This is a genomic window from Mesorhizobium kowhaii (assembly GCF_003253745.1).
In the GTDB taxonomy this organism is placed as follows: Bacteria; Pseudomonadota; Alphaproteobacteria; order Rhizobiales; family Rhizobiaceae; genus Mesorhizobium; species Mesorhizobium kowhaii.
This window is the reverse complement of sequence record NZ_MZXV01000016.1, coordinates 1-50088: the sequence shown is the minus strand read 5'-3', so window position 1 is coordinate 50088 and position 50088 is coordinate 1. Positions and strand designations below refer to the sequence as shown.

40 protein-coding genes and 2 pseudogenes are annotated in these 50088 nt (G+C 60.2%); 15 read left to right on the top strand and 27 right to left on the bottom strand.

Features of this window, described 5'->3' with window-relative positions; genetic code table 11:
* The first annotated feature begins 1033 nt into the window (after positions 1–1033).
* On the top strand, positions 1034–1378 hold the full coding sequence (locus tag B5V02_RS08930) for a hypothetical protein (protein WP_111543870.1): 345 nt from the start codon (positions 1034–1036) through the stop codon (positions 1376–1378).
* A gap of 32 nt (positions 1379–1410) precedes the next feature.
* On the opposite strand, the gene B5V02_RS08925 is transcribed toward B5V02_RS08930, so the two are convergent.
* From B5V02_RS08925 to B5V02_RS08900, 6 genes are all read right to left on the bottom strand, one after another.
* Positions 1411–1770 carry a helix-turn-helix transcriptional regulator gene (locus B5V02_RS08925; protein ID WP_146606032.1) on the bottom strand — a complete coding sequence of 120 codons (360 nt, stop codon included), beginning with the start codon at positions 1768–1770 and terminating at the stop codon, positions 1411–1413.
* 8 nt (positions 1771–1778) lie between these two features.
* Positions 1779–2027, bottom strand: a complete 249-nt coding sequence (locus B5V02_RS08920; protein WP_111543868.1) for a type II toxin-antitoxin system RelE family toxin — start codon at positions 2025–2027, stop codon at positions 1779–1781.
* Between the two features lie 61 nt (positions 2028–2088).
* The gene (locus tag B5V02_RS08915) at positions 2089–3708 is read right to left on the bottom strand and encodes an ABC transporter ATP-binding protein (protein ID WP_111543875.1); all 1620 of its coding nucleotides are present in this window, start codon (positions 3706–3708) and stop codon (positions 2089–2091) included.
* 17 nt (positions 3709–3725) lie between these two features.
* Positions 3726–4847 (bottom strand): ABC transporter permease, encoded by a 1122-nt coding sequence (locus B5V02_RS08910; protein WP_111543867.1) that lies wholly within the window; start codon positions 4845–4847, stop codon positions 3726–3728.
* The gene (locus tag B5V02_RS08905) at positions 4840–5763 is read right to left on the bottom strand and encodes an ABC transporter permease subunit (RefSeq protein WP_111543866.1); all 924 of its coding nucleotides are present in this window, start codon (positions 5761–5763) and stop codon (positions 4840–4842) included. Before B5V02_RS08905 ends, B5V02_RS08910 begins: the two co-directional genes overlap by 8 nt.
* 164 nt (positions 5764–5927) lie before the next feature.
* Positions 5928–7520 carry a peptide ABC transporter substrate-binding protein gene (locus B5V02_RS08900; RefSeq protein ID WP_111543865.1) on the bottom strand — a complete coding sequence of 531 codons (1593 nt, stop codon included), beginning with the start codon at positions 7518–7520 and terminating at the stop codon, positions 5928–5930.
* A 371-nt stretch (positions 7521–7891) separates the two neighbouring features.
* Here B5V02_RS08900 and B5V02_RS08895 point away from each other — a divergent pair, with 371 nt between their 5' ends.
* Positions 7892–8347 carry a TadE family protein gene (locus B5V02_RS08895; protein ID WP_111543864.1) on the top strand — a complete coding sequence of 152 codons (456 nt, stop codon included), beginning with the start codon at positions 7892–7894 and terminating at the stop codon, positions 8345–8347.
* Positions 8348–10114, top strand: coding sequence for a Tad domain-containing protein (locus tag B5V02_RS08890; protein ID WP_111543863.1), 1767 nt, complete (start codon positions 8348–8350; stop codon positions 10112–10114).
* A 57-nt stretch (positions 10115–10171) separates the two neighbouring features.
* On the opposite strand, the gene bglA is transcribed toward B5V02_RS08890, so the two are convergent.
* The 11 genes and pseudogenes from bglA to B5V02_RS08840 all read right to left on the bottom strand — a co-directional run bounded on the left by bglA (position 10172) and on the right by B5V02_RS08840 (position 26128).
* The gene (bglA, locus tag B5V02_RS08885; protein ID WP_111543862.1) at positions 10172–11797 is read right to left on the bottom strand and encodes a beta-galactosidase BglA; all 1626 of its coding nucleotides are present in this window, start codon (positions 11795–11797) and stop codon (positions 10172–10174) included.
* Positions 11784–13820 (bottom strand): glycogen debranching protein GlgX, encoded by a 2037-nt coding sequence (glgX, locus tag B5V02_RS08880; RefSeq protein WP_111543861.1) that lies wholly within the window; start codon positions 13818–13820, stop codon positions 11784–11786. The genes bglA and glgX overlap by 14 nt, the downstream gene beginning before the upstream one ends.
* An 11-nt stretch (positions 13821–13831) precedes the next feature.
* Complete coding sequence (locus B5V02_RS08875; RefSeq protein ID WP_111543860.1) at positions 13832–15460, bottom strand: alpha-D-glucose phosphate-specific phosphoglucomutase; 1629 nt, start codon at positions 15458–15460, stop codon at positions 13832–13834.
* A gap of 3 nt (positions 15461–15463) precedes the next feature.
* Positions 15464–16909: a glycogen synthase GlgA gene (gene glgA / locus B5V02_RS08870; RefSeq protein ID WP_111543859.1), complete on the bottom strand. Its 1446-nt coding sequence runs from the start codon at positions 16907–16909 to the stop codon at positions 15464–15466.
* 91 nt (positions 16910–17000) lie between these two features.
* Positions 17001–17330: a GlgC family sugar phosphate nucleotidyltransferase gene (locus B5V02_RS42895; protein ID WP_483466536.1), complete on the bottom strand. Its 330-nt coding sequence runs from the start codon at positions 17328–17330 to the stop codon at positions 17001–17003.
* A gap of 141 nt (positions 17331–17471) precedes the next feature.
* Positions 17472–18223: pseudogene (locus B5V02_RS42890) on the bottom strand (sugar phosphate nucleotidyltransferase); the annotation flags it as partial.
* Between the two features lie 61 nt (positions 18224–18284).
* Positions 18285–20498, bottom strand: a complete 2214-nt coding sequence (glgB, locus tag B5V02_RS08860; protein WP_111543858.1) for a 1,4-alpha-glucan branching protein GlgB — start codon at positions 20496–20498, stop codon at positions 18285–18287.
* 93 nt (positions 20499–20591) lie between these two features.
* A complete protein-coding gene (locus tag B5V02_RS08855; protein WP_111543857.1) occupies positions 20592–23060 on the bottom strand; it encodes a glycogen/starch/alpha-glucan phosphorylase in 2469 nt (822 codons plus the stop codon).
* Between the two features lie 132 nt (positions 23061–23192).
* On the bottom strand, positions 23193–23981 hold the full coding sequence (locus B5V02_RS08850; protein WP_111543873.1) for an ATP-binding cassette domain-containing protein: 789 nt from the start codon (positions 23979–23981) through the stop codon (positions 23193–23195).
* Positions 23978–25060 carry an ABC transporter permease gene (locus B5V02_RS08845; protein WP_111543874.1) on the bottom strand — a complete coding sequence of 361 codons (1083 nt, stop codon included), beginning with the start codon at positions 25058–25060 and terminating at the stop codon, positions 23978–23980. The genes B5V02_RS08850 and B5V02_RS08845 overlap by 4 nt, the downstream gene beginning before the upstream one ends.
* Before the next feature lie 90 nt (positions 25061–25150).
* The gene (locus tag B5V02_RS08840) at positions 25151–26128 is read right to left on the bottom strand and encodes a sugar ABC transporter substrate-binding protein (RefSeq protein ID WP_245445804.1); all 978 of its coding nucleotides are present in this window, start codon (positions 26126–26128) and stop codon (positions 25151–25153) included.
* Between the two features lie 268 nt (positions 26129–26396).
* Here B5V02_RS08840 and B5V02_RS08835 point away from each other — a divergent pair, with 268 nt between their 5' ends.
* From B5V02_RS08835 to B5V02_RS08820, 4 genes are all read left to right on the top strand, one after another.
* Positions 26397–27623, top strand: a complete 1227-nt coding sequence (locus B5V02_RS08835; RefSeq protein ID WP_111543855.1) for an ROK family transcriptional regulator — start codon at positions 26397–26399, stop codon at positions 27621–27623.
* The gene (locus tag B5V02_RS08830) at positions 27623–28069 is read left to right on the top strand and encodes an RbsD/FucU family protein (RefSeq protein ID WP_111543854.1); all 447 of its coding nucleotides are present in this window, start codon (positions 27623–27625) and stop codon (positions 28067–28069) included. The genes B5V02_RS08835 and B5V02_RS08830 overlap by 1 nt, the downstream gene beginning before the upstream one ends.
* Positions 28066–28989 carry a carbohydrate kinase family protein gene (locus tag B5V02_RS08825; protein WP_111543853.1) on the top strand — a complete coding sequence of 308 codons (924 nt, stop codon included), beginning with the start codon at positions 28066–28068 and terminating at the stop codon, positions 28987–28989. The genes B5V02_RS08830 and B5V02_RS08825 overlap by 4 nt, the downstream gene beginning before the upstream one ends.
* Positions 28990–29245: 256 nt before the next feature.
* Positions 29246–30388 (top strand): DegT/DnrJ/EryC1/StrS family aminotransferase, encoded by a 1143-nt coding sequence (locus tag B5V02_RS08820; protein WP_111543852.1) that lies wholly within the window; start codon positions 29246–29248, stop codon positions 30386–30388.
* A 13-nt stretch (positions 30389–30401) separates the two neighbouring features.
* On the opposite strand, the gene cysQ is transcribed toward B5V02_RS08820, so the two are convergent.
* The 4 genes from cysQ to B5V02_RS40040 are packed head-to-tail and all read right to left on the bottom strand — an operon-like array spanning position 30402 to position 34315.
* Positions 30402–31193, bottom strand: coding sequence for a 3'(2'),5'-bisphosphate nucleotidase CysQ (gene cysQ / locus B5V02_RS08815; protein ID WP_167458430.1), 792 nt, complete (start codon positions 31191–31193; stop codon positions 30402–30404).
* A 10-nt stretch (positions 31194–31203) separates the two neighbouring features.
* Positions 31204–33141 (bottom strand): sulfate adenylyltransferase subunit CysN, encoded by a 1938-nt coding sequence (gene cysN / locus B5V02_RS08810; RefSeq protein WP_167458427.1) that lies wholly within the window; start codon positions 33139–33141, stop codon positions 31204–31206.
* 2 nt (positions 33142–33143) lie between these two features.
* Positions 33144–34049 carry a sulfate adenylyltransferase subunit CysD gene (gene cysD, locus B5V02_RS08805; RefSeq protein ID WP_111543849.1) on the bottom strand — a complete coding sequence of 302 codons (906 nt, stop codon included), beginning with the start codon at positions 34047–34049 and terminating at the stop codon, positions 33144–33146.
* Between the two features lie 44 nt (positions 34050–34093).
* On the bottom strand, positions 34094–34315 hold the full coding sequence (locus tag B5V02_RS40040; protein ID WP_146606031.1) for a hypothetical protein: 222 nt from the start codon (positions 34313–34315) through the stop codon (positions 34094–34096).
* Between the two features lie 219 nt (positions 34316–34534).
* Here B5V02_RS40040 and B5V02_RS08800 point away from each other — a divergent pair, with 219 nt between their 5' ends.
* Entirely contained in the window at positions 34535–35884 is a 1350-nt protein-coding gene (locus tag B5V02_RS08800) for an O-antigen ligase family protein (RefSeq protein WP_111543848.1), read from the top strand.
* Positions 35881–36828, top strand: a complete 948-nt coding sequence (locus B5V02_RS08795; RefSeq protein WP_111543847.1) for an NAD-dependent epimerase/dehydratase family protein — start codon at positions 35881–35883, stop codon at positions 36826–36828. Before B5V02_RS08800 ends, B5V02_RS08795 begins: the two co-directional genes overlap by 4 nt.
* 50 nt (positions 36829–36878) lie before the next feature.
* Here the strand turns inward: B5V02_RS08795 and B5V02_RS08790 are convergent, their stop codons facing one another.
* The 3 genes from B5V02_RS08790 to B5V02_RS08780 all read right to left on the bottom strand — a co-directional run bounded on the left by B5V02_RS08790 (position 36879) and on the right by B5V02_RS08780 (position 40642).
* Complete coding sequence (locus tag B5V02_RS08790) at positions 36879–37418, bottom strand: sugar transferase (protein WP_111543846.1); 540 nt, start codon at positions 37416–37418, stop codon at positions 36879–36881.
* A gap of 121 nt (positions 37419–37539) precedes the next feature.
* The gene (locus B5V02_RS08785; protein ID WP_111543872.1) at positions 37540–38472 is read right to left on the bottom strand and encodes a glycosyltransferase family 2 protein; all 933 of its coding nucleotides are present in this window, start codon (positions 38470–38472) and stop codon (positions 37540–37542) included.
* 181 nt (positions 38473–38653) lie between these two features.
* Positions 38654–40642: a UDP-N-acetylglucosamine 4,6-dehydratase gene (locus B5V02_RS08780; protein WP_167458426.1), complete on the bottom strand. Its 1989-nt coding sequence runs from the start codon at positions 40640–40642 to the stop codon at positions 38654–38656.
* A gap of 339 nt (positions 40643–40981) precedes the next feature.
* Between B5V02_RS08780 and B5V02_RS08775 the strand changes: the two genes are divergently transcribed.
* From B5V02_RS08775 to B5V02_RS08750, 6 genes and pseudogenes are all read left to right on the top strand, one after another.
* Positions 40982–41773 carry an ABC transporter permease gene (locus tag B5V02_RS08775; RefSeq protein WP_111543844.1) on the top strand — a complete coding sequence of 264 codons (792 nt, stop codon included), beginning with the start codon at positions 40982–40984 and terminating at the stop codon, positions 41771–41773.
* Between the two features lie 5 nt (positions 41774–41778).
* Positions 41779–42480: an ABC transporter ATP-binding protein gene (locus B5V02_RS08770; protein WP_111543843.1), complete on the top strand. Its 702-nt coding sequence runs from the start codon at positions 41779–41781 to the stop codon at positions 42478–42480.
* Between the two features lie 99 nt (positions 42481–42579).
* The gene (locus tag B5V02_RS08765) at positions 42580–43980 is read left to right on the top strand and encodes a glycosyltransferase WbsX family protein (RefSeq protein WP_208647061.1); all 1401 of its coding nucleotides are present in this window, start codon (positions 42580–42582) and stop codon (positions 43978–43980) included.
* Positions 43980–45578, top strand: a complete 1599-nt coding sequence (locus B5V02_RS08760) for a rhamnan synthesis F family protein (protein ID WP_111543842.1) — start codon at positions 43980–43982, stop codon at positions 45576–45578. The genes B5V02_RS08765 and B5V02_RS08760 overlap by 1 nt, the downstream gene beginning before the upstream one ends.
* A 264-nt stretch (positions 45579–45842) precedes the next feature.
* Entirely contained in the window at positions 45843–46388 is a 546-nt protein-coding gene (locus B5V02_RS08755; protein WP_208647060.1) for a class I SAM-dependent methyltransferase, read from the top strand.
* Between the two features lie 174 nt (positions 46389–46562).
* Positions 46563–46785 (top strand): annotated as a pseudogene (locus B5V02_RS08750) (transposase); the annotation flags it as partial.
* Positions 46786–46857: 72 nt separating this feature from the next.
* On the opposite strand, the gene B5V02_RS08745 reads toward B5V02_RS08750, so the two are convergent.
* From B5V02_RS08745 to B5V02_RS08735, 3 genes are all read right to left on the bottom strand, one after another.
* Complete coding sequence (locus B5V02_RS08745) at positions 46858–47295, bottom strand: VOC family protein (protein WP_111543840.1); 438 nt, start codon at positions 47293–47295, stop codon at positions 46858–46860.
* Positions 47296–47752: 457 nt separating this feature from the next.
* Positions 47753–48292 carry a class I SAM-dependent methyltransferase gene (locus B5V02_RS08740; protein WP_245445800.1) on the bottom strand — a complete coding sequence of 180 codons (540 nt, stop codon included), beginning with the start codon at positions 48290–48292 and terminating at the stop codon, positions 47753–47755.
* 144 nt (positions 48293–48436) lie between these two features.
* Positions 48437–50088 (bottom strand): rhamnan synthesis F family protein (locus B5V02_RS08735; protein ID WP_111543839.1); only part of this gene is annotated, 1652 nt, incomplete at its 5' end.

The following is a 50088-nucleotide window of genomic DNA, read 5'->3' as shown; positions in this document are numbered from 1 at the left end:
GTCGACATCGGTGCCTCGGAAATCGGGCACCAGAGCTTACCATCACGTACCACCATCGGTCGCTTCATGATTCCTTGGGCTTCAAGGTCTTTGAGCACGAGTGGCTGTATCTGCAACGGCGTGCTTGCCCGCCGGTAGGCGCTCCATCGCGCTACGTCTAGAACTCGGGATTCGCGTGGGTCATACCCAATGTAGATTGGTATCACGTGGCAACTCTATAATTTGATGTGAATTTACTCGAATTAAGCATGGCAGCACTGCAAGCGGAAGACCCGAAGTACGGCGGATCACTTCGTCGCGGTGGCGACCGTGCACGGTGAACGGCACCCACTGCGCTATCGGGAAAGGTCTCGACGTAGAAGCGGCCGCAGCCTCCGCGTCCTTGTCGTACCAGAAGTTCCTTTCGACCTGAAGCCAGGGTTCCGTCCTTGTTTCCCACCCACGCTCTCTGAAATAGGTCGCCAAAGTCGGCAGACGCAGCTAACCGCTTCGCGTCAGAGCCCAAAATGTGTTGACGGAACCCGGGCTGCGCCCGTTTCAGTCGCGCCGCCCGGTCTGCGGGATTGTCTCCGCTTCGACTGATCCCATTCTGATGAAAGCTCGACGGGCCGATGAAAGGCTGACGGGCCAGAGCTCGCGTCGCACCTATCGGAGGCCGAAGAAGCTCAATATCACTAACACGATGACCACCGCTCCAACGAGCCAAATGATGTTGTTCATGATCTCTCTCCGGTTGCTCAGGGAGCCCGCGCCTCTGGCGCAGAACGCGGACCGACCAGCCATTGCCGGCTGATCTTCAGCAGACACCAAGCCGATGCCGGCTGTCAGGAATAGAACAGTTAGGCGCGCCTAATGTTCCGCCATTTGGTGAGGATCGAGAGATGGGGGGCAGATCGTTGTGCTGCCTGATGTGACCGAGACCGACGCGTCGACGGGTTCCGTAGCGATCGGAAACTTTGACGAAGATGGGCATCGGCTTTAGGTAGTTCGACGGATATGAAGGAGCCGGTAAAACGGCGAACCGGATGCGGACATGAATCTGATCTCAACGACAGCCTCGCCACCGGTTCTTGTGATTGCGCTGTTTCTCCTCGCCGGCTGTTCCTCGATCGGCCGAACCGTCGATCCGGCGAAATACGAGAGCATGAGTTGCACCGAGCTCAACAGCGCGCTGGGAGACATCGCTCGCGACATCTCGCAAACCGCAATCACCCGCGGCAAGGTGGCCAACACCAGCGTTCCACGCTGGCTGCTGGGCGGCTCGCGCGTGAAGACCGCGGTGGCCGACCGTGAAACGGCCAGGATCGGCCGGCTGAAGCAGCAGGAAGAGGCGATTGCCGCTGCGAGAGGGCACAAATGCTCGACGTCCTCAAATTGAATTGCACTTCACTAGACGCCGAGCGGATCGACTCAGTCTTCGTCAACCAGTTGATCGACCGGCACTTCAAGCACGCGCGACAACCGCAGCCACAGGCTGACATCCCCACCCCGCTTGCCGTTTTCGACTGCCGAAAGCATGTTTTGTGAAATGCCGACTTCCGAGGCTAGCGCCGCCTGCGTCCTTCCTTTCCTGGCTCGCCAGAAAGCGAGCGGCGACACCGCATTGGCGAAAGCCAGTGCCTCCTCAGCGGTGAAGCCGGGCGCCTCGCCGGCCCTGTAACTCGCCACCTCACGGGCACGGGCAGCGCGATCTTGTAGCGCATTGAGTTCAGCGCGCGGCAGTACAGCCATTTCGTCACCCTTGGGCGTGGTGAAATAGTGAATGCTCACTGTCACTCCTATTCGTAGATAGAGCCGCGCGGCCCGATCCTGCTTACAATGATCTCATTTTCGGTTTCGGTGAAGATGATGCGGTAGTCGCCGACCCGCAGCCGCATTTCGTCGGAACCGACCAGCTTCTTGATGTTGTTAGCCATGGCTTCCGGGGTTTCAGCATAGATCGTAATCTTGGCAACGATGCGGGCGGCATCAGATTGGTGCTTGCGAAGCGATTTGATTGCGGCTGCGAGGTAGATGACCTGCTTCACAATTTAATATCTCATATTGTGATATCTCAATCAACTGGAAATCACGAAATGGAGTGCACCATCACGCGCTCAGGCGAAACCGCGTGACATCGATCGCCGCGGCCATCAGCGTCTGTGTGTAAGCGTGCTGCGGATTGCTGAAGATCGCCTCGGTCGGTCCCTCCTCGACGATCTTGCCTTGCTTCATGACGATGATGTAGTCGGCCATGGCGCGCACGACCGAGAGATCGTGGCTGATAAAGAGGTAGGACAGTTCGTGGTCTGCCTGCAGCTTGCGCAGCAGTTCGACGATCTGTTTCTGCACCGAGCGGTCGAGCGCCGAGGTCGGCTCGTCCAGCACCACCAGCTTGGGCTTCAGGATCATGGCCCTCGCAATGGCGATGCGCTGCCGTTGCCCGCCTGAGAATTCGTGCGGGTAGCGGTTGCGTGCGTTGGGGTCGAGGCCGACTTCGAGCAAGGCCTCGACCGCGCGTTGATCGCGCTGCTTGCCCGACAGGTTCGGCTCATGCACCAGAAGCCCTTCGGTGATGACCTGGCCGACCGTCATGCGCGGCGACAGCGAGCCGAATGGATCCTGGAAGACGAGCTGCATCTGGCGCCGCAGCGGCCGCATCGCCTGTCGGTCAGCCTGGGAAATGTCGCGATCACCAAAACGAATGAGCCCGTCGCTCGGCAACAGCCGTAGCAAGGCGCGGCCGAGCGTCGATTTGCCCGAGCCGGATTCACCGACAATGCCGATGGTCTGGTTGCGTTGCAGCCGGATCGAAATGTGGTCGACGGCGCGCAGCATCAGCGGCTCGCCAGCGAGAAAACCGCCGCCGATCCTGAATGTCACTTCGACATTCCGGCCTTCGAGCAGCACGGGAGCATTGGCGGGCGGTGGCGCCTTGCTGCCGGTCGGCTCGGCGGCCAGCAGCATTTTCGTATAGGCATGCTGCGGGTTGACGAAGATGGCTTCCGCCTCACCCTCCTCGACAACCTCACCCTGGCGCATGACATAGACGCGGTCGGCAAAGCGCCGAACGATGCCGAGATCGTGGGTGATGAAGACGATGGCCATGCCGAGTTTACGTTGCAACTCGGCCAAGAGCATCAGGATCTGCGCCTGGATGGTCACGTCGAGCGCCGTCGTCGGCTCGTCGGCGATCAATATGTCGGGGTCGTTGGCGAGCGCCATGGCGATCATGACGCGCTGGCGCTGGCCGCCGGACATTTCGTGCGGATAGGATTTCATCCGCCGCTCGGGATCGGGGATATGCACGAGGCGCAGCAGCTTGAGCGCCTCTTCGCGTGCCTCGGCGGCATTCAAGCCGCGATGCCGGCGGATCGGTTCGATCAGCTGGTTGCCGATCGAATAGAGCGGATCGAGCGAGGTCATCGGCTCCTGGAAGATCATGCTGATCTTGGCGCCGCGCACCTTGTTGAGCTCGGATTTACTCAGCGTCAAAAGGTTGCGGCCGCGATAGTCGACACTGCCGGTGGCCTCGCCATTGGAGGCGAGCAGGCTCATCGCCGCCATCATCGTCTGGCTCTTGCCGGACCCGGATTCGCCGACCACGGCAACGGTTTCGCCGGCATTGACGTGGATGTTGATGCCTTTCACCGCCTCGACCGCGCCGTCGAGCGTGCGGAAGCGGACGCGCAGGTCCTTGACGCTGAGGATCGTTTCGGAAGCAGCCATCTTAGCGATCCCCATCTTTATCGATCTCTCGGGTCGAGCGCGTCGCGCAGGCCGTCACCGACAAAATTCAGGGCGAACAGCGTCGAGACGAGGAAAAAGGCGGGAAACAGGAGCAGCCAGTTGGCGGTGCCGATGTTCTTGGCGCCGACCGAGATCAGCACGCCCCAGCTGGTCATCGGTTCCTGCACGCCGAGACCGAGGAACGACAGGAAACTCTCCAGGATGATGACCTGCGGCACCAGCAGCGTCATGTAGATCACCACCGGACCGAGCAGGTTGGGAATGACGTGGCGCAAGAGGATGCCGCGCTGGCCGACGCCCATGGCTTCCGCCGCCTGGACATATTCCTGGCGGCGGATCGACAGCGCCTGACCGCGCACGATGCGCGCCATGTCGAGCCACAGCACGGCGCCGACGGCCAGGAACATCAGCACGAAGTTGCGGCCGAAGAACACCACCAGCATGATGACGAAGAAGATGAACGGCAAGGAATAGAGCACGTCGACGATGCGCATCATCACCTCGTCGATCTTGCCGCCGGAAAAGCCGGCCGCAGCGCCGTAGACCACGCCGATGACCACCGCCACGACGCCGGCGAGCAAGCCGATGGCCAGTGAGATGCGCCCGGCCATAAGCGTGCGCGAGAGAAGATCGCGGCCGGTGTTGTCGGTACCGAACAGGAAATACTGCTGCTTGACCGACGCGCTCATCGTCACTTCGAGGCCGTCAGGCGACTTGCTCTCGATCTTGGTGTCGTCAAAAGCATCGGAACGGTCGAGATAGCGGATATTGCGGTCGTCGATCGGCTTGGTCGACTTGACAGTAACGAAGACCTGATTGCCTTCCTGCCGCCATTCCTTGATGTCGACCCGCATGCGCTTGATCGCTTCGGTGAGTGCCGTCTCGATCATCTCGGCTTTCGGATAGGCCGACAGGCTTGGCGGCATGCGCACATAGTCGGCATAGATGGTGGTGTATTGATGCGGCACGAACCAGGGTCCGAACACGCTGACGACACCGATCAGGGCAAGGTAATACAGGCTGAACATGGCGGCGCGATTGGCCTTGAGGCGCGCCCAGGCATCACCCCAGAGCGAGCGGCCGATGACGGCGGGAGCCGTGGCTGCAATGTCAGTCATAGCGCACCCTCGGGTCGACGACCGCATACATGACGTCGACGATCAGGTTGAAGACGATGGTGAAGATGGCGATCACCACCACCGTTCCCATCACCAGCGTGTAGTCGCGGTTGAGCGCGGCATCGACGAAATAGCGGCCGACGCCCGGAATGGAGAAGATCGTCTCGACGATGACCGAGCCGGTCAGCAGCGCCGCGGCTGCCGGACCGGTGAAGGAGACGATCGGCAGGATGGCGCCGCGCAGCGCGTGCTTGACCACCACCGACCAGTCGGAGAGGCCGAGCGCGCGGGCCGTGCGGATATGATGGGATCGCAAGGATTCGATCATCGAGCCACGCATCAGCCGGGCGACGATGGCGATCTGCGGCAGAGCGAGCGTCAGCACCGGGCCGACCTTGTTGATGAAAGCGCCATCGCCCCAGCCCCCGATCGGCAGCAGTTTCCAGGTCAGCCCGAACAAAAGCTGGATCACCGGCGCGATGACGAAGGTGGGGATGGTGCTGCCGGCGGTTGCCAGCGCAATCACCATATAGTCGCCAAGCTTGTTCTGGTTGAGCGCGGCAGTGGTGCCGAGCACGGAACCGAGCAGAAGTGCAAGGACGAGCGCCGAGGCGCCGAGCTGAACCGAAATGGGCAGGCCCTTGGCGAACAGTTCGGTGACGGTGAAATCCGGCATGTTGTAGCTGGGGCCAAAATTGCCGCGCAGCAGATTGCCGAGATAGTGGACAAACTGCAGCCAGAGCGGGTCGTTGAGGCCGAACTGGGCTTCGAGATTGGCCCTGATCTCGGGGCTCAGCCCCCGCTCCTGGTTGAATGGGCCGCCTGGCGCGACGCGCATCAGGAAAAACGCCATGGTCACGATGACGAACAGCGTCGGAATGGCGGTCAAAAGCCGCCTTAGTACATATCGCAGCATCGGTGCCCCGCTTGATCCAGAGCAGCGCGCGTCCAACTGGACGATTGCACTCTAGCCTTCAAATCTTCGCACCGACATTGCCGAAAATCGATTCCGGTTCCCGGGCCGATGCGATGGCAAACCAGCGCCGCCGCGCATTTAGTGCGCGGCGGCTTGGCCAGGGATCAGTCCTTGCTGACGAAGCGCGACGGATGGACGTCCATCACGTTGTCGACGAAGCCATGCAGCTTCGAGGAAACGATATCGTGGTAGCTGTAGTAGAGGAGCGGGATCTGGCCGACGTCGTCGACGAGGATGCGCTCGGCCTCGGAGAGTTCTTTCATGCGCTCTTCGGGCTTGCCGCCGGCGGCGGCGGCCTTGTCCATGGCCGCCTCGTATTTCGGGCTGTTGTAGTCCGAATAGTTGTTGCCGCTGGCCTTGCGCGAGATGCCGAGGAAGGTTTCCGGATCCTTGTAGTCGGCGATCCAGGCGGCACGCGCCACGTCATAGTCGCCCTTCTGCTCAAGGAAGGAGTAGTGGGTCTTGGTGTCGGTGTTGAGCAGCGTGACGTCAACGCCGAGCGGCTTCAGCTGTTCCTGAATGGCCACAGCGGTGTTCTTGTGGTTTTCCGAAGTGTTGTAGCGGATCTCCATCTTCAAAGGATGCTCGGGCGTATAGCCGAGTTTCTCGAGGATCTTCTTGGCTGCGTCCTCGCGGTCGATCTGCGGCATGTCGGCATACTTGGCCATTGCCGGCGTGTAGCCCTCGATGCCGGGAGGCACCATCGAATAGCCAGGCAGCATCGAGTTCTGCCAGACCTTTTCGGCGATGAAATCGCGGTCGATCGCCATCGAGATGGCGTTGCGAAGCTCGACATTGTCCCAAGGCGCCTTGTCGGTCTTGATCGCATAATAGTAGGTGCCGAGATACGGTCCGACGTGGATCTGTTCGCCAAACTTGGTCTTGAGGTCGGCGAGCTGTTCAGTCGGGAGATCGTCGTAGCTGTCGAGTTCGCCGGCCTCGAAGCGCTTCATTGCCGATGAGCGGTCTTCGGTCGGAATGTAGTTGACCACGTCGAACTTGACGCTCGCGGCGTCCCAGAATTTCGGATTCTTGACCAGCTTCATGTGGTCGTTGGGAACCCACTCAGCGAGCGTATAGGCGCCGTTGGACACCAGATTGCCCGGCTTGATCCAGTCGGCGCCGAGCTTATCAATGGATGCCTTGCTGACCGGATAGGTCGCCTGGTGGGTCAGCATCTCGAGGAAGTAAGGCGTTGGCGCCTTCAGCGTGACTTCCAGAGTATTGGCGTCGATCGCCTTGACGCCCATATCCTCCGGCTTGCCCTTCTTGGTGTTGACTTCCTCGGCGTTCTTCACGGGATAGAGCATGGAGGCGTATTCGGCGCCGGTCGCCGGGTCTTCCAGCCGATGGAAAGCGTAGACGAAGTCATCTGCCGTCACCGGGCTGCCATCCGACCACTGGCCATCCTTGCGCAGCTTGAACGTATAGACGGTGCCGTCGTCCGATACTGTCCAACTCTCGGCGGCACCTGGAATGAGGTTGGCCTTCTCATCCTGCATGACCAGGCCCTGGAACAGGTCGCGCAAGACATTGGCTTCGTAAACCGTCGAGGTCTTGTGCGGATCGACCGACTCCGATTCGGCGGCGGTGCCACGGTTATAGACGGTCTCGGCGAAAGCGGGCGTGTAGAACGTGCCGGCGGCCAGCGTCATGGTAGTGGCGAACACCGTCGCCTTCAGCATGTTTTTCAGCATGAAGTTCTCCCTGTCGGCGCAGCCGTCGGCGCGCCCTTAAGTGTTGACGCCCCGGAGCCGATATCTGACCCCTTTGAGCGCGCCGCCGGTTCCCTTCCTGCGGCTGGTGGCCAAACACTAACGCGGAGAATTTTTATTTCAACAGACTCTCTGGGTCACCCAAAGTAAGGCGGGTCGAAAGCTGTGCCGTGGCGGCCGAAATACGAGCCGAAACCAGGAGCTTGACTTGGTTTCCTCACCTCGACGCCATTTCTCACCGGGAATCTGTGGCCGCGCCAGTTTGCCGGAATGTGTTAATGCGTTCTTAAGCAACCAGAGGTTACATTATGACTGCCTTTTTGTGCGGTTTTTATCTCAGACACGTGGCAGTCATGAGTACCAGGTCAAGTAGATCATCGATAATCTGCCAAGCAACGCGGAAATTTCAAGAAGAATCTGGAACTTCGGCGGTTGAGTTCGCTTTGCTCTCGCCCATCTTCATCCTCCTTTTGCTCGGAATGGTTGCATACGGTATATATTTTGGCGCCGCCAACTCGATCCAGCAGATCGCGGCGGATGCGGCCCGCACTGCAATTGCCGGACTGAACCAGACCGAGCGCCAGACGCTCGTAGCCAGCTTCGTCACCAACAATGCCGGCGGATATCCCTTCGTGGATGCCAGCAAGTTGACCTACCAGGCCAACGACAGCGTCGCCGACGGAAGCCAGTTCGTGGTGTCAATCCAGTACGATGCCCGCAACCTGCCGATCTGGAACCTCTTCCCGGGCATCGCCATGCCGGGAAGCACGATCAAGCGCCAGTCGACGATAAGGGTCGGGGGCATCTGAATGCTGCTGCGGGCGTGCACTGAGATCGGCCGGCTTGCCCGATCGATGCTGGCCGACAGAAGAGCGAATTTCACCGTCATGGCGGCATTGAGCGCGCCGGTCGCGCTGGCGCTGGCTGCGGTGGCCATCGACGAAGCCTCGATCTACGCCGAGCGCCGCGAAGCCCAGGCAATGGTGGACCTGGCGGCGATCACCGCCGCCTCGAACATCACCAACGTCGACATCGCTGTCGTGACCACGTTGACCGACAACGGCATGCCGGGAGTTGTCGTTCAAGGCTCGGGACAGACGATCGCGCCGGCCGTCGGCAAAACCGTCGTGTCGGTCACGCCCGGGCGCTACGCGGCATCAACCGCCAATGTCAGTCAACGCTTCCAGGCCGGTGTAACGCCCTACAATGCCGTCCATGTCACCCTGAAGAAGATCCCTGCCCGCTATTTCGCGAGTTCGCTGATCCCCTCTCCCGTCATCGGCACCGAGGCCACCGCCAGCATGACGCCGCAGGCGACGTTTTCGGTCGGGTCGAGGTTGCTCAGCGTCAATGGCGGCATTCTCAACGCGCTGCTCAGTGGGCTTCTCGGCGGCAACATCTCGCTCAGTGTGATGGACTACAACGGGTTGATCTCGGCCGATGTCAGCGTGCTGTCGTTCATAGACGGCCTTGCCACACAATTGAGCCTGACCGGCGTCACCTATTCGGATGTGCTGGCCTCGAAGGCGACCGTCGGCCAGATCGCCACGGCCATGGCCAACGTGCCCGGGCTTGGCAATACGGCCAAGGTGGCGCTGCAGTCGATCGCGTCCAAGTCGACCAGCACTTTCAAGATCCCGCTCAACAAGCTCGTCGATCTCGGCTCCGTCGGCAGCCTGGCCCTCGGGCAAAGGCCAGCCGGCCTTGGAGTGGACGCCAGCGCCATGGGCATGCTGACCGCTGCCGCCGTGCTGGCGAACGGCACCAACCAGGCCCAGGTCAATCTCGGAGCCACCGTACCCGGGCTTCTGTCTACCGCACTTACCATTGCCATTGGCGAGCCGATGCAATCTTCGCCGTGGCTCGCGGTCGATGGCATCGGAACGGTGGTGCGCACCGCCCAGACACGCATCAAACTGGTGGCCACCGTCGGTGTCGGCACGCCCAGTCTCGGCGGCGGTATCAGCCTGCTGGCCGTCAATCTGCCGCTCAATGTGGAAGTCGCCTATGCCGAAGCCAAGCTGACCGACATCACCTGTCCGACCGGGCCGTCCAGCATCAAGGTTTCCATTGCCGCGCACCCAGGCATTGCCTCGCTGCATCTGGCCAACAGCAACAGTTCAGGCTTCGCCGACTTCAGTCAACCGCAGACGTTCACCGACGCAGAGATCTCGGATGTGAGCCTCCATCTGCTGCTGATCAACATTCCGCTGATACAGGTGATGGGTTCCGCCGCCACCGCGATCACCAACAACAGCCCGACGATGCTGACCTTCGATGCAACCGATATCACCAACAAGACGATCAAGACCGTTTCGACGCGCAACATCTCGCAGTCGCTTACCACGTCGCTGGTCAACAACCTGTCGCTGTCGGTCAATGCGCTTGGTCTCGGGATCGATCTGACCGCCCTGCTCGGAACGGTCAAGCCAGCGGTTGTGGCCGTGCTGAACGGCGTAACGGCGCCGGTCGACGACCTGCTCTACAATGTGCTTTCGGCGCTCGGCGTCGGCGTCGGCCAGGCCGATGTGCGTGTCACCGGTGCGACCTGCGGGCGCGCGGTTCTCGTTCAATAAGGCATTTGCAGCCCAAGTAGGATCACTTGCGTTGCAAGCAGCGGCCGAAGCGCTGAATCAGCCGAGCTGGCCAAAGAAACAGCCAAGCGCCGGCAGCGAGATCTGGCTCTCTTCAAAAACCCCGCTCCCGCCGTCAATAGCCACGACAGCTCCGGTATCCGTAGGCAACGGCCAATTCGCCGGGACGTCGGCGAAGTTGAAGACACAGAGAAGTTTCTCACCGCCGTCTTCGCGGATGAAGGCGAGAATTTCGCCCTCCGCATCGAGAAACCGGATCGAACCGCCGACCAGCGCCGGATGCCCTCTGCGCAAGGCGAGCATGGCCCGATAAAAGGCGAGCACCGAGGCCGTGTCGGCGTTCTGGACGTCAACCGCGCGGGCGCGATGGCTGGCCGGTATCGGCAGCCACGGTTTGCCGATGGAGAAGCCTGCATTGTCAGCGCCGGCCTCCCAGACCATCGGCGTGCGACAACCATCCCTGCCCTTGATGCCTGGCCAGAAGCGGATGCCAAAGGGATCGCGCAGATCCTCGAAGGCGAGTTCCGCCTCTTCCAGGCCGAGTTCCTCGCCCTCGTAGAGACAGATCGATCCACGCAGGCAGGAGAGCAGCATGATCGAGAATCTTGCGACGGTGTCTGGATCGCTGCCCGGCCTTGTCCAGCGGCTGACATGGCGCACCACGTCATGGTTGGAAAACGCCCAGCAGACCCAGCCGTCGGACACCGCTGCCTCGAAGGCTTCGACGCAGCCCCGCACATGCGCCGCCGAGAATTGTGGGCCAAGCAGATCGAAGGTGTAACACATATGGAGCTTGTCGCCGCCGGTGGTGTAGGCGGCGAGCGTCTGCAGCGAGCGGCCTTCATCGCCGATCTCGCCGACAACGGCGCGGTCCTCATACTCGTCGAGCAGCGCCCTGAAACGCTTGAGGAACGCCAGGTTTTCCGGCTGCGTCTTGTCGAACAGGTGCTCCTGGTAGAGGTAGGTGTTGGTCTCGCTGTTGGTGCCGGCGACGCTTGACGCCAAGGGTGGATTGCTGCGCAGCCAGCGGTCGTGGACATAGTAGTTGACCGTGTCGAGCCGAAAGCCGTCGACGCCACGCTCCAGCCAGAACCGCACCGTTTCCAGAAGTGCGTCCTGGACCTCCGGATTGTGGAAATTCAAATCCGGCTGAGAGGCGAGGAAATTGTGCATGTAATATTGCCGGCGGGTCGAATCCCACTCCCAGGCCGGGCCACCGAAGACGGAGAGCCAGTTGTTGGGCGCGCCGCCATCGGGCTTCGTATCGGCCCAGACATACCAGTCGGCCTTGGGATTATCGCGGCTGGCGCGGCTCTCGACGAACCAGTCGTGCTTGTCGGATGAGTGCGACAGCACCTGGTCGATGATGATCTTCAGTCCGAGCCGGTGCGCCTCGGCGACCAGCGCATCGAAATCCTCCATGCCGCCGAACATCGGATCGACGGCGCAATAGTCCGACACGTCGTAGCCCATGTCAGCCATCGGCGACTTGAAGAAGGGCGACAGCCAGATGGCGTCAACACCGAGTGAGGCGACATGCTCCAGACGGTTGGTGATGCCGCGCAGGTCACCGCTGCCGTCGCCGGTCGTATCCTGGAAGGACCGCGGATAGATCTGATAGATGACGCAGCCACGCCACCATCCGATCCGGTCACCTGCCGCCATTGCGCCTCTCCCTTGTGCCGGCCTGCGCGGCTGCGCGTTCGATCATGAAGATCACTGTTCGCCCCGATACCGGCCGCAAGATGTCGGCCACCTCAGCCGTTTCAATGGCCGGCTCCCAGAAAAATCCCTCACGCTGAGGCAGCGTGAACATGCAGGCCCGGCGATCGCCGTTGATGAGCGCCGCAAGACGGCGTTCGTCATCGGTTGCGCCCCGCAGGATCATGACCAGGCGATGCCGCTGCGGGTCTTGCCAGCTCTGTTCATCGAGCGGAGCGCCTGTTTCGGTCAGCCATGCGACGTCCGGAATATCGGAATCTGCTGGAGGCCGCCCGATGAGGAAGCGCGTATCGGAGAGCGCCGGCACCGCTCGGCGCAGCGTCGAGAGCAGCGCCGTGTAATGCTCCAGCGCCTGGTCGCGCCCGGCCCAGTCGAGCCAGGTGATCTCGTTGTCCTGCGCATAGGCGTTGTTGTTGCCGTGCTGGCTGCGGCCGAATTCGTCGCCGGCCGTCAGCATGATGGTGCCTCGCGAGACAAACAAAGTGGCGAGCAGCGCGTACTGATCGTTAAGACGCGCCATGGCTACGGCCGGGTCGTCCGCCTCACCTTCCACGCCGTTGTTCCACGACAGGTTTTCATTGTGGCCGTCGCGGTTTTGCTCGCCATTGGCCCCGTTGTGCTTGCGCTCGTAGCGCACGATGTCGGCCAGCGTCATGCCGTCATGGGCGGCGATGAAATTGACCGTGCGGCTGGCGCTTTGGCCCTTCGCGGCAAACACGTCGGACGAACCGGCAAGCCGGGTCGCCAGTGCGCCGACCATGCCGGCGTCGCCGCGCCAGAAGCGTCTGACATCGTCGCGATACTTGTCGTTCCACTCGAGGAAAGGCGGTGGAAAATTGCCGAGCTGATAGCCATCCGGACCGACGTCCCAAGGTTCGGCGATCAACACGCGATCGGCCAGCAGCGCGTCCTCGCCGATTGCCTTCAGCAACGGCGCCTCGGCGTCGAATGTCCCTTCGACCCTTCCCAGAATGGGCGCCAGGTCGAAGCGGAAACCATCGACCCCGACATCACGGACAAAATGGCGAAGTGTGTCGAGGACCATTTCCTGAACGACGGGGTGGTCGCAAGCCACGGTGTTGCCGGTGCCTGTGTCATTGGCCAACCTGCCGTCAGGTGTGTGCCGGTAATAGGCCTGGTTGTCGAAGCCGCGCAGCGACAGCGTCGGCCCGAGCCGGTCGCTCTCGCCAGAGTGGTTGAAGACGAGATCGAGGATAACGCCGATGCCGGCCTGCCGCAGCGCGGCGACCGTGTTTCGCAATTCCATGATGCCGCCGGGTGCAAGGCGTGGATCAAGCGCCATGAAGGTGACGGGATTGTAACCCCAGGCGTTGCGCAGCCCGAGCGGCGGCAGGTGCCGCTCATCGATCGACGCCGTCACCGGCATCAGTTCAACAGCACCGACGCCGAGCTTTTTCAGGTGCTCGATAACCACGGGATGAGCGAGAGCGGCGACCGTACCGCGCTGCTTTTCGGGAATGTCCGGATGCAGCATGGTGAAGGCGCGCACCGGCACTTCGTAGATCAGGGCGCCGGGCTGGAACAGCGGCGGCGCCGCCTGCACGGGTTTCGGCAAGGCGGCGGCAATCGCCTTCGGCATCAGCGGTGCGGTATCGGGACCCTCGCCCCGGCGCCGGGTCAGCCGCCAGTCATAAGCGTAAGGCCTGTCGATTTCGAGGGCGTAGGGATCGATCAGCAATTTTTCGGGGTCGAACCACAGGCCGCGATCCGGCGCATAATCGCCATCGGCGCGAAACCCGTAGCGGGTACCGGTACCGAGACCAGCGACGAACAGCGCATGCACGCCCTCGCCTTGCGGCTGCAGCTCAAACCGTTCGATTTCCCGGTTGCCCTGCTCGTCAAAAATCGAGACCCAGAGCCGGCGGGCGGCTTGCGACCAAGCGGCAAAGCGAATGCCGCCCTCCGAAACAAGCCCGCCAAATCGCGGCCGCAGATCGGCCGGCATCGCAGATTTCATTAAGTGATGACACTCGGCTTGGCGCGGCCGGTATGGCTGCGAATCCCGGCAATATCATCGGCCGCCGAAATCAGATCGGCAAGGGCGGCCTGGGTATCGAGATCGTGCCTCGACTTGTCCGGCTCGTAGCGCTCGATATAGACGCGCAAGGTCGCGCCCGACGTGCCGGTGCCGGAAAGCCTGAAGACGACGCGCGAACCGCCCTCGAACAGCACCCTGATGCCCTGGTGTTCGCTGGTCGAACCGTCGACCGGATCGTGATAGGCAAAGTCGTCGGCGCTGGCGATTGTCATGCCGCGCACGCTGGTGCCAGGCAATGAGCCGAGCTTGGAGCGGAGTTCGTCGACCAGCGCGTTGGCGCGATCACTCTCGACCTCCTCATAGTCGTGGCGCGAATAGTAATTGCGCCCATAGGTCGCCCAATGCTCGGTGACGATCTGCTTGCAGCTTTCGCCGCGCGCGGCGAGGATGTTGAGCCACAACAGCACCGCCCACAGGCCGTCCTTTTCGCGGACATGGTTGGAGCCGGTTCCGGCACTTTCCTCGCCGCAGATCGTCGCCATGTCGGCGTCGAGCAGGTTGCCGAAGAATTTCCAGCCGGTTGGCGTTTCATAGATGCCGATGCCGAGCTTTTCGGCGACACGGTCGGCCGCGCCACTGGTCGGCATCGAGCGGGCGATGCCCTTCAGGCCTTCCTTATAGCCGGGCGCCAGGCGGGCGTTGGCGGCAAGCATGGCGACCGAATCCGACGGGGTGACGAAAATGCCCTTGCCGATGATCAGGTTGCGGTCGCCGTCGCCGTCGGAAGCGGCACCGAAATCCGGCGCGTCCGGCCCCATCATCTCGTCATAGAGGTGTTTGGCATGGACGAGGTTCGGATCCGGGTGGTGGCCGCCGAAATCCGGCAGCGGCTTGAAGTTGCGGCAGGTGCCGTTGGGCGCGCCAAGCCGGTTTTCGAGGATCTCCTTGGCGTAGGGCCCGGTCACCGCATGCATGGCGTCGAAGCGCATGCGAAAGCCGTATTTGAAATTGGCGCGGATGGCGTCGAAATCGAACAGGCTTTCCATCAGTTCGGCATAGTCGGCGACCGGGTCGATGATCTCGACCGTCATGCCAGCGGCATCGACCGTGCCGATCGTGTCGATGTCTATCGCTGCGATGTCAGTGGTCTTGAAGCTCGCAATCGTCTTGGTCTTTTCGAAGATCGCGTCGGTCAGCTTTTCCGGCGCCGGACCGCCATTGCCGGCATTGTACTTGATGCCGAAATCCTCGTGCGGGCCACCCGGATTGTGGCTTGCCGACAGAATGATGCCGCCGAAGGTCTTGTATTTGCGGATGACATGCGAGGCGGCCGGCGTCGACAGGATGCCGCCCTGCCCGACCATCACCTTGCCGAAGCCGTTGGCGGCGGCCATGGCGATCGCCTTCTGGATGACCTCGCGGTTGTAGAAGCGGCCGTCACCGCCGATCACGAGGGTCTTGCCCTTGAAACCGTCGAGCGCGTCGAAGATCGACTGGATGAAGTTCTCCGCATAGTGCTCCTGCTGGAACACCGGCACCTTCTTGCGCAGGCCCGACGTGCCGGGTTTCTGATCGGAATAGGGCTTGGTGGGGACGGTCCGTATCATGCTTCAGGCAACCCTTTTCGAAAGCAGCGAGCGATAGAGTTCGACGTATTTTTCGGCGCTCTTGTCCCACGACACATCGGCTTTCATGCCTTGGCGCTGAAGCGATTCCCAGACCGCCGGACTGGCATGTGCGTCGACGAGTCGACGCATGGCGTGCAGCAGGGCGCCGCCATTGTTGGGCGTGAACTGGAAGCCGGTCGCCACGCCGGCCGAAACGGCAGCCTCGTTGGCATCGATGACCGTATCGGCCAGGCCGCCGGTGCGGGCAACCACCGGCACGCAGCCATAGCGCAGGCCGTAAAGCTGCGTCAGCCCGCAGGGTTCGAAGCGCGAGGGAATGACGATGGCGTCGCAGCCGCCTTGCATGATGTGTGACAGTCCCTCGTCGTAGCCGATGACGACGCCGATGCGGCCACGATGCCGAGCCGCGGCCGCAAGCAGCGCGCCTTCGAGGCCGGCATCGCCCGAACCCAAGATGGCAAGCCGCGCGCCCGTCGCAACGATGCCGTCGATCACCAGCGCCAGTATGTCCATGCCCTTCTGCCAGGTCAGGCGGCTGATGATGCAGACAATCGGGCTGTCGTCGCGATCGAGGCTGAAGCGCTCCTCGACGGCAGCCCGGTTGGCCGCGCGCGCCTTCAGCGTCCTGGCCGTGTAGGTGGAGACCAGATGCTTGTCGGTTTCCGGATCCCAGATGCCGGTGTCGATGCCGTTGACGATGCCATAGAGATCGCTGGAGCGCATGTTGATGAGGCCGTCGAGACCCATGCCAAATTCCGGCGAGCGGATCTCCTGCGCGTAGGTCGGACTGACCGTGGTGATCGCCCAGGCCGCCTGCAGGCCGGCCTTGAGGAAGCCGACGCCGCCATAATATTCGACGCCGTCGAGCGCCATCGCCACCGCCGGCAAACCAAGCTCGCCGAAGATGCCGGCGCCGAACTGGCCCTGGAAGGCGAGGTTGTGGACGGTCATCATCGATGGGATGCCGACCGCCTTGCCGTAGCGCATGTAAGCCAGCGTCATCGCCGACTGCCAATCGTGGGCATGGACGATGTCCGGCTGGTAGCCTGAGATGGCACCGCCGGCAATGTCGCCGCCGACCTGGCTCAGCGCCGCGAAACGCCGCCAATTGTCCGGCCAGTCGACGCCGGTCGCATTGCCATAGGGGCCGCCGGGGCGATCGAACAGATGCGGCGCGTCGAGCACGAACAGTTCGAGCCCGGCGAGCTGGACGGAATGGACGGAAGCCTTGGCGCCCTGCAGCAAGGGATATTGCAGAACAGCCTTCTTTTTCTTGAAGGCCGCCATCACGGTCGGAAAGCCGGGAATGAGCGTGCGCATGATCACGCCCTTGGCCGCCAGCGCGATGGGCAGCGCGCCGGTCACGTCGGCAAGCCCGCCGGTCTTGATCAGCGGAAAAATCTCGGGCGTGACCGACAGAACCTGCATGCGCCTACAATCCGATCCTGTCGGTCCTAGAGTTCTTTGTCTTGACGCAATTCCGGACGGAAAACGGTTTCACACTTTTCCTGGAATTGCTCTAAAGCGCCAGCTTGTCGATCATGTCCTGGGTGACCAGGCAGATGCCCTTTTCGGAAACGCGGAAGCGCTTGGCGTCGAGGACGGGGTCTTCGCCGACCACCAGCCCTTCCGGTATCCTAACACCATGGTCGATGACGACGCGCTTCAACTTTGCGTTCCGGCCGACATGAACGTCGGGCAGCATGACCACCTCTTCCAGCGTCGAATAGGAATTGATGCGCGCCCCGGTGAAGATCAGGCTTCTCTTCAGCGAGGCGCCCGAGACGATGCAATCGCCCGAGACCAGCGAGGAAACGGCCGAACCGCGGCGGCCATCCTCGTCATGCACGAACTTTGCCGGCGGCTTCAATTCGGCATAGGTCCAGATCGGCCAGTCGCGGTCATAGAGGTCGAGTTCCGGCGTGATATCGGTCAAATCGATATTGGCTTCCCAATAGGCGTCAACCGTTCCGACATCGCGCCAGTAGGCCTCGTTCTCGGCGGTCGAGCGGACGCAGGACTTGGCGAAGCGGTGGGCGATCGCCTTACCGTGCTGGACGATATAGGGAATGATGTCCTTGCCGAAGTCGCGGCTCGAGCCCGGCTCGGCGGCGTCGCGGCGCAACTGCTCCATCAGGAACTTGGTCTTGAACACGTAGATGCCCATCGAGGCCAGGGCGAACTCCGGCCTGTCGGGAATGCCAGGCGGATCGGCGGGCTTTTCGACGAAGGCGATGATGTTGTCCTTGCCGTCGACATGCATGACGCCGAAGCCGGTGGCTTCCATGCGCGGCACTTCGAGGCAGCCGACGGTGACGTCGGCATTGGCGTCGACGTGCTGGCGAGCATCATCTCGTAGTCCATCTTGTAGATGTGGTCGCCGGCGAGGATGACCATGTATTCGGGCCCGTAGGCCTCGATGATGTCGATGTTCTGGTAAACCGCGTCGGCCGTGCCCTCATACCACTGCGTTTCCGAGACGCGCTGGCTGGCCGGCAGGATGTCGAAACTCTCGTTTCGTTCGGGCCGCAGGAAGTTCCAGCCGCGCTGCAGATGGCGGATCAGCGAATGCGCCTTGTACTGGGTGGCGACGCCAAGGCGGCGAATGCCGGAATTGAGCGCGTTGGAGAGCGCGAAGTCGATGATGCGCGTCTTGCCGCCGAAATAGACGGCCGGCTTGGCGCGCCGGTCGGTCAGCTCCTTGAGGCGGCTGCCACGGCCGCCGGCCAGTACATAGGCCATGGCATCGCGCGCCAGCGGCTGGGTCCGTTTCAAGTCTGCCATTTCTACCCTCCCAAGTTACTCAGTCTGCGACAAGCTCGAGCATGATCGTCGACAGCGGCGGCAAAAGCATCGTTGCAGAGATGCCTCCTCCCTCCGCCCGCGCCTCGACCATGCCGCCATTGCCCTTGCCGGAACCGCCATATACCGAAGCGTCGGTGTTGATGATTTCACGCCAGTTTCCAGCCGTCGGCAATGGCACGCGATAATTGTCGCGCGGCACCGGCGTGAAATTGGAGATGACGGCCACCGGGCTGCCGCCCGGCGCGCTGCGCAGCCAGGCAAAAACCGAATTCTGGCTGTCATCGACGATCAGCCAGGAGAACCCTTCCGGTTCGCAATCGCGGCCATGCAGCGCCGGGCGCGAACGGTAGAGATAGTTGAGATCGCGCACCGTCTGCCAGACGCCGCGATGCGGCCGGAACTCAAGCAGGTTCCAGTCGAGCGCGCGTGCCTCGCTCCATTCGCGGCGCTGCGCGAACTCCTGCCCCATGAACAGCAGCTTCTTGCCGGGATATCCCCACATGAAGGCGTAATAGGCCCGCAACGTCGCAAATTTCTGCCAGTCGTCGCCGGCCATCTTGCCAAGCAGCGTGCCTTTGCCGTGCACGACCTCGTCATGCGAGAGCGGCAGCACGAAATTCTCCGAGAAGGCGTAGGTCAGGCCGAAGGTGAGCTCGTTGTGGTGGTGCTTGCGGAAAATCGGCTCCTTGGCGAAATACTCCAGCGTGTCGTGCATGAAGCCCATGTTCCACTTGAAGCCGAAGCCCAGCCCGCCTTCATGCACCGGTGCCGAGACCTTCGGCCATGAGGTCGATTCCTCGGCGATGGTCATCACGCCCGGATGGTGGCCGTAGACCTCCTTGTTCATCTTCTGCAGGAAGCTGACCGCCTCGAGGTTCTCGCGGCCGCCCTTCTCGTTGGGGATCCATTCGCCCTGCTTGCGCGAATAGTCGAGGTAGAGCATCGAGGCGACCGCATCGACGCGCAAACCGTCGACATGATATTTCTCGGCCCAGAACAACGCGTTGTTGACGAGGAACGACACCACCTCGCGGCGGCCGAAATTGTAGATCGCGGTGTTCCAGTCGGGATGAAACCCCTTGCGCGGGTCAGCATGCTCGTAGAGCGCGGTGCCGTCGAAATGAGCCAGGCCGTGCTCGTCGACCGGAAAATGCGCCGGCACCCAGTCGAGGATGACGCCGATGCCGGCGCGGTGAGCACCATCGACGAAGCGGGCAAAGCCGTCCGGATCGCCAAAGCGGGCCGAAGGCGCGTAGAGGCCGGTCGTCTGGTAGCCCCAGGACGGATCATAGGGGTGTTCGGAGATCGGCATGAACTCGATGTGGGTAAAGCCGGTCTCGACAGCATAGGGGATCAGCCGGTCGGCCAGTTCGTCCCACGACAGGAACGTCCCATCGTCGTGAAGCTGCCAGGAGCCGGCATGGACCTCGTAGATCGAGATGGCTTCGCGTCGGGGATCGGCATTGCGCCAGAAACTGCGATGTGCCTCGTCGCCCCACGGATGCGCCGGCGGCACCGCGGTCACCGAGGCAGTCGCCGGCCGCAGTTCGGACTTGAAGGCGAACGGATCGGCCTTCAGCGGCAGCCTGACGCCATCGGGGCCGATGATCTCGTATTTGTAGGGCCGGCCGGCGCCGATATCGGGGATGAACACTTCCCAGATGCCGGTGTCGCGACGGTCGCGCATCGAGTGGCGGCGGCCGTCCCACTCGTTGAAATCGCCGACCACCGAGACGCGCCGCGCATTGGGAGCCCAGACGGCGAAATGCACGCCCGTGGCGCCCTCGTGCTCGATGACATGCGCACCGAGTTTGTCGAACAGCCTGAGATGCGAACCCTCGGCGATGTAGTAGTCGTCCATCGGCCCGAGCACCGGACCGAATGAATAGGGATCCGTCAGCCACCAGTCGCCGCCGGCGTTCCTGGCATGATAGCGCAGCGGCTGACGCTTGCGGATCGACAGCTTGCCTTCGAAAAAACCACCGTCGTCGCGCCTCGACAGTTCACCCGCGATATTGCCGGTCAGCGTATAGGCGGTGACGAACTCCGCATGCGGGACAAAGCAGCGGGCAAACAGGCTCTTGCCGACCTCATGGACGCCAAGAACCGCGAAGGGATCGCCATGCGTGCCGGCAACAATCGCCGCGACATCGCTGGCTGCCGCCAGTTCGTCCGGCCCGCTTGTCGCAGCGGTCGCGCGCGGCTTCTTCATCAGGCAGCGTCCCTCCCCGGGCACCAAGTGTTTTGTTTTAGGGTGTGCATTTCACACCCCGGACCACATTGTTCGCGGCCTCATGCAATCACATCAGACAGGTACGTTCCAGATTTCTTTCGCATATTGGCGGATCGTGCGATCGGAGGAGAACCAGCCGACACGCGCAACGTTGCGGATTGCCTTGGCGTACCAGTCGGGACTGTTGCGCCAGACGGCATCGACTTCGCGCTGCGCAGCGGTGTAGGCGTCGAAATCGGCGGCGACCATGAACCAATCGCCCTGATAGAGACCGTTCATCAAGTCGCGGTAACGCTCCGGATCATCCGGCGAGAAGACGCCCGACGATACAGCGGCCACTGCTTGTGCCAGCTCGGACGATGCTTCGATCACAGCGCGCGGGTTGTAGCCATTGTTGCGCCGCTCGGCGACCTCCGCCGTGGTCAGGCCGAAGATGAAGATGTTGTCGTCGCCGACGCACTCCTTGATCTCGACATTGGCGCCGTCGAGCGTGCCGATGGTCAGCGCGCCGTTCAGCGCGAACTTCATGTTGCCGGTGCCCGACGCTTCCATGCCGGCGGTCGATATCTGCTCGGAAAGGTCGGCTGCCGGCATCATGATCTCGGCCAGACTGACATTGTAATTCGGCACGAACACCACCTTCAGCAAACCGCGCACGGCCGGGTCGCGGTTGATGACCCTGGCGACGTCGTTGGCGAGTTTGATGATCAGCTTGGCGTTGTGATAGCTGGGCGCCGCCTTGCCGCCGAAGAATTTTACGCGCGGCATCCATTCACGTTCCGGGTGCGAGCGGATCTGGTCGTAGAGCGCGATCGCTTCGAGGATGTTAAGGAGCTGGCGCTTGTATTCATGGATGCGCTTGACCTGGATATCGAACAGCGCCGACGGATCGACCTTGATGCCGAGCCGGTCGGCGACGAGATTGGCCAGCCGTACCTTGTTGGCACGCTTGACGGCGGCGAACTTGTCGCGAAAAGCGGCATCGTCGGCGAAGACATCGAGACCCTTGATGGCGTCGATGTCGTCGAGAAAGCGGTCACCGATCGCCTCGCGGGCGAGCGACGTCAGCCCGGGATTGCACTGGATCAGCCAGCGCCGCGGCGTGATGCCATTGGTCTTGTTGTTGATGCGGTCGGGGTAAAGCCTGTGGAGGTCGGCAAACACCGTCTCCTTCATCAATTCCGTATGCAACGCCGAGACGCCGTTGATCGAGTGCGAGCCGACAAAGGCCAGGTTGCCCATGCGCACGCGGCGGTCGCCGTTTTCCTGGATCAGCGAGATGCGGCTAATCTGCTCATCCGAGAACTGGTTGGAGGCACGCGCCTCCAAAAGCACCTCGGCGTTGATCGCATAGACGATCTGCATATGACGCGGCAAAAGCCGCTCGAACAGCGGCACCGGCCAGCTTTCCAGCGCCTCGGGCAGCAGCGTGTGGTTGGTGTAGCCGAAGGTGCGCTTGGTGACGCTCCAGGCCTGGTCAAAATCCATGCCGTGGACGTCCATCAACAGACGCATCAGCTCCGGCACCGCGATGGCCGGATGGGTGTCGTTGAGATGGATCGCCGCCTTGTCAGGCAGCGACAGCAGATCGCCATACTGGCTGAGATGACGCTGCAGGATGTCTTGCAGCGAGGCGGTGGAGAAGAAGTACTCTTGCCGCAGCCGCAGCTCCTGCCCGGCCTTGTGCGAATCCGCCGGATAGAGCACGCGCGACAAGGCATCGGCCTTGTTGCTTTCGGCGAGCGCACCGATGTGGTCGCCGGCATTGAACTTGTCGAGCAGGATCGGATCGACCGGCATGCCCGACCACAGCCGCAGCGTGTTGACGCGGTTGGCCCGCCAGCCAACGACGGGCGTGTCATAGGCGACGGCCAGGACATGCTCGGTCGGCTTCCAGACATGGCGCTCGAGGCGGCCGTCCTTCGAGGTGATCGATTCCACCGAACCGCCGAAACCGACCTCGAAGGAGCGTTCGCGCCGTTCGAACTCCCAGGAATTGCCATGATCAAGCCAGGTCTCAGGCAGTTCGACTTGCCAGCCGTCGTGAATCTCCTGGCGGAACATGCCGTTGGCGTAGCGGATGCCATAGCCATGCGCCGGAATGTTGACCGTTGCCATGCTTTCCATGAAGCAGGCCGCGAGCCGGCCGAGACCACCATTGCCGAGCGCCGCATCGGGCTCGAGCGAGGCGATGAGGTCGAGGTCGACCCCAAGCGACGACAGCGCCTTGCGCATATTGTCCATCAGGCCGAGATTGGAGAAGGCATCGCGCATCAGCCGGCCGATGAGAAACTCCAGCGACAGGTAATAGACGCGCTTTTCCTGCTGGGCGTAGGCCTCCTGTGTCGCCTGCATCCAGTGATCGACGATGCGGTCGCGCACGACCTTGATCGATGCGGTCAGCCAGTCGTGCTGCGTGGCAACGGAGGTACCCTTGCCGACCCGGTATTTGAGGGCCTTCAAGACTTCCCTTGCGAGCGTCTCTGGATCAGGATTTTCGAGCAGTGGCGGGAGGGGTTCGGATGTCATCGCGCGCGTCATGCTGCCTCTCGTGCGGTTGCCATGATCATACCGGCTTTCATCATTCCGCCCAGCCCATGCTAGCCGATACCGCTACATGTTCAATCGATTTAGATGAGCCCGTGCCGGCTTACCCTGCGGCAATTTGACAGTTCAGGCCGCCAGTGCCGCCTCCGGCGGAACCTTGGCTCCAGTCATGAAGGCGACGGCATCCGACATCGTATATTGCTTGGGATCGATGACGCAGAGGCGACGACCCAGCCGATGGATGTGAATGCGGTCGGCCACTTCGAAGACATGCGGCATGTTGTGCGAGATGAGCACGATCGGCAGGCCACGCTTCTTGACGTCGAGGATCAGTTCGAGCACGCGGCGGCTTTCCTTGACGCCAAGGGCTGCCGTCGGCTCGTCCATGATCACCATTTTCGAGCCGAATGCGGCGGCGCGTGCCACCGCCACGCCCTGGCGCTGACCGCCTGAGAGCGTCTCCACCGCCTGGCTGATGTTCTGGATGGTCATCAGGCCCAGTTCGGTGAGCTTGTCGCGGGCGCGCTTTTCCATTGCCGGACGGTCGAGCATGCGCAGCCATTGTCCCATGAAGCCCGGTTTGCGGATTTCGCGGCCAAGGAACATGTTGTCGGCGATCGACAGCGCCGGCGACAGCGCCAGATTCTGATAGACGGTCTCGATGCCCGCTTCGCGGGCCTCCATCGGCGACTTGAAAGCGATAGGTTTGCCATCGAGGCGGATCTCGCCCTCATCGGGCGTGACTGCACCGGAAATCGCCTTGATCAGCGACGACTTGCCGGCGCCGTTGTCGCCGATGACGGCAAGGATTTCGCCCGGATAGAGGTCGAAGTCGGCGTTGTCCAAGGCGGTGACGCGGCCATAGCGTTTTACGAGCCCGCGAGCGGTGAGAATCGGTTCCTGAGCCTGGGTCATGCCGATATCTTCCTGATCCACTGGTCGATGCCAACCGCCACGATGATAAGGGCGCCGACGGACAATTGCGTCCATTGCGGATCCGTGCCCCAGAGCCTCAGACCAAGCGCAAACACGCCGACGATAAGGGCGCCGAAGATGGTCCCGAGAATGGAACCGCGCCCACCGAACAGCGAGGTACCACCGATCACCACGGCGGTGATCGAGTTGATGTTCTCGAACTGACCTGCTTGTGGCGAAACCGATCCGATGCGCCCAATCAAGGCCCAGCCGGCAATGGCGCAGATGATGCCCGTGAGGGTATAGACCGCAAGCAGCATCCGGTCGACGCGAACACCCGACAATTCGGCCGCCTCCGGGTCGTCACCCACCGCATAGACATGCCGTCCCCAGGCGGTGTGGTTGAGCACGTACCAGGCGATCGCCGCCATGACCAGCATCAACAGCACGCCATAGGTGAACACGGCGCCGCCGACCTTGAACGAATTGCCGAAGAACTGCAGCAACGGTGCATTTGCTTCGAGATCCTGGCTGCGGATGGTCTCATTGCCCGAATAGATGAAGTTGACGGCCGCATAGATCGACCACGTGCCGAGCGTGACGATGAAGGGCGGCAACTTCACCCTGGCGATGAGGATGCCGTTGATAAAGCCGCACAGCGCCCCGACCAGAAGCCCGACGGCGACGGCAAGCGGGGCCGGGACGCCGTAATGCATGGCGAACTGACCCATGACGACTGAACTCAGCACCATGATGGCGCCGACGGACAGGTCGATGCCGGCGGTCAGCACCACGAGAGTCTGGGCGATGCCCACCATGCCGGTGATCGCCACCTGCTGCAGGATCAGCGTCAGCGTGAACGGCGAAAAGAAACGTCCGCCGACGACGATGGCAAACAGGATCACCGAAAGGAGCAGGATGATCAACGGCACCATGGCCGGGCTTTTGTGCAGCCGATGCTGGATGCTCTCCAGCGGTGTGCGCGAATGGGTGTCGAAGGAAGCGACGCTGGTGTCGCTTGCGACTAAAGTCTTCTCGAATTCCTGTGGTCCGCTGGCCTTGGTGGTTTCAACGCTCAAAACGGCCTCCCGCCTTTTGCGCGAGGCGGCAGTGGCCGCCTCGCGCAATTCTTATCGTTGTCTCAAGATTGAGCCGATCGGAGGGTCAAATCAACCCCAGCACTTGGCGAGGCCTGCCTTTGTGTCGATGGACTCGACGCCCGCTGCCGGCTTGTCGGTGATCAGCGTCACGCCGGTGTTGTAGAAATTCAGGCCGGGCGACGGCTCGGGCTTTTTGCCACTATCGGCGAAGGCTTTGATCGCCTCAATGCCGAGGGAGGCCATCAGCAGCGGATATTGCTGGGAGGTGGCTCCGATCACACCCTCGGTAACGTTCTTGACGCCGGGGCAGCCGCCGTCGACGGAAACGATCAACACGTCCTTTTCTTTGCCGACCGCTTTCAACGCCTGATAGGCGCCGGCCGCTGCCGGTTCGTTGATGGTGTAGACGACATTGATGTCCGGATCCTTCTGCAGGCAGTTCTCCATGGCGGTGTGACCGCCATCCTCGTTGCCGCTCGACAGGTCGTGGCAGACATTGCGCGCATCGGTCTCGTCACCGATCTTCTTGGGATCACCGAGGTCGATGCCGAAGCCCTTCATGAATCCCTGGTCGCGCTGCACGTCGACCGACGGCTGGCTGGCAATCAGGTCCATGTAGGCGATATGGGCGTCCTTGGCCTTGTCGCCCAAGGTGGCCTTGGCCCAGGAGCCGATCAGCTCGCCGGCCTTGAAATTGTCGGTTGCGAATGTCGCGTCCGCCGCGTCGGCCGGCTCGAGCTGCGTGTCCAGCGCGATCACCAGCACCCCGGCATCACGCGCCTTCTTCACCGCCGGCACGATTGCCGCCGTGTCGGTGGCGGTGATCAGAATGCCCTTAGCGCCGTCGGCGATACAGGATTCGATCGCCGCAACCTGACCTTCATTGTCGCCTTCCGCCTTGCCGGCATAGGACTTGAGATCGACGCCGATTTCCTTGGCTTTCGCCGTGGCGCCTTCCTTCATCTTGACGAAGAAGGGGTTGGTGTCGGTCTTGGTGATCAGGCAGGCGCCGACACCAGCCGCGGATGCGGACGACGCAAACGCCATCAGACCAAGCGCGGCGGCGGCAAACACGGTCGATTTCAACAGTTTTGTATTGGTCACGATTTTCCTCCCAGTGGAACCATTCCGGATGCCGGCCAACCGGCACCTGCAGCGCATCCAACGATATTCTCCCAGCGCGGACGCCTCCTCAACAGACACCAGAGCGAAGTCTCTGTCAATAATTAAATCACTCTTATTTATTATTGACAGCCTTGCTTCGTTCACCCATTCTGGCCCAAAAGCATTGCGGGGAAACGACGGGAGGAACAGGGTGGAGACCGCCATTGCGAGGCACGGTTCGCCCGAGGTGAATGACAGCCTCATTCACCGCGGCACCAACCAGAGCGGCATGCGGGACCACAACGAGCGGTTGGTGCTCTCGCTGGTGCGCCAGCACGGCAGCCTGGCGAAGTCCGACATCGCCCGCATGACCGGGCTTTCGGCGCAGACGGTTTCGGTCATCATGCGCGAACTGGAGGAAGAAGGCCTTCTGCTGCGGCAGGCGCCGTTGCGCGGCAAGATCGGCCAACCCTCCATCCCGATGGCGCTCAATCCCGACGGCGCCTATTTCATTGGCCTGAAAATCGGCCGCCGCAGCGCCGAACTCGTGCTGATCGACTTCCTCGGCCATGTCCGCTCGATGCTGCAGCATTCCTACCGCTACCCTGCCCCACGCGAGACCGTGGACTTCGTCAGCAACGGCATGCGGCAGATGCGCGGCGAGCTGACGCCCGCGCAGGACAAACGCATTGCCGGTCTGGGCATCGCCATGCCGTTCGAATTGTGGAACTGGGCCGATACCGCGGGCGCCCCGCGCGACGTCATGGACGAATGGCGTCACCGCGACATCAGGGCCGACATCCAGGCGCAGTGCGATTTTCCGGTCTACCTGCAGAACGATGCGACGTCTGCCTGCGGCGCCGAACTCGTCTTCGGCCAGACCGGTGCTGCGCGTGACTTCGTTTATTTCTACATCGGCGCCTTTGCCGGCGGCGGCATCGTGCTCAATGGCCGGCTTTTTGGCGGGCCAACCGGCAATGCCGGGGCACTCGGCTCGATGCCGGTGCCCGGGCCGGACGGCAAGCCAACCCAGCTGATCGACGTGGCGTCCATCGCCATGCTCGAAAGGGCGCTCAATGCGCGCGGCGTCGAGGCTTCGCATCTGTGGACATCGCCGGAAGACTGGGGCGAGATCGGCCCCGAACTCGACGACTGGATCGCCAGCGCCTCGCAGGCGCTCGCCTATGCCATCGTCGCCGCATCCTCGGTCATCGATTTCGAGGCGGCGGTGATCGACGGATGGATGCCAAAGGCAGTCCGCCGCCGGCTGGTTGATGCCGTTATCGCGGCCATCGCCACGATCGACGGCGAAGGCCTGAAGCTTCCCGCCGTTCGCGAAGGAACCGTCGGCATCCATGCCCGGGCGCTCGGCGGCGCCAGCCTGCCGCTCTCCGAACGCTTCCTGATCGGTTCGACGACGATTGCCAGGAGCGCCTGATGCTGATCGGAATCCCGGCGCTGCTTGGTCCAGAGCTTCTGGCGACATTGCGCGCCATGGGCCATGGCGACGAGATCGCGCTTGTCGACGGAAACTATCCGGCAGAGCAACAGGCCAACCGGCTCATCCGAGCCGATGGTCATCATCTCTTGCCGGTACTCGATGCGATCTTGAGCGTGCTGCCGGTCGACGATGCCGTACCAGAGGCACTGTTTCGTGCCTCGGTGAAAGGCGATCCATCGCTCGCCGATCCCGTGCATCATGAGATCGAGGCGCTATGCGCAAAACGCGCGCCCGGCCGCAAGGTGGTTGCACTGGCCGGCGCCGACTTCTATGCACGGGTCAAATCGGCGCATGCCATCGTCGCGACTAGCGAGCCGCGGCTCTACGCCAACATCATCATCCGCAAGGGCGTGATCTATCCGCCGGAGACCAAGAAGCCATGATCCTCTGCTGCGGCGAAGCCCTCATCGACATGCTGCCGCGCACGACGACCAATGGCGAGCCGGCCTTTGCCCCCTATGTCGGGGGCGCCGTCTTCAATACGGCGATCGCGCTCGGGCGGCTGGGCGCGCCGGCAGGTTTTTTTTCAGGCCTGTCGTCGGATCTGTTCGGCGGCCAGTTCCGGGACGCGCTTGGGGCGAGCAAGGTCAGTTCCACCTACGCACACACGTCACCACGGCCAACGACGCTGGCCTTCGTCAAGCTGGACAACGGCCAGGCGACCTACACGTTCTATGATGAGAACACCGCCGGCCGCATGCTGACCATCGACGACCTGCCGCAGCTCGGCAACGAGATCGAGGCCATGCTGTTCGGAGCCATCAGCCTGATCTCCGAGCCCGCCGGCAGTGCCTATGAGGAGTTCATGCGGCGCGAGCACGAAAGCCGCGTCATGATGCTCGACCCCAACATCCGGCCGAACTTCATTCCGGACAAGGCCAAGCACCTCAGGCGCATCCGCGCCATGATGGCGATGGCCGATATCGTGAAACTGTCGGACGAAGACCTGAACTGGTTCGGCGAAGCCGGCTCGCACGAGGATGTCATCCGCAACTGGCTCGACCGCGGCCCGAAGCTGATCGTCGTCACGCGTGGCAGCGAAGGCGCCATCGGCTACACCAAGGAACACACCGTCACGGTGCTGACGGAGAAGGTCAAGGTGGTCGACACGGTCGGCGCCGGCGACACATTCAATGCCGGCATCCTCGCCTCGCTGCAGGAACAAGGCCTGCTGACAAAGACGGCAATCGCCGGCCTTTCGCAGGACGCCATCGGCAAGGCACTGGCGCTTGGCAACAAGGCCGCGGCCGTGACCGTGTCGCGGGCCGGCGCCAATCCGCCCTGGCGGCATGAGATCGCCTGACCAGACGGCAAATCGCCTGGAAAGCGCCGGGATTGTCGATCACTTTATGTTTCGCCTGACCGCGCCGATCCGATATAGGCTGGTGGCGGCAGCCGCCGAAGCCCGGATTTCAGGCATCTCGAACGATCCGGCCGGAAATCCGAGGTAACAGACTGCGACACCTAGGCAATTCGCGGTTTTGCTCCTGCGGCTTTCTCGGCCGGCGCAACTCTGATACCAGCGGCCGGTTATCTGGCTAACCCGTTTTGAGGCCGACATGCAGTTCATCGATCTTGGCGCGCAGCGCGAACGAATCCGCGACCGGCTGAAGGCCGCGATCGACCGTGTCGTCGAAGAGGGCCGCTATATCCTCGGCCCGCAAGTCACCGAATTCGAGAACAAGCTCGCCGCCTATGTCGGCACCAAGCATGTCGTGGCCTGCGCCAACGGTACCGATGCGCTGCTGTTGCCGCTGTTTGCGGCCGGCGTCGGACCGGGTGACGCGGTGTTCGTGCCAAGCTTCACTTTCGCCGCCACCGCCGAAGTGGTGGCGTTGGCCAAGGCAGAGCCGGTGTTCGTCGATGTCGACCCGCATACCTACAACATCGACATCGCCAGCCTCGAGGCGGCCATCGCCATGATCAAGAAGGAAGGCCGGCTGAAGCCGAAGGCAATCATTCCCGTCGATCTGTTCGGCCTTGCCGCCGATTACGATGCCATCATGGCGATCGCCAACCGCGAAGGGCTGATGGTGATCGAGGATGCCGCCCAGTCGATGGGCGGCTCAAGCGACGGCAAGATGTGCGGCTCGTTCGGCGCGGTCGGCTCGACCAGCTTCTACCCGGCAAAGCCGCTCGGCTGCTATGGCGACGGCGGCGCAATGTTCACCAATGACGATGCGCTGGCCGAGCAACTCAGATCGTTCGCCTTCCATGGCAAGGGCGAGACGCAGTACGACAATGTCCGCGTCGGCATCAATTCGCGGCTCGACACCATACAGGCGGCCATCCTGGTCGAGAAGCTGGCCATCCTCGAAGACGAGATGGTGGCCCGCCAGGTGGTGGCCAACCGCTACGCCGAAGGGCTTGGCGACATCGTCACGGCCGCCCGCAATCTGGACGGCAGCCGGTCTGCCTGGGCGCAGTACGCGATCGAGACGCCCAAGCGCGACGGGCTGAAGGCGCATCTCGGCGAAAAGGGCATTCCGTCGGTCATCTACTACGTGAAGCCGCTGCATGCCCAAGTCGCTTATCGCGACTACCCGCGCACGCCGACCGGCCTTGCCGTGTCGGAGGACCTGCCGAAGCGAATCCTGTGCCTGCCGATGCACCCCTATCTCAGTGAAGCCGACCAGGACCGGATTATCGAGACGATCCGCAACTACATAGGCTCGAATTCGGCGCAGGCCGCAGCCGAGTAGGTTTCGGTCCGTCTCAGGCGGGGCTGACCCCTGCCCTGCCACTGGCAATGAAATGCGGATTGGCGAAATCCTCGTCATCGCTCTGCTTGCGCTTGCCATAGACCAGGGGCTGGCCGTCCAGCGTGCGCGTCATGCCGCCGGCCGCACGCAGCACGGCATCGCCCGCCGCCGTATCCCATTCCATGGTGCGGCCGAAGCGCGGATAGACATCCGCTTCGGCGCTGGCGAGAAGACAGAATTTCAACGACGAACCGACCGAAACGATCTCGGCGGCACCGAGATCGCGAATATAGGCTTCGGTTTCCGGCGTGTTGTGGGAGCGGCTGGCGACGACGGCCAATGGTTCCACGGCCGTTCTCACCGAGATCGACCGTCGGCCTGTGATCTGGTAGTCGTTGTCGACCTCGATGGCTTCCGCCCTGCCCGGCCGGCCCGAAAAAAAACGGCCGCTGCAGGGCGCAAAGACGACACCGACTTCCGGCACGCCATGACGGACAAGCGCGATGTTGACGGTGAAATCGGTACGGCGGTTGACGAATTCCTTGGTGCCGTCGAGCGGGTCGATGAGAAAGAAAACCCCGTCCAGGTCCGGCGGCACGATGCCGGCGGATGCCTCTTCCTCGGCCACGCAGGGAATGTCGGGAAATGCGGAGCGCAGTCCGGCGAGAATGATCTTCTCGCTCTCGCGGTCCGCCTCGGTCACCGGCGAGGCATCGGACTTCCGGTCGACCGCACAGCCGGCATGGAACACACGCATGACCTCGCGGCCGGCCGCCAGGGCCAGCCGCTCGAAGATTTCGAGCATCAGCCCGTCGTCAGATGCCGCCGCCGTTGTCGTATTGGTCTTCGGCAATGTCGCGCTCGTTCAGCCAGTGTTCCAGGGCGTCTACCATCTGTTCGGCCGATTTGCCGAGCGTCTTCAGATGGATTTCCGGTTTTTCCGGCGCTTCGTAGGGTGAATCAACGCCGGTGAAGTTCTTGATCTCGCCGTTCAGCGCGCGGGCATAAAGGCCCTTCGGATCGCGCCTAGCGCATTCCTCGAAAGGCGTGTCGACAAACACCTCGATGAATTCGCCGTCGGCCATCAATTCGCGCGCCATGCGGCGCTCGGCGCTGAATGGCGAAATGAATGAGACAATGACAATCAATCCGGCATCGGCCATCAAGCGCGCCACTTCGGCGACGCGGCGGATGTTCTCGACGCGATCGGCGTCGGTGAAACCAAGATCGCGGTTGAGACCGTGACGGACGTTGTCGCCGTCCAGGATATAGGTATGGCGGCCGGTGGCGAACAGCTTCTTTTCGAACAGGTTGGCGATGGTCGACTTGCCGGAGCCCGACAGCCCGGTGAACCAGAACACGGCGGGCCGCTGGTTCTTCATGTCGGCACGGACGCGCTTGCCGACATCGAGCGATTGCCAATGGATGTTTTCGGCCCGGCGCAGCGAGTGCAGGATCATGCCGGCGCCGACCGTGGCGTTGCTGATGCGGTCGATCAGGATGAAGGCACCGGTGGTGCGGTTCTCGGCGAAGGGATCGAAGGCGATCGGTGTCCGCGTCGAGATGTTGCAGATGCCGACTTCGTTCATTTCAAGCGACTTGGCTGCTTCATGGGCAAAGTCGTTGACGTTGATCCGGTACTTCAGGTCGGTGACGGTGGCGCTGCTCTGATCGGTCTCGGTGCGCAGGATGTAGGAGCGGCCGGGCAGCAGCGCATGCTCGTCGAACCAGACAATGTTGGCAGCGAACTGGTCGGCGACCTGCGGCCGTGCGGCCGGCGAAACCAGCATATTGCCGCGTGAAATCTCGACCTCGTCGTCAAGGACGAGCGTGACGGCCTGACCGGCGGCCGCTTGGGCCAGGTCGCCGCCATAGGAGACGATCCGCTTGACGCGCGAGGATTTGCCGGACTTGGCGACGACCACCTCGTCACCGGGTGCAACCGAACCGGACGCGATGGTGCCGGCAAAGCCGCGAAAGTCGAGATTGGGGCGATTGACATACTGGACCGGGAAACGGAACGGCAGCTCGACCACCGCTTCCTCGACCGACACGGTTTCGAGATGCTCGATCAGCGTCGGGCCGGAATACCATTCCATGCTGTCCGAGCGGCCGGTGACGTTGTCGCCGTAACGGGCGGACATCGGGATCGGCACGATGGTCTGGAAGCCGAGATCGCGCGAGAATTGCCCGTAGGCCTCGGTGATGCGTTCGAAGATCGCCTGGTCGAACCCGACGAGATCGATCTTGTTGACGGCCAGCACGATGTGCCGGATGCCGAGCAACGAGGCGATGATCGAATGGCGTCTCGTCTGCGGCAATACCCCTTGCCGGGCATCGATCAGCACGATGGCCAGGTCGGCGGTCGAGGCGCCGGTCGCCATGTTGCGCGTGTATTGTTCATGGCCGGGCGTGTCGGCAACGATGAACTTGCGCTTCGGCGTGGCGAAGAAGCGGTAGGCGACATCGATGGTGATGCCTTGCTCGCGCTCGGCCTCGAGGCCATCGACCAGAAGCGCGAAATCGATGTCGTCGCCAGTCGTGCCATGTTTGCGCGAATCGCGTTCGAGCGCGGCGAGCTGGTCCTCGAAAATCTGCTTGGTGTCCGACAGCAGGCGCCCGATCAGTGTCGACTTGCCATCATCGACCGAACCGCAGGTCAGGAAACGCAGCAGCGATTTCTTCTCCTGCGCCGCCAGATAGTCGCGGACGCCGTCAGTGGGTGCGAGGCTCTTTGCCATGATGTGGCGCATGGTCAGAAATACCCCTCGCGCTTCTTCTTTTCCATCGAGCCGGCTTCATCGCGGTCGATCAGGCGACCCTGCCGTTCGGAGGTGCGCGCGGTCAGCATTTCGCCGACGATGGCTTCCAGCGTGTCGGCATCCGATTCGATGGCGCCGGTCAGCGGATAGCAGCCGAGCGTGCGGAATCGCACAAGCCGGTTCTCCACCGTCTCGCCGGGACGCAGTTTCATGCGCTCGTCGTCCCGCAGGATGAGCATGCCGTCGCGCTCGACCACCGGCCGCTCCTTGGCGAGATAGAGCGGCACGATCGGGATGTTTTCCTGCAGAATATACTGCCAGATGTCGAGCTCGGTCCAATTCGACAGCGGAAAGACACGGATCGATTCACCCGATGCGATGCGGGTGTTGAATATCTTCCACATCTCGGGTCGCTGGTTCTTCGGGTCCCAGACATGCTGCGCGTTGCGGAAGGAGAAGATGCGCTCCTTGGCGCGCGATTTCTCCTCATCGCGACGGGCGCCGCCAAAGGCCGCGTCGAAACCGTATTTGTCGAGCGCCTGGCGCAGCGCCACGGTCTTCATCACATGGGTGTGGGTGTTCGAACCGTGATCGAAAGGATTGATGTTGTCGCGCACGCCATCTTCGTTGACATGAACCAAGAGATCGAAGCCGAGTTTCTGCGCCATCTGATCGCGAAAGGCGATCATCTCGCGGAATTTCCACGTCGTGTCGACGTGAAGAAAGGGGAACGGCGGCTTGGCGGGATAAAACGCCTTCATCGCCAGATGCATCAGCACGGAGGAATCCTTGCCGACCGAATAGAGCATCACCGGCTTGGCAAAGGCGGCCGCAACCTCGCGGAAGATGTGGATGGACTCGGCTTCAAGCCGCTGAAGATGCGTAAGCGCAATGGTCATGGAGTGTAAGCGTTCTTTCGTGCCTTCCGACAGAAGACCTTGCCTCAAATCATCGAGCTTTTTGCGCCCGGTTCAAGCCTTGCTTCTGGACAATCTCTTTCGTGCCGGCGTTCTAGCAGATCGCCGTTGTCGAGAACAATGCAAGACTGGCCCGGCTGCGCACGGTTCGGGAATGAATTTTCCATGCGCGCGGCAAAACCCGGAAATTCCTGCTCGCGGGGCGAGCCGACAAGAAAAGCCGGGGAAAATATTGCCTGGCTGAACACGCAAGTTGCCAGGTGTATGCCCTTAGCCAGGCGCCCGTCGGGTGGCCGTCGATTTCTGGCGGCAACCCCGCCTTGCCGCACTATCGAAAAAAGGGGCCAGCCGCTATACCGGCCGTTGAAGACGAGCACGACGCATGATGGACACGTGCAATTTCGAGGCGGTCATATCCGTTTCCGCCGATGACACCTATCGCTCCCAGAGAATTGTGACCTAGAGCATTGAACCGGTTTTCATCCATAAGACAGCAATTCACTGCCTCGCGGGTGAATGTCTACTTCTCCATCCTTTGCTTCTTTTTTCCACCGGTTCTGGGATCGTTGGTCAGTTTCGTGTTCAATGGCGGAGCCCTCGCGTCCGTCGTGCTGATTGCCACCGGGAAAAGGCGCTTCAACATCGACCGGCCGATGACCTGGCTGACGGTCGCGATCTATGCCTATTGCGCGGCCAATCTCATGGCTTCCATCGTCAACAACTCGTTCGTCAGAGATGCGCCACACCTCATCCCGCTCGTCACCTTCCTGTTTTTCCCAATCTCCTATTCGACCTGGAGCATCACGCAGAAAGCCACGCTTGCCCGCATCATCGTGCTCAGCAGCATGGCCGCCTGTTTTGTCGCGCTGCTCATGGCCGTCATCCAGCAATATTGGATTGGGGTCAGGGCCGAGGGCGGGGCCGGCAATCCGATCGTCTTCGCAACCGTCGTCTGCCTTGCCGTGGTGGTCTGCGTGGCCGGTGCCTTGTCAGGCATAGAGCGAGCCCGGAACCCCCTCTTCTACGCCGCACTGGCCGGGACGATCGCCATCATCTATTCAGGTTCGCGTATTGTCTGGCTGGCGCTGCTGATTGCCGGCATCGCTGTTCTGCTGATCAACCACCAGAGGCTCAGAGGCAGGAATGCCGTTCGCGTGCTGCTGCTGCTGACGGCAGTCGGCATCGTGATCGCTGCTTTCGGCTTCCAGGCGATATCCGGGCGCGTCGACTTTCTGCGCTCCGATTGGGACGCGCTTGGGACTCACGACAACTACGACACCTCGTTGGGAATACGCGTTGCCCTTTGGGAGATCGGCCTCAGGGCATTCCATGACATGCCGGTGTTCGGACATGGTGCGGGCGCGAGCCAGCTTTTGATCAAGCAGGGCTTTCATGACCAGTTCGCAATGGACACAGGCTTCAACCATTTCCATAACGGCTTCCTGACCGCCTTGGTGCAAGCAGGAATTCTGGGCGCCGTGACGCTGGCGGCGATCTTTGTCGTTGCCGCTGGAAATGCCGCCTGGGTCTTGCGAAACAGCAGCGATCCGGTCGAGCGGTTCGGCGCGGCCATGATTGTCATCGTCGTGATCACCTATCTCACAGCCGGGATGACGGGCATCCTGATCGGCCATGACATTCTGGACTCGGTGCTGATGGTCTTCATGGTGTGCGGGACATATCTTGCCTGCGGACGTCAGGCTCCGTTGACGGGAGAGCAAGCACTTCCACCAGTGATGGGAGAGCAGGCACTTCCACCAGTGGAAGAGCAGGCGCTTCCACCGGCCACCCAAGAGCTGTTGCGAGCAAGGCAATGAAAGTCTTGGTGACAGGTGCGACGGGTTTCATCGGACGTCTTGTCGTGCACCACCTTCGCGAGGCCGGCGCCGAGCTTCGCCTCGCCTCACGTCACCCGGAGACGCTGGGTTCGGGAAGCGAGGCTGTGCTGATGCCAGGTTTCGATGCGCCTGCCGCGGCCTTCCTGGCACTCACCAGGGATGTGACCCATGTCGTCCATTGTGCCGGCCTCAACAATGATCAGGGCGACGCCACCGAGGCCGATTATCGGGCGGCCAATGTGGAATTGAGCGCGCGGCTGGCGGATGCCGCGGCCGCGCAGGCAAGCGGACGTTTCATCCACCTCTCCTCGATCCGGGCCGTGATCGGCGCTCGCGTCAGCGCAACGATCGACGAGAACACGCTTGCTGCCCCGCAATGCGTATACGGGCGCTCGAAGCGCGAAGGCGAAATCAAGGTTCTCGGCGCCTATGCGTCGCACGGCCGTTCCGATGCCGCCGTGTTGCGCCTGCCTCCGGTCTATGGGAGCGGCATGAAGGGAAACCTGGCGACGCTGATGCGCCTGGCTGATACGGCGCTACCGCTGCCGACGGGCGCCTTGACGGGAATCCGCTCGCTGATGTCCTCCGAGGCTGCGGCGCGAGCGGTGTCGCACCTGCTGAGCCATTCGGGGTCACTTCGCCCGATCTATATTGGCGCCGATGTACCGTCGGTCGCCGTCGCGGCCGTCATCGCCGCCTTTCGCAGCGGTTTCGGACGGCCGATGCGCCTGATCGCCGTGCCGGCCGGCCTGATGCGGCCGGCCGCCGCCGTGCTGGGCAAGCGGGCGTTTTGGGACAGCATGACCGCGACGCAGATATGCGACCCTTCGCTGCTGATATCGCAGGGGTGGGCACCGGAAACCGGTACGCTGGAGCGGCTGGCCGAACTGGCGCGGCTCGGTGAACCTCGACTTCCTGTTTGACCGTGATCTTTTCCAAAAACCGGCTTCCAGTTTTTGGGATCATGGTCTGCTCAGCTTCGATAGAGCGTTCCAAACAGGATCCGAAGGTCGAGCCAGAACGATGCTGTCCTGAGATAGGCGGCATCCGTTTTGGCCAAAAGCTCCGGGTTCGACATGTCGATGCCCCTGATCTGGGCCAGACCGGTTATGCCCGGAAGTGCCGCCAGAACCCCCAGCCGCCTGCGACACTCGATCAATTCCGTTTGAGTCGGCAGACAGGGACGCGGCCCGACCAGGCTCATCTCGCCCTTCAGCACGTTCCAGAACTGCGGCAGCTCGTCGAGCTTGAATTTCCGCAGGACCTTGCCAACCGAGGTCACGGAATTCGCGGGCGCCTCGTGCGAGGGCAATGACGGCGTTCCGACATACATTGTCCGCAATTTGTGACAGCGAAAAAGCAGGCCATCGCGGCCGACCCGCGTCTGCGAAAAAATGGCCGGACCGGGCGATGATGCCCGAACGGCAAGGAAGGCGAGCACCAGGACAGGAGATGTGACCACCAGCAGCAGAGCCGCACCGGCAAGATCGAAGATTTGCTTGGTTGCGTTCATGAACGGCCGATAGTGCTCCCTGCCAAAGCCCCGAGGCAACGCCGCAGACGAAGCCCGTCAATACGGTCGACGTAGCATGAGGTCATCTGTTGGCCAAGCACACCATGCAGCCGTTCGATGCTCAGATGCGACCCAGGATGAATGCGAGATAGAGCCCCAGGGTGCCGGAAAGAGTCTGCCGATAGACACCGCTTTTGCGCAGGCCGCCCAAACGCTGGAAAAGATTGCCCTGCCGCCCGTTTGTGAACAGGTCGAGGCACGCCGCTGCATCCTCGGTCAGGAGGTCGCGATTGACGGCAAGGCCCTCAAGATTGCGATCCGTCCAGCCGGCAAACTCGCCCTTGAACAGGCGGCCAACCCGGGAAACCCTTGCTCTCCACGACACGTTGGCGCCAACCAGGTTTGCGGCATGCTGCCGGTAGCGCACCAGCGGCCGCGGATCGTAGCGGACGATGCCGCCGGCGGCGGTCACGATGAGATAGGCCCACCAGTCGTGGCTGACGAACCCGGTCTGCGCGGAGGCCCTGGCCAGCAGGTCGCGGGCCGCGGCGTTGAGCAGGATGGTGTTGCCGCCGGCGATGCTTTGCACAAGTGCGTTGCGAAAGGATGGCGGCCGGCGAAACAGCGGCGAATGGCCGACAAGGCTTCCCGTTTCCGTCATGGTCGCGGTTCGCGAGCAAAACATCAGCGGGGTTTTTGCGTCATAGGCCTGCATCCAGCTGATAGCGCTCTCCAGCCGGTCGGACTCCCAGATATCGTCCTGGTCGCAGAAGGCATAGCAGTCCGCATCGATACGTCGATCAAGGATCATCGACCGGAAATTGCCGGCGAACCCCTGCCGCGGCCCCTCCACCAGGGTCATTCGACCCTTGGGCCAGCGGGACTTCCATGCCTCGATGATGGCGATCGTGCCATCGATGGAGCCATCGTCGGAGATCCACAGGTCGACCAGAGGGTGCGACTGCGCGAGCAGGGATCGCAGTTGCTCATCGATGAAGGCGGCGCCGTCTTTCGTGCCCATCAGGACTGCGATGCGCGGATCTTCTTTGCTCACAAGCTTCAAACACCCTGCAAATGCCTGGGAATGGCTAGAGCGGTTCATCGTTTCACGGAAACGCAGAACCGCTCTATCTCTTTGTTTTGACGCACTTCCGGACGGAAAACCGTTTCACACTTTTCCTGGAATTGCTCTAGGTTTGTCCGATCCACGATCCAGATCGCTTTCTGGATTGGGTTTAGGTCGCCTGCCGGGCGGTTTTCGGGATCACGTCCTGATGAATGCTGCCCCTGGCCTTCTTGGCGTGGTCGAGGCCTGCCAGCACGGCGAGCGCGGCATCCTTGTCCTGGTTCTTCACCGACTGCTGCAGCGCCGTGAGCGCGGCCTGGACATCCGACCATTCCACGACATCCGTGCTCAGGCCAAAGATCTTCGAAATGCCGAGTTCGACGAGTTCCTCATCTTCGCCATGCAGCGTTTCGTGGAGTTTCTCGCCCGGCCTTATGCCGGTGAACCGGATTGGAATGTCCGTGTATGGGCTCTTTCCGGCCAGGCGGATCATTGTTTCGGCGACTTCAAGGATCGGCACCGGCTTGCCCATGTCGAGCATATAGACGGCATAATCTTCCCTGCTCTGCCGCGATGCGGCATCGGCCGCCGACATGATGACCAGATCGACGGCCTCGGCCACGGTCATGAAATAGCGTGTCATGCGCCGGTCCGTGATGGTGACAGGCCCTCCGGCCTCGATCTGCGCCTGGAATATGGTCGCCACCGAACCGTTGCTGCCAAAGACATTGCCGAAGCGAACGGCTACGAACTTGGTGACCGATCGACGCGCGCCCGGCTCGCTCGCGGGGGGCCCATGCAAGGCGCTGATGATCTGTTCGGCAGCCCGTTTTGTCACGCCGAGCACCGATGAGGGATCCACCGCCTTGTCGCTCGATATCAGGACAAACTGCGCAACCCCGCATTTGGCGGCGACTTCGGCACAGACAAGCGTGCCGAAGACATTGGTCTGGATGGCCGAATCCCAGTTTTCCTCGAGCAGCGGAACATGCTTGAGCGCCGCGGCATGAAAGACGATGTCCGGTCTGAATTCCGTGACCACACGCGTGATCTGGCGCCGGTCCGCGACATCGACGATACGGACCTTGAGACGGTCGTGGTCCTTCTCGTCAATGTACTGGCTCAACTGGAAGATGCCGAACTCGGAGTTGTCGGCGACGAGCACCGCCTCCGCCCCCAGCTCCAACGACCGTTTGACCAACGTTCGGCCGATCGACCCGGCACCACCCGTCACCAGAACACGCTTGCCGCCAACAAAGGCACCGATACGCTCGACATCGGAAGGCACTGTCGGGCGGCGCAGGATCGTTTCCATCTCGACGGCGTCGAGAACCAGCTTTCCGTGCTGTTCCAGTTCCGAAAGACCGGAAAACTGCACGACCGTTATGTCGCCGTGCCGGGCGACGCGGACGAGTTCCGAATACTCCTCGATCTCGTGCTCGGCGCCGCTGCCGAAAATCAGCAAATCCAGGCTTTCGGTGCCGGTCGCATAGTCCTCCAGGACCTCGATCAGACGCGGCCGGGTCGCAACCACGGGAACACTTTGAATCCGCGTGCCCAATGGCACGCCGCGCTCGGTCGCCATGATCCCGGCGATGGAATAGTCGGCCGGCTCGGCCGTGCGCGTGAAGCGAATGATCAGGTCGGCTTCGCCGAGCCGGCCAACGAACAACGCCTGCTTGGCCTGCGTCTTGTCGGTCTTGGTGCTCAGAATGCCCCAGCTCGCGCCGTCACGCAGGAAGCGGTAGAACAGCCGGGGCGCCGATATGATCGTGAAGGAGACGAGGAAGAAGACGATGAACTGACGCTCGTTGAGCCCCTGCACAGGCTGGAAAGAACGAACCAGCATCGAAGCGGCGTACAGAGCCAACGTCAAAATCGCGCAGCTCTTCAGGATATTGAAAAAGTCGGGCGTCGAGGCGAAGCGCCAGACAGTCTTGTAGAGACCACAATATCTGAACAGGAAATGGCTGATGACAACAATGCCCGCCCAGGTTGCCAAACCCTGGTTGGAGAGCGGATCGAACGAAAGATTCGACCGCGAAAGCACAAGGCTGAGTGCCACGGCGACCAGGACCATGACCACGTCCTGGACCATGATGAAGGCGCGCCGCATTTCCGGCCTGAGTCCGAATACAGCTTCGAGGTAAGAATTCATTGGACGGCACTAGACTCCAGGCTCGCGGACAGGAACATCACCAAGGTGCGAACACGAATATGCTTCGTGGCAGATCACTCTTTCAAAGTGCTATCCCTAGCCCGCCCTGTTGTATCGCATACTGCGGGCTCGAAGTCATAGCCAGATGTTTTTTCAAGGGAGCGCGAGGGCAAGGGATCGGACCCGACGCCCAACTCGCGACATTAAAACGCAGTGCGTTGCCATAAGCACGTCGCAATGGCTATTAAGAGGTCCATGGTGGTTCGTCATGGGCCTTGAAGAGATGAAGCGCCGGAAAAACCAAGCGCTGGAAAAAAACAGATTGCGATACTCCCAACTATGATTGCGGCACTAAGCGGCGCTTTTGACGATATCTCCAAGGCCATACGGTTGCACCGGGTCTGGATCGCGCTTGCCCATGAGGATATCGGCGACCAGCACAGACGCACGACCCTGGGACCGCTTTGGATGCTGGTCAATTATTTTGCTTTCGTCGGCACATTTGTCTTTGTTTTCGTGACCAAAGACGCCATCAACCCAAGCTATATAGCCTATGTAGCCATCGGCATGCTGGTGTGGTTCTATCTCAACGAGACCATCAGCGTGAGCGTGTCGCTGTTCCAGCGCGAAGCGAGCTTCATTCAAGGCACGACGCTGCCGTTGTTCGTCTATGTGATGCGGTTGACGATGCAATGCGTCATTCGAGCTGCTTATTCGATGGCGGGTTGCGTTCTCATCCTGTTGCTAAGCGGCTACGGCACCAACATGAACTGGCTGTTTTCGGTGCCGGGCCTGCTGCTCATCATCTTGGCTACTCCTGCATTTGTCGTGGTTTTTGCTTTCCTGGGCGCTTTCTTTCCCGATAGCGAATTCATCGTCGGCAACATGATGCGGGTGGGCATGTTCTTTACGCCGGTCTTTTGGGTCTATAGCGGGCAAGAGGGCGTTCAGAAATATGCCTATCATTGGAACCCGTTCACCTATTTCCTGGAGAGCGTGCGCGAGCCCATCACCGCAGGCACATTTCCGATGCACGCGCTGGCGGTGACAGGCTATTTCTGCCTCGGCCTCTGGGCGCTTGCATTGCTGCTGCTGGGCCTTTATCGCAAGCGCATCGTTTTCCTGATCTGAGTTCCATGACCGCCATCAAACTGAACAATGTCAGCCTCGTTTATCGCCTGTTCGAGAAGTTGACGCTTTCGGCGCCTGGCCGGCGTCGAAGCGCACTCGGCGGCAACATAGCGAGCTCCGGCACCAAGCAGGTCGTGCAGGCACTCGACGATGTCAGCTTCGAGCTCAAGGCGGGCGACCGGTTGGGGCTTGTCGGCCCGAATGGCTCAGGCAAGACCACCCTGCTCAAGGTTCTCTACGGAATCTACCAGCCATCGGCTGGTACGATATCGATCGCGGGCAAGGTCGATGCCTTGTTCAACATCAGCATAGGGTTTCGTCCCGAGGCCACCGGGCGCAGAAACATCGTGCTGAGGGGGTTGATCAGCGGCTGGACGGCGGCCGAGATCGAAGAGAAGATGGAAGAAATAATCGATTTCAGCGAACTGGGCGACTTCATCGACCTGCCATTCAAGGCGTACAGCCAAGGTATGGCGGCACGTTTGGCATTTGCGGCAGCGACCGCGCTTGAGCCTGAAATTCTGCTGATGGACGAGTGGATCGGCGCCGGCGACGCGTCATTCCAGGAAAAAGCCAAACGACGGATGGACGAACTGGCAGAAAAGGCCGGCATCATCGTGCTGGCCAGCCACGACGATACGCTCATCCAGCGCGTTTGCACGAAGAGAATGGTGCTTAAAAACGGCCGGGTGGAGTCGCTGACTTGAGGCGCCGCTGACAGTACGTGGAGTCGCCGACCGTATCTAAAGTGCGAGCGTGTCACCTGACACTGAAAGCATAGATGGAATTTCGGTCGCAGAAAAATAATGCCGAATTCGGATGATAAAATGGATATACACAGCCCCTCTTTTGAGGCTCTATCCGAATTGGCGGATGAACATCCTTCAAATTACTTCGATGTAGAAAAAGATCAATCAAAATTAATTGCATTTTACTTGCCGCAGTTTCATAGAGTAGCTGAAAACTCAGAGTGGTGGGGACCCGGATTCACCGAGTGGAACAACGTATCAAGGGCAAAGCCGAATTTCGAAGGGCATGTCCAACCCAATATTCCTCGCGATCTGGGATATTACGATCTCGGAAACGTTGAAACAATGCGCGAGCAAGCTGATCTTGCGAGAATATATGGAATAGGCGGGTTTTGCTTTTATCATTATTGGTTTAGCGGTCGACGAATATTATCTACTCCAGTAGATAATTTTTTAAAGTCCGACATAAGTATGGACTTCTGTCTCTGTTGGGCAAACGAAAATTGGACGCGGACGTGGGATGGAGACACAAAGAGCGTCCTGTTGGCTCAGGAATATGCTGACGGAGATGCCGAAGCGTTCTTTGATTCGATAGCCGACGCCTTGGGCGACGAACGGTACATTAAAATTTCAGGCGAACCATTGCTTCTGGTCTATCGCGCCAAGGCAATACCTAACGCGGGAAAGTGGTTCGCTATCTGGAGAAAGCGGGCCCAACAACTCGGATTCCCTGGATTGCACATTGCCGTTGTGGATTTTTACGATATTTCACACCCAAATGAGGTCGGGGCAAACTCTCTCGTGGAGTTTCCTCCACACAAGTTCAATGGCCCTCAAAGCAGGCCCGATGTAATCCCCAAGATAACAAATTCGGATTTTAAAGGCGGCATAATAGACTACCAAAGGGTTGTATTGCAAAGTGCACTCCGTGATGTGCCGCGCTTCAAATTATTCAGGGGCATCATACCATCCTGGGACAACACGCCCCGACGGCAAGACACCCCCGTAATCGTTTTGAATTCCAGCCCACGCCTGTATGGCGCGTGGCTCAGGTATCTGCGGGCATATGTTCGCTCTGAATCGCCGGAGGAATCCGGGAGACTTATCTTTGTCAACGCATGGAACGAATGGGGCGAAGGTTGCTACCTTGAACCCGACCAAAAAAACGGCCTCTCATATTTGGAGCAGACGCTGAAATCTTCTTTTTATCGCAAGGGAGCGGATGAGGAGAGCGGGATTGATGGCGCCCGGAAGCAGCTCTTCGATGCATTGACGCATGAAGAAGGTTCGGATCCAGCAAGTGGGAAGGCATCTCCAGCGAAGCGACGTGCCAAACTCACTTTATATACCCCAAGCTCTTTTTCTCAAAAAATCGCCTTCGCGCTTCGTAGCCGACCACTGATGCTCAAGATTGCCAAATTTGTCTACGTGGCATCATTGCGGTTGAGAGGCAGATAGTGGCAATTGACGTTGCAATTGTAGCGCATTTTGACCCCAACGACAGAATTGAGAGTAATTTCTGCGATTTTCTTGCATGCCTTCGGAGTGTCTTTGATAGGGTAGTGTTGGTTACCACAAGCGAAATTGGTAACTTGCCACCTATTGAAGAGATTGAAGTAATCAAGAGACCGAATATTGGGTATGATTTCTACAGCTATAGAGTTGGCGTAGAACGCGCTCTTATCTCCAATGATTTGGAGCATATCGCCCTGATAAACTCGAGCGTCGTCCTGCTAGATGCACATCGACTTTCTGACGCGCTTCGAAATATGATAAGGCTGTGTGACTCGTATAACGCAGTCGGAGCAACGAGCTCGCGCCAATTTGGGTGGCATATTCAGTCTTATATGATGGTATTGGGTAGAGGTGTATTTTTATCCGAGTGGTTTCAGCAATTCTTTAGAAACATCTCCCCCATGAATACAAAAATGGAGATGATTTTAAGTTACGAGATAGGGCTTTCATCTGCGTTGGTGAAAAACCGGGTTAAAGTCGCGACGCTTCTATCACCGGCATCGAAGGCTGCGGTGAATTGGTCCCACATATCTGCCGGCCCGATTGCGCAACAGTTCGGTTATGTGAAGATGGAGGTCTTGAGGGACAACCCGCATGGGATAGATGTTCAGGGCATTCGCGATTCCGCGACCGAGGAGAGGCTGAAGCAGGTCGATGAAATGGTGGAGCGAGCCAGAGGGCATTACCAGGTTGGCGACGATAACCTGTTCACTCTGAAAAGACCGGAGAAGCTGCCTCTTTCAACGATGAAGACGGCGCGCTGGAGATTGCCGCATCGAAGTGGAGTGTTAACAGCGGTCGTTGTTCATTTGTATTATATTGAGATGATCGATGAAATTTGCGATTATCTTGAGAATATAATTGTACCATTTGACGTATTTGTCACGACCCCATTCGAGGGGGATGTCGCACCCATCATAGATCGGTTTGCTGAGGTTGGTGCCAGCGTATCAGTATATCTAACAGAAAATCGCGGAAGAGATATCGGCCCGTTCGTCTCACTTTATCGTTCAGGAGACTTGGATGGATATGACGCGATCCTTAAAATTCACTCCAAGAAGAGCAGTTACAGCGACAGAGGCGACGAATGGCGTGATCGTCTCTATCGAAGCTTGGTCGGTGATTCCCTGATCGTGCTAAGGGCAATTGATTTATTGCGATCGGGGAAGGTCGGGATTGTGGGGCCCCACGATTATTATCTCACCAACGAAAAATATTGGGGCGCAAATCGTGACGCTGTGCGTGATCTCCTTACGGCGATGGATGTGCATAGCGCTGGAGATGAACTTGAGCTTGGTTTTTTTGCTGGTTCCATGTTTTGGTTCCACCCAAGCGCTTTGCGTTCTCTTCAGAGGATTGATGGGGAAAAGCTGAGATTCGAACCAGAAAACGGAATTCAAGACGGTACCCTTGCACATGCCGTGGAACGGGTGTTTTGCACGATAGCGCGCAAGGCTGGTTACCGCACGACCAGCGCCGCGCTGAAAGGTAATGAAATTCATCTTACCGAGACGGAGAAGAATAATGTGCCAGTTTTGTAGCCGCGCGAGATGAGATCCGGCTTGCTACAATCTGTCCGGAAAGTCGTCCGACGCCTAAGGGATGTAGGGGTTGTAAAAGATGGGGGTATGATTGATCCAGTATACCGCCACGCCGGTCGTTGCCCTGTATGTGAACAGGATGTCGAGTTTCGCTCGGCAAGTACCTGGTACCGAGATTTTCTGGTCTGTTCGGGCTGCGGTTCGATACCTCGTGAAAGAGCGATAGCACACGTGCTCTCCGAGAGCTTTGCGGCTTGGCGGAGGATGTCAATTCATGAGTCGTCGCCGTCGGATCGTGGCATTTCGCGAAAGCTCAGCCGGCAGTGCACCGATTACATTGCCACTCAGTTCTTTCCGGAAATGCGCTTGGGGTCGATTGTAAGCGGGTTTCGAAACGAGAACCTGGAGGCGCAGACCTTCGATGATCAGCGGTTCGATTTGGTTATTACTTTGGACGTGATGGAGCACGTGAACCAGCCCGAATCCGTGTTGAAAGAGGTGGCGCGTACGCTGAAGCCAGGCGGAGCATACGTCTTCACGGTTCCAACATACAAAGGCAAGACCGATAGCGAACGCCGGGCACTCTACAAACCTGATGGCTCGATCGACCACTTGGTGCCTGAGCCTGAGTATCATGGCAATCCGATCAGTGACTCAGGATCTTTGGTGACCTTCCACTATGGCTACGACCTTCCCGAACGGATTTATTCCTGGTCTGCAATGGACGTGGAAGTTCGCCGTTTCCATGATCACCACTTTGGGATCATTGGCGATTTTACGGAGGTTTACATCTGCAGAAAACTGACCTGAGATCCCAGTTTCCTCCCATTTTTCGGAGGAAACTTCGGGCTCAAGTCAGGTCAATGTGTGCGCCTTTTCCGCTATCCGCCATCACGCCGGGAATTTGGTTTAAGATCGCCCTTATGCCGCGATAGATCGGCCTGAGTATTTTGAACAGGATAGGCGATCTGAACGTAAGCGTCCGGCGCCTTCGCCAATATCCCGGCAAAGGCAAACCGCAAACGCAGCTTCCCCTTCAGCACCTTCCTCTATCGCTAGCGCAACCTGGTCGAAGGCTTCTTTGGAAAACTCAAGAGCGCGAGAGGCTTAGCTACCCGATACGACAAACGCGCCGACAATTTCCTTGCCCCCATCAAGCTCTTCGCTACTCGTATCTGGATTAAAAGCTTATGAGTCTACGGCCTAGTCTAACAACGGACCCTTTGTGAGACACGCTCGCTGACATTGGTCGCCCTTCGTCATTGTCGTCGTATTGCGCTCAGCTGAGTTCTTGGGCGAGTCCGATGAGAAGCCCTTCAGGCCCGCGGATGTAGCAGAGCCGATACACGTCTTTATACTGGACTACTTCGCCTACGAGCTGCGCGCCGCGATTGCGGAGTCTTTCAAGCGTCTCGTCGATGTCGTCCACGGCGAACATGACGCGGAGGTAGCCTAGAGCGTTAACCGGGGCGTTGCGGTGATCCGCGACGGCAGGCGGCGTGAGGAAGCGGGATAGCTCGAGCCGGCCGTGGCCGTCCGGCGTGCGCATTATGGCAATCTCGACGCGCTGATCGCCCAGTCCAGTGACACGTCCGGCCCATTCTCCTTCGATCGTGGCCCGCCCTTCGAGCTCAAGGCCCAGCTCGCGAAAGAAATCAATCGTCCCTCCGAGGTCATCGACGACGATTCCTACGTTGTCCATCCGTTTGAGCGCCATGTGTCCAACCTACCCAATCTACAGGTGTCGTCTAGGCCGTAAACTCATGAGACAGCTTGCCAGCTGAGCAAATGGTTGATTCAGGGCTCTGGAACGGAGCCTTGTGATGCGTCACCGGTTTGATCTGACGGATTTTGAGTGGTCGCTAATCGAGCCATTGCTGGCGCAAACGTGTACGAAGGCCGGCGCCGCCATCAACACTGCGGGTACTATGATTATCAGCGGACAGCGTACATCTAGTCAGTTTTCGGCCCCAACCGTCGCTTCAATATTGCGCAGAATTCAAAGGTGTTGTGCGGCGTGGAATAGACACGCTCGACTTCCAGCTCAATGAGACCAAGATTGGAAAGTGCCTCTATTCCCGAGCGGAAACTTTGGGGTGTAAATTGCCATGCGTGAACATCGATATAGGCCCCGCCGGAATTGTCATATGCGCTCATGGCCGAGGAAACAGTCGTCAGGTCATGCCGAAATTTTGGTACCCGTGATCTCCGATCCAATGGCGAGCCGGGTCATTATGCGTGGTTAGAGCTATGTGTTCGATAACGCTCTTTGCGCTGTGAACCCTGTTGCCCCGAGCGTTGATGAAATCTGCAATTGAACTCTCTGGAATGAAATGGTCGAAACAGTAGCGCTTGTCCGGGATAATCAGGAGGTATCTGCCCGTCGGCACAAGAATCCTCGCGACCTGGTTCAGATGGCGGATCAGGTCTGGTTGATGCTCGATACAGTGACTGCTCAGGCAACAATCAAACGTCTCGTCTACGATGCTCAAGTCGCCAGTGCCGGAGACATAGTGGATATCGACGGGGCTGGAGTAAACATAGCCGATCGCATCCGCCCGCTTGATCAGTCCCTTTTTGTCCATGACTTCGAAGTATTTTACATTTGGACCGCGCAGGGTTGGATTCGTGAAGGGCCCCACCTCAAGGGTTGATTTGTGACCAACAAGGGAAGCGAGATCGTTTCGGTTGAACTCTGGCGGAGCGGCGTCCATGTTGAATTCCTCGGTTAGTTCGGCTTCATGTGGCACGCTTGGGATTTGCCGTAGCGGCCGCGCTCGAGGCTGAAATTCCACCGATGGATGAGTGGATTGGCGCCTGGGGCGGATGATTCCAGGGAAAAGCGCGAATCTTTCCCGCTATCCGCCATTGCGCCGAGAATTTGGTTTTATGACCGCCCTTATGCCGCGGTAGATCGGCCTTAGAATTTTGAACAGCATAGGCGCTCTGAACTTGAGAGAGCTTTTGATGGCAAAACTGAGTTCAGCCAGAGAGCTCTTCACCGACGTCAGCGTCGCAGGCGTCTGCATCGCTGGCATCTGCATCGCTGACGCTCCCAAGGGATAACCGGCGTTCTTCCACGCAGACAACAGCTCATAGTGCCGCTGAAAGTCGTTAAACGGCAACGCGCCGACAAGCTTTTGCATCTTGAACTCGAGCATGGCGTAGTTGTGCGCCGCCTGATGCGCGCACACAATGTGCTGCGTTGTGTAACCCGCATCCTGGGCCGTATAGGCGATCAACCGCTCCAGCGCATGAGCCAGACCGCCGTCGACATGATGCGGTTCGGCATTGAAGTCTTCCCATTTCCACTTGTGTTCGAACAATTTGCGCAAGGCGCGCGGGCGGAACCAGAACATGGTGCCATAGGCAGCCACCGGAGTGGTGTCATCGAACTTGACGTCGATCTTCAACAGGCGTGCGGTTTCCTCAACCTTGGGCCTGTTGGCGAACCAAACATGCCCCATGGTCGGATACGAAATATGAATCATCGGCGGAACGGCGACCCCGATCGACGGGTTGTCGTGAAACATGTCCAACACGTTGTGCACGTAGCCGCTTGTATTGAGCAAATTGTCGAGCACATGCCGCTTGAACAGGTTGCCCCTCGACGCCTGCACTTGAGGCGATTTCTTTGTATGCAAACGGCAGACGAGGTCGTAGCGATCGTCAATGAACAGATCGCGGAAGGAGATGAAAAGCGACGACATATCACGACCGCGGTTCTGTTCGACAACGCGGACGATGACCTTCTTCACGCCAGGGCGCTTTGCCAAGATTGCTTCAATCTCAGCCTTTTTTTCCGGAGTGTTCGTGGTGGCAATGAAATCATAGGGAACCGGGATGTTCCCGGTCAGATCCAGCATCTCGTCAAGCATATCGGTGTAGTAAATATGCGCGCAGACGGCCACCTTGCCATAGTCGGCAGCGGCATCATCGTCTTTGGTCCGTATGTCGGGCAGGACACTCATCAGCGCCGCATTGGTGTTGAGATTCCTCAACTCCGAAGTGCGTAAAACATTGCGCCAAATCAAATTGACGTCGTAGTCGGATGTCTCTTTAAGTATCCGCAAAGCGCGCGGCAAATCGACCGGGTTATGCTCCAAAAAAGTCGGATCATGAAAAAACAGACGTCGCTTTAGAAGAGGGAAGCGATTGATGATTGTCTCGTCCACGTTAATGAACGCTGGGTAGTGTGAGCCATAATCGTCCGGATCAACATAAGCTTCCGCCGAATAGCCTAGATCTGTAAAATGCTTGGTAAACTGTGACTCGTGAAGCAGAACAGCATCGGTGTAAGTTTTTACATCCGGCAGATTCTCCCAGTATCTTTTGAAGGCGCGTGACTTCAACATATCTTTCCGGATAGCGACGAAGTACGTTTGGAGATGCCAAGGCAGATAACCCGTTCCGGTAAATGGGTTTGGTGTCATTTCCCGATGGGCAGAAGCGCCCCAGAAATCAGAATTCCGTCCTTCCATTTCCGAAAACATTTCCGAAAAGGGGAAAA

Coding starts and splice junctions, on each gene's coding strand:
- B5V02_RS08820 (WP_111543852.1), top strand. CDS start 29,246: ATGCAGTTCATCGATCTTGGCGCGCAGCGCGAACGAATCCGCGACCGG.
- B5V02_RS08830 (WP_111543854.1), top strand. CDS start 27,623: ATGCTGATCGGAATCCCGGCGCTGCTTGGTCCAGAGCTTCTGGCGACA.
- cysD (WP_111543849.1), bottom strand. CDS start 34,049: ATGACCATTGCGCTTACGCATCTTCAGCGGCTTGAAGCCGAGTCCATC.
- B5V02_RS08795 (WP_111543847.1), top strand. CDS start 35,881: ATGAAAGTCTTGGTGACAGGTGCGACGGGTTTCATCGGACGTCTTGTC.
- B5V02_RS08840 (WP_245445804.1), bottom strand. CDS start 26,128: ATGGCGTTTGCGTCGTCCGCATCCGCGGCTGGTGTCGGCGCCTGCCTG.
- cysQ (WP_167458430.1), bottom strand. CDS start 31,193: ATGCTCGAAATCTTCGAGCGGCTGGCCCTGGCGGCCGGCCGCGAGGTC.
- B5V02_RS08930 (WP_111543870.1), top strand. CDS start 1,034: ATGAATCTGATCTCAACGACAGCCTCGCCACCGGTTCTTGTGATTGCG.
- B5V02_RS08895 (WP_111543864.1), top strand. CDS start 7,892: ATGAGTACCAGGTCAAGTAGATCATCGATAATCTGCCAAGCAACGCGG.
- B5V02_RS08780 (WP_167458426.1), bottom strand. CDS start 40,642: ATGAATTCTTACCTCGAAGCTGTATTCGGACTCAGGCCGGAAATGCGG.
- B5V02_RS08740 (WP_245445800.1), bottom strand. CDS start 48,292: ATGGACGCCGCTCCGCCAGAGTTCAACCGAAACGATCTCGCTTCCCTT.
- B5V02_RS08890 (WP_111543863.1), top strand. CDS start 8,348: ATGCTGCTGCGGGCGTGCACTGAGATCGGCCGGCTTGCCCGATCGATG.
- B5V02_RS08915 (WP_111543875.1), bottom strand. CDS start 3,708: ATGGCTGCTTCCGAAACGATCCTCAGCGTCAAGGACCTGCGCGTCCGC.
- B5V02_RS08910 (WP_111543867.1), bottom strand. CDS start 4,847: ATGACTGACATTGCAGCCACGGCTCCCGCCGTCATCGGCCGCTCGCTC.
- glgA (WP_111543859.1), bottom strand. CDS start 16,909: ATGCAGGTTCTGTCGGTCACGCCCGAGATTTTTCCGCTGATCAAGACC.
- B5V02_RS08745 (WP_111543840.1), bottom strand. CDS start 47,295: ATGGCGCTCAAACGGATGGACAACGTAGGAATCGTCGTCGATGACCTC.
- B5V02_RS08905 (WP_111543866.1), bottom strand. CDS start 5,763: ATGCTGCGATATGTACTAAGGCGGCTTTTGACCGCCATTCCGACGCTG.
- B5V02_RS08770 (WP_111543843.1), top strand. CDS start 41,779: ATGACCGCCATCAAACTGAACAATGTCAGCCTCGTTTATCGCCTGTTC.
- B5V02_RS08755 (WP_208647060.1), top strand. CDS start 45,843: ATGTCAATTCATGAGTCGTCGCCGTCGGATCGTGGCATTTCGCGAAAG.
- B5V02_RS08875 (WP_111543860.1), bottom strand. CDS start 15,460: ATGATACGGACCGTCCCCACCAAGCCCTATTCCGATCAGAAACCCGGC.
- B5V02_RS08790 (WP_111543846.1), bottom strand. CDS start 37,418: ATGAACGCAACCAAGCAAATCTTCGATCTTGCCGGTGCGGCTCTGCTG.
- B5V02_RS08900 (WP_111543865.1), bottom strand. CDS start 7,520: ATGCTGAAAAACATGCTGAAGGCGACGGTGTTCGCCACTACCATGACG.
- B5V02_RS08855 (WP_111543857.1), bottom strand. CDS start 23,060: ATGACGCGCGCGATGACATCCGAACCCCTCCCGCCACTGCTCGAAAAT.
- bglA (WP_111543862.1), bottom strand. CDS start 11,797: ATGGCGGCAGGTGACCGGATCGGATGGTGGCGTGGCTGCGTCATCTAT.
- B5V02_RS08850 (WP_111543873.1), bottom strand. CDS start 23,981: ATGACCCAGGCTCAGGAACCGATTCTCACCGCTCGCGGGCTCGTAAAA.
- cysN (WP_167458427.1), bottom strand. CDS start 33,141: ATGCGCCACATCATGGCAAAGAGCCTCGCACCCACTGACGGCGTCCGC.
- B5V02_RS08765 (WP_208647061.1), top strand. CDS start 42,580: ATGCCGAATTCGGATGATAAAATGGATATACACAGCCCCTCTTTTGAG.
- glgB (WP_111543858.1), bottom strand. CDS start 20,498: ATGAAGAAGCCGCGCGCGACCGCTGCGACAAGCGGGCCGGACGAACTG.
- glgX (WP_111543861.1), bottom strand. CDS start 13,820: ATGCCGGCCGATCTGCGGCCGCGATTTGGCGGGCTTGTTTCGGAGGGC.
- B5V02_RS08775 (WP_111543844.1), top strand. CDS start 40,982: ATGATTGCGGCACTAAGCGGCGCTTTTGACGATATCTCCAAGGCCATA.
- B5V02_RS08825 (WP_111543853.1), top strand. CDS start 28,066: ATGATCCTCTGCTGCGGCGAAGCCCTCATCGACATGCTGCCGCGCACG.